Source organism: Rhizobium giardinii bv. giardinii H152 (assembly GCF_000379605.1).
Lineage (GTDB): Bacteria > Pseudomonadota > Alphaproteobacteria > Rhizobiales > Rhizobiaceae > Pararhizobium > Pararhizobium giardinii.
Window position 1 is genome coordinate 1 of sequence record NZ_KB902692.1, and the last position, 41,079, is coordinate 41,079.

A 41,079-nucleotide genomic window follows, 5' to 3' on the forward strand; every position below is an offset into this window, starting at 1 on the left:
CGACCGGGCGACGGTCGAGGCGGGTGCGGCCGGCAGCGGCGATCCGGCTGCCTCCGGCAAGCTGACGGTCAGCGATGTCGATGACGGCGAGGCGGTGTTTGCCGCCCCGGCCTCACTCAACGGCACCTATGGCAGCTTCACCTTCAATGCCGCCACCGGCAGCTGGACCTATACGCTCGACAACGACCGGGCGGCGACCCAGGCGCTCAACCAGGGCGACGCCGTCAACGACACGCTGAGCGTCAGCTCGCTCGACGGCACGGCCAGCCACAGCATCGTCGACGGCACGGCCAGCCACAGCATCGTCGTTGCCATCACCGGCGGAGATGATGGGCCAGCTAGGCAGGCACCGACCGACATTAAGCTGACGCCTGTCGTTCCGGCGGACAGCGTCAACTTCAATAGTTTTGAGTTCAGTGGGCTGCTGACGGCGACTGATCCCGACACAGGTGGATTCATCTTCAGCATTGCTTCGCAGTCGAATCCGGGCTTGTTTTCGCTAACCGGCGATACGCTTAGTTCGGAAGAGCTATCAACGAACGGCACATTCTCAGTGACGGTGAAGGCAACGCAGACCGGTGATCCCATAGGGACGGCCTTCGAGACGACCGAGACGTTTACGATTATCACCGGCAGTAATGGCAACTCTCAGAATTCGAGCGGTGGAACGGGCGACGATGTGCTCTACGGCGGCGGCGGCAACGATATGATGTTTGGACTGGGAGGTGACGACACTCTTTTCGGCCAAGACGGCAATGACACTCTGAACGGTGGTGTTGGCAACAACACCCTGACCGGAGGCGTGGGAAATGACGTCTTCGTTTTCCAAAGGCTTGCCAGCACGACGAACCATATGACTGACTTTAATTCCGGCACGAACAGCACTACCGCGGACCGGTTCCAGTTTGACGTTGGAGGCGGAACGTTCGAATTCGCCGTCGGCAATAACAATTTAAGTGTGGAAAACGTCAAGGCGGGAAATAACGGCACGATCAATGTTGCCGGAACGGAGGTCGCCATCAAAACGGATGTGAGCGTCACGGACGCAACCTTTCAGAGTACCATAAATGGTTACAGCAACATAACCACCGGGGCATTGTTCGTGTTCCACAATACGGATCTCGGCCATGCGGCGGTCTACTATGATCAGAACCCAAGTTCTGCCGGAGGCGCGGTGGTTGTCGCTGAACTCGACAACATAACCACGCTCGGCGGCCTTGCAAATTTCAACTCGGACGACTTCCTGTTTGTCTGAGGTGGTCTGGAATCAGACTGTAATCTGTGCTCTCACCGGTCTCGGAGGGCACACGGCCTTTTAACTCAAAGCAAAGGTGCTGTTTCAGCCACTACGCCCATGCGGAGGACACTGTGCGAAGATATCCTTCGCCCCTGAGGACGGCGAAAATGTTGGCATGGGATCCGCAAAAGGGATGGGCGACAACCTTCGGCTTCCTCCGGATCAAGCGTCGGAAATAACGCTTGCCTAAATTATGGACATCCGGCGCTGTCATCGGCGATGATTGTCGCCGACAGCATGCCACACCCGGGTCCTAGCCAGACGCTGGTTTGTCTCATTCTGGTCGTAGCTCTCTTCGATCTCACTGGTCAGCCGCTCGAGTCGCATGTTCGTCTCAGCCAACTGATCGAAGAGCAAACTTACGGGTATTCTCGCCATCTCTGGCAGTTGATCCAGCTGTCCCTTCAATCGGTCAGCGTTTTGTGCGTCTTTCTCAGCGATGTGCCGAACACCGTGGTGTGGGCTCGGAGCGCGTTGCGCGAACCAGAAATCCGCGTGCGGTGGAGAACCAGAACCGGTGAAGCTTCGCTCTTGATGACAAAACTTATGGATGGGCGCGTCACGGCTTCACAAATAGCGGCCACGTCCGCAGCATCCGTCTTCCCCCGCTTCACATAGGGATCGGCTGTCGCTTCGTGTCGCGGAGTCGATGGGGCATTCAGCCAACTCCATCCTATCTCGTTCCGCCGATTGCACGACCGCCCTTTATTGCTGGCAAATGCGACTACCCTTGATTGAGGCACAGCGCGTACCGCGACGTTTCGCGATCGGCTCCAGCACTGTCCATTCTACGGAAATCGGTTGTTCCTTCATGACGAAGGTCCGTTCCGCAACGTCAACAATTGACGCTTCAAAGATGCGTTAATCCTTTAGCTATTGCTTGCGGAACTCAACTTGCGTATCCAATTGGAACGTCGGGAGGCGCAGCAGACATGACCGGAAGGAGCCGTGCTCTCACTCTGATCGTCGCGGCAATGCTGGCTGTGGCAGGATTGGTTGTGCTTGCCTCGCAAGATAGCACAGCGCCGACTGTGTCCTGGGCGACCCCTTTAGCGGGCGGGGTTGATGTCGATCTCGATGCAGCGATCACTGTGACATTCAGCGAAGACATCGATCCAGCCAGCATCGGGGTGGACTCGTTTCGGCTTTCGGCAAATGGCCTGCCGGTGAAGACGAACGTCTCGTACGACGAATGGACCCGCTCAGTCGTGCTTGCGCCAGCCATGCGGTTGACGAGCAGTACAAGATATACCGCAACCCTTGCTGCCGGTATTGAGGACAGGGCCGGCAACGCCTTGGTTGACGGTCGAAGTTGGGCGTTCACGACGCGGCGCGATCTTGATCGCGGATTCGGAGGGCCTGTCCTGCTCGTCAGTTCGAGTGTGTTGCCCTTCAGCAAATACTACAGCGAGATTCTGCGCGCCGAAGGGTTAGGCTCGTTCGAAAGCGTCGATTTGTCGAACGTTAACCTGGCTCTGCTCAACCGGTTCAGCTTGGCGTTATTGGGCGAGATGCCGCTGAGTGAAGCGCAGGCGGCGATGTTTTCCGCATGGGTCGACACAGGTGGCGATCTGATTGCAATGCGGCCCGACAAAAAGCTTGCCGACCTGCTGGGTTTGAGAGACCAAGCCGCATCGCAGAACGAAGGTTATCTGCTGATCGACACCGCAAGCGCACCCGGACACGGTATCGTCGGCGAGACGATCCGCTATCATGGCGCGGCCGATCTATACCGCTTGAAGGAAGGCACGATCGAAGTCGCCCGGCTCTACAACAACCAGTCGAACGCCACGCCCAACCCGGCGATCACGATTCGCTCGATTGGCAAAGCCGGAGGCCAGGCGGCGGCGTTTACCTACGATCTTGCCCGCTCGATCATCTACACCCGTCAGGGCAATCCGGCATGGGCCGGCGATGAACGCGACGGCAATTCGGTCATCCGTCCGAACGATCTGTTCTTTGGCGCCAAGGATGGCGACAGGCAACCCGACTGGAACGATTTCGACAGGATTGCCATCCCTGTAGCCGACGAGCAGCAGCGATTGCTTGTCAATTTGATGAACTTCATGCTCGAAGACAAGGCGCCGTTGCCGAGGCTGTGGTACCTTCCCAAAGGACTTAAGGCGGTCCTGGTGATGACCGGCGATGATCACGGTACCCGCAGCGGAACCGAGAGATCGTTCAATCGCCTCAAGGACAATGAGCCCGAGTGGTGCTCGATCGCTGATTGGGAATGCTACCGCTCCACGTCGTGGATTTACACGAGTAGCGGTTTGTCCAAAGAGGCGGCGCATGCCTATTCCGCCGACGGCTTCGACATAGGCGCGCACGTCAACACCGGCTGCAGCAATTTCGTGCCAACGGATCTGGTGGGTATCTTCAGCCGGGAACTCTACGCGTTCCGCATCAAGTATCCGGATCTGCCCCCACAGACCGGAAATCGCACCCACTGCGTCGCCTGGAGCGACTGGGCGTCGACGCCGAAGGTGGAGGCGCGTTACGGGATCCGCATGGACCTCAACTACTATTATTGGCTGGGCTCGTGGATAAAGGACCGCCCCGGCTTCATGACCGGTTCTGGCCTGCCGATGCGGTTTGCCGATCTCGACGGCAGCATGATCGACGTCTACCAAGTCGCATCGCACCTTGTGAACGAAAGCGAAATGAGCTTTCCGTCAGCAATCGAAACACAGCTTGACCGGGCTCTGGGACCCCAGGGTTATTACGGCGCGTTCGGCACGCATTACGATTTCAGTGACGATTTCGACAGACAATTGACGGCCGTAGCGAAGGCTCGCGGCGTGCCGCTGGTTTCGGTACAGCAATTGCTCGATTGGACCGACGGCCGCAACAACTCGCATTTCGCACGTATCGGATGGAACGGTGACGTCCTTACGTTCGAGGCATTTGCCGACAGGCGAACCGGAACGATGCTTCGCGGAATGATTCCGGCACGAACTCGTGAGAAAGAGGTAGTCGCGATCAGCCGCGACGGTTTGCCAGTGGACCATGAAACCGAGACCGTGAAGGGAGTTGCCTACTCCATGTTCCCTGTCGAGAGCGGGGCATATCGGGTGATATATCGACGGCGGGGCGATGATCGTGCAACCGGTGACGCGTCAATCACGCGAAGCAGAGCTCACTAGCGCCTCAACTTTTTTCCGCTGCCCGCCTAATTCATGACAAGCGAAACACCATGGGATTGAGGCCCGGGCAACGTGCGAGAATCGCCGCCCGGGCCCCTGGCTGCGTGCGTGATATGCGACGACGCTGCCTGCAGAGGCTTGGCCCCGGGGTAAGGCTAACCTCCAACTGACCAGCGAGGGGCCTCTTGGTCAGTCGTGATATGTTAGCAATCCGTTAAATACAAGCAATATGAGCGGACATCATCCTGATGATGGCTCCCCGGCAAACGCGCGTGCGCAGCGTCGCGCGCCCTGCCACTCGCGCTATGCAAAAGGCGCAGGCTGAATGAAGATCGGCGGTAGCGAGATTATCAAATTGGATGTGGCAGACCGGTTCGCAACAAGATCTGAAGAGTGTTTGCGCTACCGTAAGAAAGTGGGGCTTTCTACAATCACCCGCCCGGATTATAGTGAACCTCCGACTTCGGCCTCAGGGCGCTGTCGCTTCCACACAAGGGAGCCAAATGATCTCTCTTCCGATCTTTGAAAACGAACGCGATGATCTGGTCCCAGGCAGCCAGTACAGCGGCTCCCAGAGGGGCGCCGTGGCTGTTGAGCATGTCCTGGAGGCACTTCCCGAGCCGATCTACATGACAGACGCGAACGGCCGCATCACGTTCTACAACAGTGCTGCGGCTGCAATGTGGGGCGTTCACCCCGAGATCGGCAAAAGCGAATTCTGCGGCTCCTGGAAGCTGTACTGGCCCGACGGCCGGCCCTTGCCGCATGACGAATGTCCGATGGCAGTCGCGTTGAAGGAAAAACGCGCCAATCGGGGCCTGGAGGCAGTTGCCGAGCGTCCCGATGGCACCCGCGTTCCCTTCCTCGCATATCCGACGCCGCTTTTCGATGACGCAGGAAACCTCGCCGGCGCCGTCAATATGCTGGTCGACCTGACGGATCGGGCCATCGCCGACGAGGCCGAACAGCGGTACGCTGCCATATTTGCCTCCTCGGACGATGCGATCCTTGCGAAAGATCTGGACGGCACTATCATCAGCTGGAATCGTGGCGCCGAACGGTTGTTCGGCTACACTGCGGCTGAAGCCATCGGCAAGCAGGTTGCCATGCTGATCCCGCAGGAACGGCACGACGAGGAGCCGGCCATTCTCGGCCGTATTCGCCGCGGCGAACGCATCGACCACTACGAGACGATCCGGCGACGCAAGGACGGCAGCCTGATCGAAATATCGCTGTCTGTTTCTCCGATCCGGGACCGCGAGGGCAGGGTCATCGGCGCCGCGAAGATCGCCCGCGACATCACCGAGCGCAAGCGTGCCGAGCAACAGCAAAACCTTCTGATCGGGGAGATGAATCACCGAGTCAAAAACCTGTTCACCGTCGCGAGCAGCGTCGTTTCCCTCAGCGCCCGGTCGGCGGAAACGACGACCGAACTGGCGACGGTCGTGCGCGACCGCCTGAACGCTCTGGCGCGGGCTCACGCTTTGACCATCCCCAATTTCTCTGAAGCCAGCGGTAGCGCCGAATACACAACGACGCTGCATGAGTTGATCAGGACGATCCTGGCGCCCTATGATGGTGTTTCAAACGGCCACAAGCCCCGGGCTCGCGTAATGGGCGCGGATGTTCTGATCAGCGGTTCCGTGGTGACCAGCTTTGCTTTGCTGCTTCACGAATTTGCGACCAACGCAGCCAAATACGGAGCGTTGTCAGTCCCCGAAGGCGTGGTCGACATTTCGTGCCAGGAGGACGGGACGCAGTTCGTCCTGACCTGGGCCGAACGCGGCGGACCGACAGTGGATCAAAAAACCGATGGCGACGGATTCGGAACGCTTCTTGGCAAGGCAACGGTCGAGAGCCAGTTTGGCGGCCAGATTGTCCGCCGCTGGCATCCCGAAGGGTTGTCGATCCGCCTTTCCGTCGCCCGGGAGCGGCTTTCCACGATTTAAAGCGCCGTTCTCACTTCCGCAATTGATGCCTTGAGAACCGTGCATGTCCCGGCAAGCATGTGTGCGGAAACAAATTAGCGTTTTCGATCATCGCAGCCCGAAAAACGACAGAACGGCGATAACGACAACAACCAGTCCGATGAGATAAATGATATTGTTCATAGCGAATCCTCTGCGCATCAACTGCTAGAGAACTCGCAGGGCGGATGGATGGTTCCCAAGGACGTGTTCCGTGTCTGACCAGTGGCCAATGTTCATCCTGCAATGCATCGTTGTGCTGGGGCTGGTCGGCGCCTTGTTCATTCGCGGAGTAGGCGACTAGCCAGGCTCCGCAGCGTTCCTGATCGCCTTCAGTTCACGATTCAGCCGGTTCCGCCAGGCTGCGTCTTCGACGAGCGCCGGCGGAAAGAGGCCGGGAATGTTGAAAAAGGCTGACGGTTCGTTTTTGGCGATCGCTTCTGTCGCTGCGGCCGCAAGTTCATTGCGGCGCGGGTCGTCCACATCCGGCGTTTGGAGCACTTAGGCGATCCAAAGCGCGGTGGCGTAGGCAAACTCCGCGCCGTCACGGCGGCCCCTGCGCCCTGAGGTCCCGGATTGCGTCGAGTGACCGCAGGCTGACGCCGACAATTCCCCAGTCGCCGAAGCTCTCAGCCAGGGCTCTATCCGTATAGACGGCCTGATGCGCCGGTGAAAGGCACCGAAGCCGATATGCAGGATGCCGGGCTTCAAGGTGGCGCGATCGTAGCACGGCCTTTCGATTTGGGCCGGCAAGGGGATCGAGGCAGACAGCCGTTCCATGATCAGCCCAGCCCATAGGTCGCGTGCGACAAGGCGCGCTCGATGCCGCGCAATTCGGCCAGTCCCTTGAGGCGACCGATCGCGGGGTAGCCGGGTTGGGCGCCGCGCGTCAGGTCGTCGAGGATTTCCTGGCCGTGATCCGGCCGCATCGGGATCTGGTGGTCCGCCCGGCCGCCGGCGCGACGCCGCTTCTCCTCGGCGAGCAGTTCGGCGATCACCGCCACCATATCCGTGTCGCCCTCGAGATGTTCGTCCTCGTAGAAGGAGCAGGGCGTCTGCAGTTCCTCGCGCCGGACATTGCGCAGATGGATGAAGTGAATACGCGGGGCGAACTGGCGCACCATGGCAGGCAGGTCATTGGCCGCGCGGGCGCCGAGCGAACCGGTGCAGAACGTCACGCCATTCGCGGGGCTGTCGACCTGCCGCAGCATGAAGGCATAGTCCTCGGCGCTGGAGAGTATGCGCGGCAAACCGAGCAACGCCCACGGCGGATCGTCCGGATGGGCGCAGATATTGATGCCAACCCGTTCGGCCACCGGCGTCACCTCGGCGAGAAAATCGACGAAATGGCGCTGCAGCCTCTCCCGGTCGATCCCCGCATAGGTTTCCAGATGATCCCTGAGCTGCTGCAGGCTGTAGCCATCCGCCGAGCCGGGGAGGCCGGCGCCGATGTTGCGCGACAGTGCCGCCCGCCGCTCGTCGGTCATGTCGCGAAAACGTCGTTCCGCTTCCTCGCGCGTCGTTGCGTCATAGTCCTCCAAGGCGCCTGGCCGCTGCAGCAGATGGAGGTCGAAGGCGGCGAAGTCGATCCGGTCGAAACGCATGGCCTTTGCGCCGTAACGCGCGCTCCAGCGCAGATCGGTGCGCGTCCAGTCGAGCACCGGCATGAAATTATAACAGACGGTGCGGATGCCGGCGGCTGAGAGACGGCGTAGCGTTTCCTGCCAGTTTGCGATGTGTTCGCGCCAGGGGCCGGTCTGCGTCTTGATGCTTTCAGACACCGGCACGCTCTCAACGACCTCCCATTCGAGGCCGCCGGCGCGAACCTGCTCCTGTCGCCTGGTGATCTCCTCCACCGGCCAGACATCGCCGGTCGGGATATGATGCAGCGCCGTGACGATGCCGTGCGCACCGGCCTGAGCCGCATCCCCAACGCTTACCCGGTCGATCGGACCGAACCAACGCCATGTGTGTCGCATGAGAACTCCTTCAGGACAAAAAGCTGAGCTGCACCTTGCAGGCGGTCGAACGATCGCCGGCCTGCTCGAAGGCGGTGACGGCCTGCTCGAGCGCGAAAGTGTGGGAGATGATCGGCCGGACATCGATACTTCGATCCGCGATCAGCGCGACGGCAAGGGCAAATTCACTGTCGAACCGCTGCGATCCGATCAGACGCAATTCCTTGCCGACCAGGGCATTCAGCGGCAGGGTGATGTCCCCCGTCACCCCCACCTGCACGATTATGCCTCGCGGCCTCACCGTGGCAATCGCGCTGCGTAGGGCAGGCTCCGCGGCCGAGCATTCGAACACGACGTCGAACTGCCCCTTGTCGGCTTCGTATTCGGCAAGCTTTAGAGGCTCGCGCCGGACATTGATGATGCGGCTGGCGCCGCAGGCTCGGGCGCGATCCAGCGCCGCATCGGCAAGGTCGGTCACCACGATCGTTTTCGCGCCGGCATGGCGGCTTGCTGCGACGACCAGCGCGCCGATAGGCCCTGCGCCGGTCACCAGCACCTGCTTGCCCTGCAGGTCGCCGGCCTGCGACACCGCATGCAGGCAGACGGCCAGCGGCTCGGCGCAGGCGGCCTCACCGGCGCTCACCAGCGAACCCGCCGGCAGGCATTGGCTGGCCGGAACCACCAGCCAGTCACGAAACATGCCCTGTGCATGGGGAAGGCGCATGGCGCTGCCCATGAACTGCATGTTCAGGCAATGGATGCTGAGGCCATCGTCACAGAAGCGGCAATGCCCGCAGGGCTGGCTCGGATTGACAGACACCAGTTCGCCAAGGGCAAGAGCGGAGACATTCGGTCCGAGTGCCGCCACGTAGCCGGAGGCTTCATGTCCCGGGATGATCGGTTCGCGCACCCGCACCGGACCGAAACCGCCGTCCTGGTAATAGTGAAGATCCGAGCCGCAAATGCCGCCCGCGGCCATCTTCAGCAGCACTTCACCGTCGCCGGGATCGCCGACATCCGTCGTTTCCACCTTGAGATCGCGTTGGCCGTAAAGCCGCGTCAGACGCGTCCGCATGACATATCTCCCCTTAGCGGATCAGCCCGAGTTCGGTCGGCAGCCAGAGCGTGACGGCCGGAACGAAGGTAATCAGCAGGAGTGCGACGAAGAGCGGCACCAGCCAGGGCAGGATCGCCATCGTGGTCCGCTCGACCGAGAGCTTGGCCACGCGCGATAGCACGAAAAGCACCATACCGAGCGGTGGATGCAGCAATCCGATCATCAGGTTCAGCGTCATGATCAGGCCGAAATGCACCGGATCGATGTCGAACTGGGTGACCAGCGGCAGCAGGATCGGCACCAGGATGGTGATTGCGGCGATCGTGTCGAGGAAGCAGCCGACGAACAGCATCAACAGGTTGACCAGGATGAGGAACACCCATTTGTTGTCGGTGATCGTCAGGATCGCGCCTGACAGCATTTGGGCGGCCTGGCTCACCGTCAGCAACCACGCGAAAATGGAGGCGGCGGTGACAATGAACAAAACGGACGCCGTGGTTTCGATCGTGTCGAAGGTGGCGCGGGCCAATGTCGAGAATGTCATCGTCCGGTAGCGGACGAGGCCGAGGAACAGTGACCACAGCACGGCTGCGACCGCCGCTTCCGTTGGCGTGAACCAGCCCATCGTCATGCCGCCAATCAGAATGACCGGGGTCATCAGCGCCATCACGGCCGAGAAGTCGAAATACCAGTCGAGGGCGAGAAGCGCGGCGAGTGCGATGCCGACGGCAATATTCATCGACAGACCGGCCGACATCAACAGATAGATCAAGATCGGTACGGAGAGCACAACCACAACCTCAAGCGAAGCCGACAGCAGTTGCTTCATCTCGAAGGGCGTGTCCGAACCCCAGCCGCGCCGATAGGCGAAGATGGCGACGGTCAGCATCATCAGCACGGTCATGACCACCCCGGGGACGATGCCCGCCATGAACAGTGCGCCGATCGAGACGTTTGCCATCATGCCGTAGATGACGAAGGGCAGCGACGGCGGAAAGATCGGGCCGAGCGTCGCGGAGGCGGCGGTGACGCCAACGGCCGTTTCGATTGGATAGCCGTGGTCCTTCATCGCCTTGATCTCGATCGTGCCGATGCCGGCGGCATCGGCCAGCGCCGTGCCCGACATGCCGGAAAAGATCACCGAACCGATTATATTGACCTGGGCCAGCCCCCCCTTCATCCAGCCGACGAGCGCGACCGCGAAGGAATAGATGCGGCCGGTGACACCGGCGGAATTCATCAGATTACCGGCGAGAATGAAGAACGGCACCGCCAAAAGCGGGAAGCTTTCGACGCCGGCGATCATGCGCTGCGCCGCGATGATGTCGGGTGCGACATTGTAGAAAACGAGGTAGAGGACCGAAGCCACGGCCATGGAGACGGCAACCGGCACGCCGACCACCATCAAGACAAGAAACGAACCGACGAGCAGAAGCATGGATCAATCCTCAACCTTCTGAAATTCCTCGGGCTTTTCGAGAACCGAATAGCCGCGCCGCTGATTGGCGACAAAGACCTGGATGGAACGACCGAGCATCAGCACGAAGCCGGCCAGCACGCTGTAGAAAACAATGTTGCGCGGCAGATCGACGGTCACCATGCGTTCGTCGGCGACGATCGCCACATAGCGCCACATCAGCCAGCAGGCATAGGCGAAGAAGCCGATGCGCACGAGATCCACGAAGATCGCGAGCGCGCGGGCGATACGCTGCGGCAAGTAGTGATAGAGCACGTCGACCTGGATGTGGCGTGACACTCGAACGCACATGACCGAGCCGAGGAACACCACGGCGATCAGGCAGTTGGTGGCGATTTCCTCGGTCCAGGCATAGGAATCGTTAAGGACATAGCGGGTGAAGAACTGCAGGAAGACGCAAGCCGTCATCACCCAGAAGATGGCGAGCGTGGCCCAATCCTCCACGGCATAGTGCGAAACATCGGCCGTCGGCGCTGCGTCTTCGAAGGAATGGGCAAGTTCTTCCGCCGTAATCGGTGTATGGATTTCTTGTGACATGGAATCATCCGGCGATGGGGTGCGGAATGCCGGCCGCTCGGCCACGAGCAGCCGGCGCGAACATCACTTCACGGCGCGGATCGCGTCCCAGTCTTCCTTTTTGTAGCCGAGGTCCTCGAGTGCGACCTTTTCCACGACGGTCTTCTCGAAATCGCCCTTGTCGACTTCGGTAACGTCTATGCCCTTTTCCTTGAAGGTCGAGACCAGTTTCTTCTCACGCTCTTCGATGATCTTGGTGGCGCGCTCGGCAGCCTCCTGCATCACCTCGGTGAAAATCTGCTTGTCGGCATCGGAGAGCTGCGACCACACCGTCTTCGAAACCAGGGTGTTCAGATGGTCGACGATATGGCCCGTCAGCACGATGTGCTTCTGCACCTCGAAGAATTTCTTCGCCTCGATCGTCGTCAGCGGGTTTTCCTGGGCTTCGACCGTGCCGTTCTGCAGGGCCAGATAGACCTCGGCAAAGGCGATCGGCGTCGTGTTGGCGCCGCAGGCGCGCGGCATCGCAAGATAGGCCGGCACGTCCGGGACGCGCATCTTCAAGCCCTGCATGTCGCTGCATTTGCCGATCGGCCGGTTGGATGTCGTCTGGCGGGTGCCATAATAGGTGACGGCAGTAATATGGTTTCCCGAGGCGTCCTCGTATCCCTTGGCAAGATGCTTGAAGACATCGCTCTTGGTGTAGGCGATCAAATGCGCTGGATCGCGGAAGGTATAGGGGTAATAGGTGACGCCGATCGGCGCATATTCGCGCGCGGCAAAGCTCGATCCGGAAATGATGATGTCGACCGTGCCGAGCTTCAGACCCTGGTTGAGATCGGCTTCCTTGCCGAGCTGCGAGGCGGGGAAGACATCGATCTTGTAGCGCCCCTCGGTGCGCTTGCCGATCTCTTCGGCCGCCCAGACGGATTCGGTGTGGAACGGTTCGGATGTTTCGTAGACATGCGCCCATTTCAGCGCGGTTTCGGCCTGCGCGGTGAACGCCGAGACCAGGATCGCGGCAGTCGCGCCAAGTAACATTGGCAATTTGAACTTCATGGTCATGCTCCTCCCAAGTTGAAGTGGTTGTGGCTAGTTGCCCCCGGCACGCCTCCACGCGGCCGGTATCGTGCTGTCGGACGGTTCCTCCCCGAAACTTTCCGACAGGCGAAGCTGAGATTGGTCGAGATGCGCACGCATCGCGGCCCGAGCGGCGACCGGGTCGCCGGCGGCAATCGCGTCCCGGATGGCGCGGTGCTCCTCCATTGCGGCCCGCCAGGTCTCGGTGTTTTCGAAATAGCTGGCGAGCTTCTCGAAATAGGGCGTCATGCGCATGTCGTGGATGCTGCCGATGAAACGGTTCAGCGTCGCATTGGCGATGATGGCCGAAACGATGACGTGGAAGTCGCGGTCGAGCGCCAGCGCCAAGCGCCGGTCTTCGAGCGCGGCTGCCATCTGCGTCAGATTGTCGTCCATCAAGGCGATATGCTCCGGCCGTGCCAGCCGGGCGGCCTCTTCGGCCACTGCGCATTCGACGACAGCCCGCGCCCTCAGCAGTTCGAACGGTCCTTCGAAATCCTCCGGTGGGACATCAGCCGACGTCCTCTTGCGCACCGTCACGTAGATGCCGGAGCCCATGCGGATATCGACGAAGCCTTCCACCTCCAGCACGATCAGCGCTTCGCGAACGGTCGGGCGGGAGACGCCGAGCATCTGCGCCAGCTCGCGCTCGGCCGGAAGCCGAGAGCCGGGAGACAACTCGCCCCGTTCGATCAGGCTTCGCATCTGGTCCGCCACCTGGCGATACAGGCGGCGTGATTCCACGGCAGAGAACATCGCTTCCTCGATAGCGCCAACACCGGCTCGCAAGCGGTCATGTGGCAAGGTGGTCATACCAATATTCAAACAGTACGCGCTGCGAGCGATAAGTCAACGCCCTGATTGCAGATTCGGGCAAGCAGCCATTGGAAGTGGGTAAGGTCCAAGCCCGGAGGTTGCCACGCCGTGTCCTTTGCCGCTCCTATGCATCGCAAAGAACGGGCAACCGGAGCGCTGTTCGGGCAGCAACGGAGATGCAAAGAAGGTGTGGATTGGAACCACTGAAGTGGTCAGACGGATATTCCGTCACTCAACCGCGGTGCGGCAACCGGCACAAATGGGGAGCAGACGAAGATGTCGTCCCATGGCGACGAAGCGCGAATGACGCGCAACGGCCAGCACTTTGCGCACCGGACGTGCGCAAAGTGCTGGCCGAAACGGCGATCGATCTGTTGCTAGCGCGCAGCTACACTCAGAGAAGTCGAAGACAGCGAAGGCGTAGCGCCCTTCATCGGCCGGTCTTCTTCTTGGCCGCGGGCAAAAGCCCTTCGCGCTGAAGCTGTTTACGAGCATTCTTGCGCTGACGGCTTACCGCTTCGGACTTCTGGCGTGCCTTCTTTACGGACGGCTTCTCATACGCTTCCCGCAACCGCATTTCGCGGAAGATACCCTCTCGTTGAAGCTTCTTTTTCAAGACACGGAGAGCCTGATCAACATTGTTGTCGCGAACCAATACTTGCATGTGAACCCTTTTGGAACCTGCGTTTTAGGAGAGATGGCAGCGCAATCTATAGCGTTTGGAAAAATTTGCTAGCGGGTAGTTGGGCCATTCTTCAAAGAGATGGTCGTGCGTGGGTCCGTCATGAGCAAATTTCGTTCCAAACATCTGTTTTTCCGCGGGTGAAATTGGACTAAAGTGGTATCGCTGGAGATCGCGGGAGGCGATCTGTCACAGCGTCGGTGTCATCCTTGGGAGGGATAACGATGCAACATTTTGCCACCTCCATACCGCCAAAAGATATTGCTCTGCTACAAACGGTACTCGATGCATGGTGCCGCCAAAAGAATATGCCGCGAAGCGAGGCCATCAAGGAGGCGGCGGTTCTGATTTCGGAATACAGCCGCGGCGTGCGATCGCAAATTCGACTGATCGATGCTTTGGTAGAACAGGAAATCCATTAGTCCGCCGATTTCCGGTAGGTGCTCCATTCAAGCGGAGTGACACGGTGCTCCGCCGCAACGCAACGCGCCGGGGTCCGCCCGAAGTCGGTCTCAACCCCGCGGTTCAACTCCGCCACAAAAGTACCTTTGCTCGGCGGTCGCCTTGATCCGCTAGAAACCCGCCGGCAAACCGATCATTAGCCAGACGAAGTTGCACCAGTGCCAGGGGAAACGCCAGCCGCCGCAGCGTCGGTCGTCGATGCGACGCGGCACTAAACGAAAGGAACTTTCGAGGCCTGCCCACGTTTGGCACAGCTCTACCGGAGAAGAAGCGATGGAGTGGCGCCATATCTGTGTCGACATGCAACGGATGTTTGCGGAGGAGACGCCCTGGCATGTCCCCTGGATGGAGACGATATTGCCGCAGATCGAGGAGCTAGCAGGGCGTCACGCCCAGCGGACCGTCTTCACGCGATTTGTCCCCCCGGAGCATCCTGCCGCCCTGCCGGGGACCTGGCGCGCCTACTACAGTAAATGGTGGATGATGACGGGTGAGTATCTGCCGCGTGAAATGGTCAACGTCGTGCCCTGTCTGAACAAGCTTATTCCTCCGGCCAGACATTTTGACAAACACGTCTACTCTCCCTGGTTCGATGGACGCCTGCATAGCACGCTTTGCCGCGAGCAGGTTTCCACGCTCGTCATCAGTGGTGGCGAGACGGACGTCTGCGTCATGGCGACGGTGTTCGGCGCGATCGACCTTGGCTATCGCACCATTATTCTGAAGGACGCTGTCTGCAGCGGGACCGACCAGACCCACGATGCCTCCCTTGAACTGTTGGGCAATCGGTTTTCCGTGCAACTCGAGCTCATGGACACGGAAGAATTCCTTGCAAGTGCCGGATAGTCGCACTGATCGACGAGCCGTGGTGGCATGAGGTCTTTTCAACCGCCGTCCGAAATGATAGTTCCGTATTTGTTCCACCGGCAGAGTGGTGCCACGTCTCGCAATGTTGTAGTCCTTGGGCGAATTTGCGGCCCTGCGCGGCCGGTCAACAGGACAGTTCGGGGAAAAGGTTTGGTTGCGGCTTACCTGGAAAAATTGAACGAACAGCAGCGGCTTGCCGTTGAGCATGGGGTCGGACTGCCGGCTGACAAGGCCGGCGGTCCCTTGTTGATCATCGCTGGAGCCGGGTCGGGCAAGACAAACACGCTTGCCCACCGGGTGGCGCATCTGATCGTCAACGGTGCGGACCCCAGGCGAATATTGCTTATGACGTTCTCCCGCCGAGCTGCATCGGAGATGTCCCGTCGCGTAGAACGTATTTGCAAGCAGGTTTTGGCATCAAACGCTGCGATCATGACGGACGCCCTCGTCTGGGCGGGAACGTTCCACGGGATCGGCGCGCGGCTGCTGCGAATCTATGCCGAGCAGATCGGTCTCAACGTGGACTTCACGATCCACGACCGCGCCGACTCGGCCGATCTCATGAACCTGGTCCGGCACGAGCTTGGCCTTTCCAAGACCGAAACGAGGTTCCCCACTAAGGGCACCTGCCTTTCGATCTATTCGCGAACGGTCAATTCCGAAACGCCGCTGAGCGAGGTCCTACGAAACCGGTACCCTTGGGTCTCCGAATGGGAACAGCAATTGAAGCAGCTGTTCACCGGCTATGTCGAAGCAAAACAGGCCCAGAACATCCTCGACTACGATGACCTTCTGCTCTACTGGGCGCAAATGGTGGGCGACCCTGAACTCGCCGAGGATATAGGCAACCGGTTCGACCATATCCTCGTCGACGAATATCAGGACACCAACCGCCTCCAGTCTTCTGTGCTCATGGCCATGAAGCCGGGCGGACGCGGCCTGACCGTCGTGGGCGACGACGCGCAATCGATCTATTCTTTTCGCGCTGCAACCGTCAGGAACATCCTTGACTTTCCAAAGGCGTTCTCACCGGCGGCCGACGTCATCACGCTTGACCGCAATTATCGCTCGACGCAGACGATCTTGGCGGCGGCCAACGGCGTCATCGACCTTGCACGGGAACGGTTCACCAAGAACCTCTGGACAAACAGGCCGTCAGGAGAGCGTCCAAGACTCCTAACGGTGAAGGACGACAACGACCAGGCTAGCTACATTGTCGAACAGGTGCTCGCCAACCGTGAGACCGGGATGATGCTGAAGCAGCAGGCCGTTCTCTTCCGTTCATCCAGTCACAGCGGTCCGCTTGAGGTGGAACTCACGAGGCGAAATATACCCTACGTCAAGTTTGGCGGCCTGAAATTCCTGGATAGCGCTCATGTCAAGGACATACTGGCCGTACTACGGTTTGCGCAAAATCCCCTTGATCGCGTCGCTGGCTTCCGTCTGCTCCAGATGTTGCCCGGAATCGGACCGCAGACGGCAGGCAGGATCCTGGACACCATAGCTGCCGATCCGGAGCCGCTCGTCTCGCTCGCCGAGGTTCCTCCACCACCGAAAACTGGTGAGGATTGGGCACATTTCGTTGAGCTCCTGGCAGGGTTGAGGCAATCCGGTTCCCAATGGCCGTTGGAGATTGCCGAGGCGCGGGCGTGGTACGAGCCGCATCTCGATCGGATCCATGAGGACGCGGAGACCCGCAAGTCAGACCTGCTGCAGCTCGAACAGATCGCCTCCGGCTACCCCAGTCGCGAGCGTTTCCTGACAGAACTGACGCTTGATCCGCCCGATGCCACCAGCGACCAGGCCGGCATGCCTTTGCTGGATGAGGACTATCTCATCCTGTCGACAATCCATTCAGCCAAAGGCCAGGAATGGCGGTCTGTATTCATGCTGAATGTGGTCGATGGTTGCATCCCGTCGGATCTGGGTACTGGCACCACCGAGGATATCGAGGAGGAACGTCGGCTGCTCTATGTTGCCATGACCAGAGCGAAGGACAGCCTGACCCTGGTTATGCCGCAGCGCTTCTTCACCGGCGGCCAGCACGCCCAAGGTGATCGGCATATCTACGCGTCGAGAACCCGCTTTATCCCTGCGACCCTTCTCCAGTTTTTCGAGACGGCGACCTGGCCCGCAGTAAGCGCCGCAGCCTCGGAGCGTAGCGCCAGGCAGATTCGCATCGACGTCGCCGCCCGAATGAAAACGATGTGGAAATAGCGAGGTGCCCGGTCCCGGAATGAGATGGTGCGGATTAATCTTGATATTGACGGGTCCTTTCTCCAGGCCTCGCAGATTGTCCGATAGGGCGTTCGCCATCGCAGCGCCATGAGGTGTTTGGCGAAGTTGTTGGCAGTGATGAAGGCCCCGACATAGCAGTCAGGATGACAGCGCAGTCACCACGAAGAAGGCTGCACCCTTATTGCAGATTTGCCGGACAAGCCATAGCGTGGCGATATGGCGACATCGAAACTGGCGGCCTATCGCAAAAAGCGGGACTTTTCGAAGACGCGGGAGCCGGTTGGGAGTCTCGCCGGCGACGGCAACCGTTTTGTCGTGCACAAACATCACGCCACTGCGGATCATTACGATTTGCGGCTGCAGGTCGGCGGCGTGCTGAAAAGCTGGGCTGTTCCAAAGGGGCCATCGCTCAACCCGGTCGATAAGCGGCTGGCAGTGGAAACGGAAGATCATCCCCTGGAATACATCGACTTCGAGGGTGTGATCCCTGAGGGCGAATACGGCGCCGGTCCGATGATCGTCTGGGACACCGGCGTCTGGGCGCCGATGGACGATGTCGAGAAGAGCTTGCGGACGGGTGCCTTCAAGTTTCGACTAGCCGGCGATAAGCTCAATGGCGGCTGGATGCTTGCGCGGCTGAAGGCCGGGGATGGGGATCATGGGCGCAACTGGCTGCTGTTGAAGGAACATGACCTCGCTGCAGACGACACCATCGACATCCTCGCGGCGCGTCCGGAAAGCGTCAAGTCCGGCCGGCGGATAGAGGAACTGGTGGAGAAGCCAAAGCCTGCAGGCAGGCCGGTAAAGTTCAATCTGAGGGCGATTCCTGGTGCGGTGAAAGGCGCCTTGCCAGCGCGCATTGAGCCGCAACTTGCAACGCCGATGGCAATTCCACCCGGCCGCGCCGACCAAGGCGAGATCTGGCTGCACGAGATCAAGTTCGACGGCTACCGGACAATGGCGCACGTTTCCGCCGGTGCGGTGCATCTGCTCACCCGCGGCGGACTGGATTGGACGAAGCGCTATGGTGACTTGCCGGAGGCTTTCCGCCGGCTGCCGAGCCGCGACGCCGTCATCGACGGCGAAATCGTCGTGCTCGACGACAAGGGGATCAGCCGGTTCGCGTTGCTGCAGGATGCGCTCGCCAAAGGCGCAGGCACCAGCCTTGTCTTCTATGCCTTCGACCTCCTCCATCTCGACGGCTGGGACCTTGCCAACGTTGCTCTCGAGAAACGCAAGGCGCTGCTGGCGCAGCTGCTCGAGGGGCACATATCCAGCCACTCCGCCATTCAGCTGAGCGATCACGTCGTTGGCGACGGGCGTGCGCTTTACGAGCAGGCCTCGGAAATGGGGCTCGAAGGCATCGTGTCGAAGCGTGCCTCGGCCCCCTATCATTGTGGCCGATCGAAAACCTGGACCAAGACCAAGGCGTTGAAAGCCGGCGACTTCGTGATTGCCGGCTACACCACCTCCGAAGCAGCTGAGGGCCTTGCCGCGCTCGCGCTCGGCGAATGGGTGGATGGCGAACTGGAATATCGCGGCAAGGTCGGAACGGGTTTCGGCGCAGACATGCTCAGGCAATTGCTTGCTCGTCTGCAGCCGCTGCGTGCTGGCGCAACCAAACTCGATGGCGCGCCAAGGGATATCATCTGGGTCAGGCCGGTGCTTTCTGCGCATATTCACTATGCCAACCGTACCGCCGACAATGCGCTCCGCCACGCCGTCTTCAAGGGGCTTCGCGACATCTCACTTTCCACCCCGGTTGCCGCCCGGCGCGAGCGGTTGATCTCGGATGCCGATCTCGCCAGCATCACGGTCACCAATCCGACACGCCGGCTGTTTGGTCGATCGGGTCCCACCAAGCTCGACATCGCGGTCTACTACGCCTTGGTCGGCGATTTCATGCTGCCGCATATTCTCGGCCGCCCGGTCTCGCTTGTGCGCTGTCCGACGGGAAAGGCGCAGGACTGCTTCTTCCAGCGCCATCCGTTCACTGGCATGCCATCCTCGATGGCGACATTCGCAACCACCAATTCCGAGGGCGAAACAAAATCCTACCTCTCGGTGGAAGATGCAAGAGGGTTCCTCGCGCTGGCACAATTCGGCGTGGTCGAATTCCACACCTGGGGGACAACTCGAAAGCGGCTGGAAAAGCCGGATCGTATCGTCTTCGACCTCGATCCCGGCGAGGGTGTCGCCTGGCGCGAGGTGGTCGAGGCGGCCATCCACATCGGTGGTGAACTGGGTGCCCTTGGCCTTGTCCCATTCGTCAAGACATCGGGCGGCAAGGGTATCCATGTGGTTGTGCCGGTTACGCCGAAGCTCTCCTGGAGGAAAGCGCATCCGGCGACAAGCGCCATTGCCGCGCGCCTGGCGGCGACTGCTCCGCAAACGTTCACCACGACGATGGGCAAGGACAATCGCATACGGCGCATTTTCATCGACTTTCACCGCAACGCACGCGGTCATACGGCGGCTGCTCCCTATTCGCTTCGCGCCCGCACCAATCTGCCTGCATCGACCCCCGTGAGTTGGACCGATCTTGAAGCTATCGACGCTCCCGAGGATTTGAACTATTCTTCATTGCCGGGCCTTCTGGCCACGTCCGGCGATCCATGGGCCGATATTGACGGCTTCGCCAGGGATTTGCCCTTGCTGTCTTAAGGCCGGAAAGCAATCGCGTTGCCGCGCAGGAGATGATCATGGCGCCCAGGGCAAGTTGGAAAGGCTACCTCAAACTCAGTCTCGTGAGCTGTCCGGTCCGGCTCTATCCGGCAACCAGTTCGAGCGAGCGCATCAGCTTCAATCAGCTTCACAAGGATACCCATAACCGGATCAACATGAAGCCGGTCGATCCTGAACTCGGCCTGGTCGAACGGGCGGACCTGGTGAAGGGCTACGAGTACGAAGACAAGAAATACATCATCATCGAGGATGCCGATCTCGACAGCGTCAGGATCGAATCCAACCACACGATGAATATCGAGGCGTTCGTCGACGAAAAGTCGGTGGATGTCATCTACCAGGATGCGCCCTATTATCTGGCGCCGGATGGAGCGATGGCCGAGGAGACCTTCATCGTGCTGCGGGAAGCGATGCGGAAATCCGGCAAGCTGGCGATTGCGCGTCTGGTCCTGTCGAGCCGCGAGCGGGTGGTCACCATCGGCGCGCGCGAGACCGGTATGTTCGTCTGCACGTTGAGGAATCCGAGCGAGGTGCGCGGTACGGCCGAATATTTCGGCAATATCCCGGTCGGCAAACCGGAACCCGAAATGCTGCAGCTTGCCGAAGCGCTCATCCAACAGAAGCTGACGACCTTCGATCCCAGGAACTATGAGGATCGCTACGAAGTCGCGCTGATGCAGATGATCCGTGAGAAACTCAAGGGTCACAAGCCGATCATCGCAGCGGCTCCGGAACGCGGCAATGTCATCAATCTCATGGATGCGCTGAAGGCGAGCCTTTCGCAATCGAAGCCTCCCGCCAAGAGCAAGAGCAAGTCGGAGCCGGCGGCGAAAGCCACCGCTTCGGCAACGGCCAAACCGACGTCCAAGAAGAAAATCTGATGGCGGTAGCTGGCCAGACCTTCGGGATCGTCGGTGCGCTGGCAGCATTTCCGCGACGGCTGGCGACGCGCGAAGTCGAACGGCAAGGTGGGCATCTTCGGCGCGGTGTAACGCGCCGAACTTCGCATCTGGTCTTCGGCAGAGGTTTGCTGGCAAAGGCAAGCGAAGCCCAGATCGAGGCACGGTTCGACACGGAAACGGGCCAAGGCAGGTTTCTTCTCAGCGAGAACGGATTTCTTCGCTTGCTGGGCCTGCTGAGATCGCCGGAAACATCGACCTTGACACGGCAGGCGCTGATCGACCAGTCCCGGCTTTCACCGCGGACCTTCGATTTTCTCTCCCTGTTCGATGCCTTCGAGCACGCCGCCGAACCCTATTCGTTCCGTGATCTGATCCTCGCAAGGAAATATGCGGACCTGATTGCCAGCGGCGCACCCTGGAGCGCGATCGCAAGGTCGGTCTCCCGCTCCCGTTCGGTGGCATCGCTCGCCCGACTGTCGCTCCACCACGAGGGGTCGGATATCATCTATGTGCGCGGTGGCGAAGGTTTGAGCGAACTAGACGGCCAATTGCTGTTCGATCTTGGAACCCCCGACGACATCGAACTTGACGACCTATTTTCGCAGGCGGAAGCCGCCGAAGCGGATGGCCTGTATGATGAAGCTGCCGCCCTTTATCAACGTTGCCTCGCCATCGATCCAACGGATCCCGTTGCAGCTTTCAATCGCGCCAATTGCCTCAAGGCGGGTGGCCGGCAATTGGAGGCCGCGCATGAGTATGCCCGCGCGCTTAAGCTAGACCCGAGCTTCGTCGAGGCCTGGTTCAATCTCGCCGGGCTTATGGGCGATCGGGGCCGGGTCGATGCGGCTCGCAGGCACCTGCAAAAAGCGATCGAACTCGATGGCGATTATGCGGATGCCATTTTCAATCTGGCCAAACTGGAATTCGATGCCGGCAATCTCACAGAAGCGCGACGCCGGTGGGCACGCTATCTCGAACTCGACAGTGATTCCGAATGGGCCCGAACAGCAGCCCGCGGCGTTCAGTTCGTTGACCTCCAGTTCATCGGAAAAACGGGTGGTCGAAATGCATGAGCGATTTCTGCTCGACGGACCAGGTGATGCTGCCGTCACCATCCTGCTTGCGCACGGCGCCGGTGCGCCGATGGATTCAGCGTCGATGACCGCGACTGCCAAGGCTCTCGCCGAGGTCGGCTTTCGCATCGCGCGCTTCGAATTTGCATACATGGCAGCCCGCCGCACAGTGGGCCGCAAGCCACCGCCGCGTGCCGAGACACTTAACCCGGAGTATAGGGCGGCCGTCGCTGAACTCGCCGCAGCCGGCCCTCTCATCATCGGTGGCAAGTCTATGGGCGGACGGGTCGCCAGCATGGTTGCCGACGATCTTTACTCTGAGGGGAAAATCGCCGGACTTCTCTGCCTCGGCTATCCCTTTCACCCGCCCGGCAAACCGGAACAGCTACGCACAAAACATCTCGCCGGCCTGGCGACACCGACCTTGATCTGTCAGGGAACGCGTGACGAGTTCGGCACCCGGCAGGACGTTGCGGACTACTTGCTCTCGGACAGGATCGAAATTCTCTGGCTTGAGGATGGCGACCATGATCTCAAGCCGCGCAAGAGCCTCTCGGGTTTCTCGGCTGCCGACCACCTGATGACGATGGCCAAGGCGGTGACGACGTGGGCCGGGCGGCGGGCGCGCTGACGCCGATGAAGATCGCGACCTTCAACATCAATGGCGTCAACCGGCGGCTGGACAATCTGCTTGCCTGGTTGAGCACGGCAAAACCTGATGTCGTCTGCCTCCAGGAGCTCAAGGCAACGGATGGACAATTCCCCAGGGCGGCGATCGAAGCCGCCGGCTACGGCGCAGTCTGGCGTGGGCAATCAGGCTGGAACGGCGTTGCGATCTTGGCGCGTGACGGCAAACCGATCCTGACCCGGGCCGAGCTCCCTGGCGATCCGTCCGATACACAGGGCCGTTACATCGAGGCGGCAGTAAACGGCATCCTGATCGCATCGCTTTATGCGCCGAACGGAAATCCGCAGCCCGGTCCGAAATTCGACTATAAACTTGCCTGGCACGACCGGCTTGCGCTGCATGCCGCGGAATTGCTTGCGGCGGGCGTGCCCGTCGTGCTTGCCGGCGATTACAATATCGTTCCGGAACCGCGCGACATTTATCCTACCCGTTCCTATGATGACAACGCTCTTATCCAGCCGGAGAGCCGTGCCGGGTTCCGGCGGCTTGTTGATCAGGGCTGGCTCGACGCGCTCCGCAGCGTGTATCCTGATGAGACGATTTATACGTTCTGGGACTATCGCCGGAACCGATGGCCGCGCGACGCCGGTCTGCGCCTGGACCACATCCTTTTGAGCAATGAACTGACCCGCCGGCTCAGTGGCGCTGGCGTCGACCGGCATATCCGTGGCTTGGCTGGCGCAAGCGACCATGCACCCGTGTGGATCAGTTTGCGGGATTAACAACAACCTGCAGCTCCAGCGACGGCGTTTATGATTGGCATCCCAAAGATTGGCATCCATGCCTTGCTTGTGACCCTTCAGGATCAGTTGACGTGGGTGACCCGCCAGTCGGGGCGCCCGTAGCCGCCCGGAGATCTTGCGAAGAAAGCCGCCAATCGCGTGACCATGACCATGGCTCCACAGTGATCAACAATGTGCGTCCACGTTCCGTCGCGTAGGCGTCGGCCGCGGCCAGAGTGGAGAGATCGACGTCTTCCCACGGCAGCAACAGATGTTCGATTTCGGAGCTCGATGACACACTCAAATCGCCATTTGGATACGCGCCGCCCCAATCTCATGTTCTTCAGCGCCTTCGGCCCCCGTGTGCTCGATGCCGCCGCGGCGGATTACGACCGCACCTCCAATCCAAAGAAGGGCGCCGCGGTTCGCACGATGGTCGCGAGGTCAGAATATTCGGGCAGGAACCCAAGGACCTGCTCGGCGCGGCTGGCGTCCGCATACAAAGCCGGCGGGTCGCCCTGGCGGCGATGTCCGATGGCGATCGGGACGTCTTGCCCGGTGACCTGGTTGATGGCGCGCAAGACCTCCCTGATGGAAGAACCGTGGCCAGCGCCCAAATTGAGAGCCACGCTGTCGCCGCCCTTTTCGATGTGCCGGTAGGCCAGCACATGGGCGCGAGCGAGATCGGCCACGTGAACATAGTCGCGTACGCAGGTTCCATCGATCGTCTGGTAGTCGTCGCCGAATATCTTCAGGCGCGGAATCTTGCCTGCTGCGGCCAGCAGAGCTCGCGGTATCAAATGGGTTTCCAGTTCGGACCATTCGCCGAGGTCCCCCTCCGGATCGGCGCCGCACGCATTGAAGTAGCGGAGCGCTACGTAACGCAGGCCAAAAGCGGTGGCGTAGTCGGCGAGCATCTGCTCGGCGATCAGTTTCGTCCTGCCATAGGGATTGACCGGTACCTGTGGTGTCGCCTCGTCAATCGGCAGCTTCGCCGGTACGCCATAGGTTGCGCAGCTTGATGAAAAGATGATCTTGTCGAGCCTCGTGTGCCGGCAGGCGTCGAGAAGCGACTGCGTTCCACCGACATTGTTGCGGTAATATTTCGCGGGGTCGGTCACGGATTCGCCGACATAGGTCGAAGCGGCGAAATGCATGACGGCGACCGGCTTGTGCTGCTCGATGACCTGGATCAGGTGAGGCGTGTCTAGGATATCTCCCTGAACGAACGGTCCCCAGCGCACCGATGACAGATTTCCGGTCGCCAGGTTGTCATAGACAATCGGCTCAACGCCCTCCAGGCGGAGCAGCTTTGCGGTATGACTGCCGACATAGCCGGCACCACCGGTCACGAGTACACGCGGCGTAACCATCACACAACCTCCATTAAAATCCGGTGAGACCGGGTAAGACGTCCATCGAAATGGCCATCCCTCTGACAAGACCGGCCGATAAATTTCGCGCGCCAGTCGAGTTCCCGCGTAGCGAACGAAATGTTCACGCGGCACTGGCGTGGTTCATCGAGAAGATGTCGATGCAAACGATCGGAATGGCCGCGTCAAAGAGACGCTCGCGGGAATGCGATCCGATAAAAACACTGTGTGGCCGGCGACAAGAATCCGCTTCCGATCTTCTTGTCGCCGGAGCACTTTGTTGTCGCTACGGGCTGCCCCTGATGAAGAATTGCCGCTTTTTACGCAATAAAATCGCGACAAAATTCACCAAACCCGTGGCGAACCTGTCTTTCCCCCAAAAGACAGTCATAAATAGGTCATTGAAAAAGAAATATTTTAAAAAGTCTTTTAGATACTTCCATGTATTCTTCTGCAACAACCATGGGTTATTTATCGCATAGGTCGGCCCCATATGTCGTTATCCGTGCATCCTGAAATTTATCGTCCCGTGCATTTCTACTCCAAATGGAGTACAACTGAGCCTGACAAAGGCGTAGGCCAGACGCCGCCGCGCCAGAACAAGAGATCGCCAAGGCTATTTCTGCCGGCGATCTTCGGGCTGGAGGATTGAATGAGTGATTGTCCAACCGAGCCCAAACCGGGTGACCGCGCAGTGAAGGCCGCAACGTCGCACATGGATCGTCGCCGTTGGCCGCGTCAATCCGACGGGCAGGCAGGGCCGCGTCCTTCGGCCCCGCCCGCTCTGACGCCTCTGCATTTTTCGACACGCGAGCTTCCGCCGGCAGAACAGTTCCATGCATGGCGGGAACACATGGCACCGTTGGTCGACGTCAGTTTGCCGGACAACATGTCGCTGGATGACGGCTTCCCGGCGGATCAGACGGCATGGCATCTGGGCAACATGCTCGTCGTTCAGCAACGTGCACCGGCTCACCGCTATAGCCGCTCGCGTGCAATGTTGCGTCTGAGCTCGATCGATCACTGGTACGTGGAACTGTTCCGCGACGGCAGAGCCTGGACGGAAGTGGACCGCCGGGTTGCGGAAAGCGGGCCGGACAGGCTCGCCTTCAGATCGCTTGGCTATCCCTATCGCGGGCGGGCAACCGAATCGGATGCCATCCTCCTTTTCATGTCTTACGATTTGTTGGCCGACGAGGTCGCTCTTATGAAGGCAGCCAACAATTCGATATTGTCGGGCAATCTCGCTAAGTTGTTGATCACCTATATTCACGGCATCGAGGCAAATCTCTCCAGCCTCACGGCTGACGAGTTGCCGCGGATCGTCCACACGATGCGCGACATGGTCGTTGCCTGCGTCTCATCGTCGGTGGCGCCGCCGGAGACGGCGACGTTGCCGAACAACATGGGCATGATGGAGCGGGCGCACCGGTATATTCACGCTAACCTCCACTCGGCGGAACTCACGCCCGACAATATCTGCCGAGCGCTCGGAATGTCTCGGACCCGGCTCTATCAACTGTTTGCCACAAGTGGCGGCGTTCTCAACTACATACGCAAACGGCGGCTTTTGGCTGCCTACGCGGAACTTAACGATCCCACGAACAATCGACCGATTTCAGAAATAGCAGAAGCGGCGGGTTTTGATCTGGCTGCCAACTTCACTCGGGCATTCAGCAATGAATTCGGCTTCAGCCCCCGAGAACTCCGAAAGGCCGCGGCCTTGGAGCGTCCCATCCCACCGAGCGGTTCTGCGGAACGAGCTCATGGAGGCACATTCGGCCATTGGCTCAGCACCCTTGGAAATTGACGCGGACGCGGACAAAAATGATATGCTGTGTTCTGCCCGCCTATTCAGAGCCTGCGCTTGAACAAAGGCAGAGGAAGCCCGTTCGGGCGGTTCGTTCACGGGAACGGATCGCCGACGTGATGGTTGGCGCAGTCTCGCAACGACATGGGGCTTTCGTAGGAGCAGTTATCCACCCGGCCGCAGCTTTTGCAGAAACGCGGGCACACACAAACCGAAAGAGGATCGATCGATTGCCCAAAATTCAATTGGGCATACACTTCCTCGGGACCGGGGAAGGGGAAGACGATAGCCATATTCATGGATCGTCATGATCTCAAAGGATATAGCGCCGCAGATGTCGCCGAGGCACATCGGAAGGATCTCGAAGTCCAGGACGAGTTTGGTGTAACGTTCCTGACCTACTGGTTCGACCTGTTGCTGCCCCTGCTCCGGATCCCGATTTGCGGGCTTGTTCATCCCTGGGCGTATGACGGGTAGGAGATCGCCCAAAAGACGTACTGCAGTGCAGTAATTCGCAACCGTACAATGTTCCATCCGCGATGGTTCAGGCGCTTATTAGCATATTCTTGTTGATCCCGTAACAGTTGGTTGGGCGTTCGTGGTTCGCCGGTTAAGCCTTAAGCAGGTCACTGACGTTGGTGATGCCGCTTGGCACGTTCGCTGCGGGTCTGCATTAAAGGTTTGCTCTAGGTGTCCCTTGTCGAGGGTAGCGATTTTGATCCGCCCTCGCTGTTGCTGTTCGGCCAATGGCCACGAGGCGATATCACAGTCGCGCTCATTGGCTGGATCGGTTTTCATTCCTTCGAAAGCGCATGCCCGTCTATTTCTCGCACAACCGCCTTTCGCCACGATAAGGTTGGTAGGTGCAGTCAGACGCGCGGAAGGAACGGTAACTGCGTGAGCACGCCCTGATATTGCAGGATGGAGCGTGCCTCGCTTCGCTTGTCGTTATGCCCATATCCGGATTGGTATCGCGAGCAGGCTCGGCCATCGCGGCCTTCATGAATTTTCGCCAGATACGTGCGGGAAGCGCGCCGCCCGTTATGCCTTTCATCGGTGTGTTATCGTCCTTGCCAACCCACACCCCGACGACCAATGGGTCCGTAAAGCCGACGAACCACGCATCACGGTTGTCCTGACTGGTGCCTGTCTTGCCGGCCGCAAACGTGCCGGGATCAGCCGGACGACCAGTCCCGCGCTCCACAACCAGCTGTAGCAAGGTTAGGAGATCAGGCTGATACGACGAGAGGTCAACCGCCGCAACTACTTGCGGCCCCACTCGAAAACCTTGGGGCTGGCCCGCGGCTTGGAAATCGACAATCCCCCACGGCTCGACGGGCGCCCTTCCAAGGCGAACCGACGCGTATGCCCCCGTCAAGTCGAGCAGGCTCACTTCGGATGCACCGAGCGCCAACGCAGGCGTCGTCGTCAGGTCCGCGTCGATGCCCAGTTCCTTCGCTGCAGCGGCGACGCTGTCAGATCCGACCTCTTGGGCAAGCGCAGCGGTGGCAGCATTCAGCGACAGAGCGAAAGCCTCAGCCAGCGTAACCCAACCGCGATAGCCACCAGAATTTTTAGGCGACCATCCGTCAATTTCGATGGGTGCATCAAGGACTTGATCTGAGAGGCTCAACCCCTTTTTCAACGCAGCATAATATACGAACAACTTGAATGTGGAGCCCGGCTGACGCATTGCCGTAACGGCGCGGTTGAACTGACTTGTCTTATAGTCATATCCGCCGACCATTGCGACGACAGCACCATCGGGCGCCATGGCGACCAGCGCAGCCTGTGATGCACCGAGAGCCTTTCCCTCTCCATCAAGGGCTTGCTTGACCACCTCTTCGGCGATCCGTTGCAGACGCGGCACCAAGGTCGTGCGCACGGTCGTCGCCCCCGGAGAGGAGCCTGCAATCTCGCCCGCTTGTGCCCATACCCAATCGGCGAACCAACTGCCTGAGCGCAATGTTGGTGTAGTCGGGTAGAGTTCGGCAAATCGACCCTTTGCAGCGTGGGCGTCTCCAGGCGTGAGCTTGCCATTGGCGGCCATGGCGTCGAGCACAATTGCCATGCGTTGCCGAGCGCCGTCAAAATTGTCGATCGGGTTCAATTGGCTGGGGGCCTTCAGCAGACCTGCGAGCATCGCCGATTCCGGGATGCCGAGCGCGCCGACATCCTTATTGAAATAGATCCGTGCTGCTGCCGGCATACCGGTCGCGCCCGAACCAAGGTAAACCGCATTGAGGTACCGCGTCAGGATCTCCTTCTTCCCGAACTTCCATTCCAACCAAAGCGCGATCACCACTTCCTGGATCTTGCGCTTCAACGTCCTGTCGCTTTCGAGATATTGCAATTTAATCAACTGCTGCGTGATGGTGCTTCCACCCTGGACGACCGATCCTGCCTCGACGTTCCTGAGCAGCGCGCGTGCAATCCCCTGCAGGTCGATGCCGTAATGATCCATGAACCGGCGATCCTCGATTGAAAGTACGGCGTCGATGAGGTGCGGAGGGAATTGTTCGTAACGCGCATAGGGCTCTTGATATGGACCTTGCCGGACAAGAGGCCGGCCGTCCGACGTTTCCAGGAGGATGACCGGCTTCAACGAGCCGTCTGCGATCTCCTGCCACGGCACATCCTTCAAGGCCCAAGTTAGAGCGCCGGCTGCTAACAGGGAGCACCAGAACAGACTACGCGCGAACAGGACTTTCCACGATCCCAGTTTCAGTGGATTGGGATACTTTAAGTCCGGCATTTTCGTGCGTGCGGTTGCCATGCCAGACATTGCTCTTCGCGAAAGCGCTGTGAAGGCAGCGGGTATTCCACCAAGCCTCTCGCTTAATGTATTGGGAATTCCGATGCCATTTCGGAGCCGCACCACACACCGCCGCAAAATTCTCCGGAGGTCTTGACGGAGCGCGCGCGCCAGTTGCCGGATAGCTCGCCTGCTCCTTCCAAAAGCGGAGGCTGGGGACCCGCCCATGTCAGGCGCCTGGTCTCGCAGTGAAGATGGTCCTTCATGAAGCCCACCTGCTGATTGCACACCCTCACGGGAGCGTCCATCACTCTGCGCCGTTCGAGCGGAAGTTTGTTTTGAATTTTTTGCGGAGCTTGCCATTCTTCACCCGCTAATCGTTCTGCTGAAGTCGACTACATGCAATGAGGCAGAGGAAAGGTGGTCGTGGAGAGCTTCGGAAGCGACTAACCATTATGACAGGTCAGCGACCGTGAAAATGCTGGGTCATTCCACCGATGCATTCTCCCTTACTACACGATATTCAAACTGACTTCGAATGTGGGCGTTGAAGAAACGTCCCTTAGAAAACGCGCGTCGAAAAGCGGCATGGATACTGGTCGGGACATTTTGATAGTCGTATCGGTTCTCGCTGGTGGTAAGCCAGACTGACAACGTCCGTGATTGGAGATCGTAGCTAACTCGGCGAATCAAACGGGAAGGCACCGTTCCCTCCATTTTTTGGAAGTGCCGGTCGGTTCATCGGAGCGACACCCATCTCAAGGGACAGCAACGCATTACCGCGCGGGTTGTTCCTGTGGGCGAACACCGCCTCTATTGCACCGTAGAGGCGTACGGTCGGACAATTTTACAACCTTGGTCGTTGCGTGGCACCCTATTGACGGAGAACCACCCGACAAACACAGGCGGCAACACTGCATCTGGAAGGTCTTCCAACGAGCCGACGCGTCAGGCACCTCAGGTGGAGACGCCGGCGGGCTACCCTCACTGCCTTGCGAACGCTCCGGAACATCGGACGCCGTCTCGGTTTTCGAAGGGCTTCCGGGACATGGCAAAACTCGGCAATCGGCGTTGGCTAGACGAGGGATATGTCCTGTTTTGGCGCAGGGCTACCATAAAACTCGCTGGCCAACACAAGTTTTCCGGCATTTTCCGTCGGAAGAATAGAGTCAGAAGGTACGGCTGCGCTTGGCCAGGTTGCAAGGGAAGGGAGGGGGCAGGTGGCACTCTCCCAAAGCTTTCGCTTTGACACTCATAGGAGTGGATCATTCTGCGGCAATCGAGGCGGTGAGCGCCGCCTGTCGTCGGGGAACCCGTTTTTCGACCGTCCGCAGGCATAGGTCTCGACATTACGGCCCATACCCACGCGTCAGTGCCGCACGCTCGCGTCTGGTGCACCCGCGACCAGGGAAGACGAAAAAGCGGCGACATGCTGCCGCCGCAGAAGAAGCAGAAGAAGTTCGAGGACGAGAACCCACAGTTGTGGCCTTATTCCTACGGGCGCGCTTATCGTATATGATGCAGTTCGAAACAGTTTATTGGCCGATGCCTAAACTTGTTAGTAAGGAGGAAAGAGAATATCCATAAAGAAGCGCTAGACCGTGCACTTGTCAGTGTACAAGGAGCTGGATACATGAGAGGAGACACACCGCTAAACCAGAGGGATTGGCGTATTGCACGCAACACTCTAGGCGGCATCCTCCTGTTTGCGTTTCTTGCGCAGATTTTCACCTATCTGAGCCTGGTCGCGTTGGTCGACCGACCCATCGCTGCAGCGGTGGTCGGTAGCGCTATTGTCTCGCTCCTTATGGGAGCGCCTTTGGTCGTCGCTTTAGCAGTGCAATCTAGGCGAGTTGAGCGCCTTCGCAATCAAATCAATCATGACATTCGCCACGACGGGACGACCGGCTGTGTTACCGGCCGTGGCCTCGTGCAACACGTCAACGGACTTGAGCGCCGTCGCGCGCGTTCCGGGGCAGCTCTCGAGGGCGCGCTCATCCAGGTGCGCATCAACAACCTCGACGAGGTTGGTTCGTCCTACGGACCCCAGTGGAGCGACGAACTTCTTCAGTTTGTCGCATCGACCATCAGCACTTCAATCCGTCGCGACGACATAGTCGCGCGAACTGGCCCCGCCACATTCGACGTGTTGCTTGTTGGCGCCAGCGAGCTTGCCGCAGATCAGGTTTGCACACGCCTCACCAAAGCGCTCGTGTCGGCGCACTTTTCCGCCGATGGAAAGGCGGTCGATCTTGCGCTTAGTGTCGGCGGCGTCCTGTTTGAAGGCAACATCGACCTCGAGCGCTTGCGTCGCACGGCCTCTTCGGAAGCGGTCATGGTCGCTGCAGAGCACGCGCCCGCCGTCGCCCTTGTGCGCCTGCCAGCGGCTTGACCTGGATTCGGGGTTGCGATCTCTCAATCGGGCCACCTGAACAGTTAGAGCTTTCATATGCTTGAGGACAATTGACGGGAGCACTTGCAGTTCGCAGATGGGGTCAAGCACGATTCGGGTTTAGCCGGGTCAGTCGTTGATCGCCATCCCGGAATGTATGATCGCCGCTCCGGTTAGAGCTGTTCCATATTTACAACATTAACTTATGAAAGACTGGACCGGCGATGAACCCACCCAATTATGGTTCGTCTTATTTATCATAGACCTATTATTTAGTACAAAATTATAGCAATTCATTGCCCATGATTAATGTTGCGGGCGACGTACGTTGATTTTTGGGGGGATTAACTTGACAATTGGACTAATGATTAAGGGCGGGCTGTTTTCGGTTCTGCTCACCTCAGCTGTGTTTGTCGGAGGCACGGCAGGCGCGATGACGCTGCGCGAAGCGCTTCAGATAGCAATGGAATCCAACCCTGAAATCGGTCAGTCGGTCGAAAATCGCGAGGCGATCGAGTTCGAGTTGCGGCAGGCGCGCGGCCTCTATCTGCCGAGCATTGACCTCGAAACGTCGACGGGAGCACGGCATTTGGAGGATGACAGCCGGCGCTCGGCTTCGATCGAGAACGATCCGCTTTACCCATCGGATGTGGGCGTGACCATCACTCAGAAATTGTTCGATGGCGGTGCTCGTCGCGCCGAAGTGGAGCGACAGGCGGCGCGGGTTGACAGCGCCTCGTTCCGAGTTCTCGAGCGCTCGGAAACGATCGGTCTGCAGATCGTTCGAGAATACTTCGAATATATTCTCCAGCAGCAGATCGTGGACGAAGCCAAACGCAATGTCGGTGTGCATCAGTCAATTTTGTCCGATATCAGTTCACTGATATCGGGGGGAGCGTTGACAGACGCCGATCGTCAACAAGCGAGCGAGCGACTGCTCTCCGCAAAAGCGCGGTTGCAAGAGGCGCAAGAAACGCTCGAGACCGTGAAGATCAGCTTTAATCGACTCGTCGGCCAGCCTTTGACGAAACCATCTCTGCCAAAGTCAGTTGCCGCAGTATTGCCTGCGTCGCTTGAAACGGCGATCGGTATCGCAAGGGCCAACAATCCGCGCATTAAGGCAGCCGACGCGGACATCAATGTCGCGGACGCACAGGTCAAGGCTGCGAAGTCGAACATGCTCCCGGAAGTCTTTGCCGAAGGACGTGTCCGCACTGGTATGGATATTGACGGTTCGACCGGAAACACCTGGGACGCTCAAGCGCGCATTGTCGCCAGATGGAACCTTTACCGAGGCGGTATCGACATTGCCAATGAGCAGGAACAAAGTCGGCGGGCCAGCGAACAGCGGATGGTCTACCATCAGGCGCACCGTGAAGTTGAAGAAGCTGTCCGAATTTCCTGGGAGCGGCGCTACCGGCAATATGACCTTTCACGTACATTAAAGGCGCAGGCTCAAATGAACGACGAACTTGTTTCGTCGTATCGCGAGCAACTGGGTGTCGGCCAACGCTCGCTACTGGATGTGCTGGGAGCGCAGAACGCGCGGTTCAATGCAAATGTTCTCGCCAAGACCGCTCAGTACGCTGCGCTGTTTGCCGAATACCGCCTGCTCGCAGCGACGGGCCAACTCCTTTCGACGATGCAGATCAAGAGCCCGCAGCAGTCGGAAGCATATGCACGGAAGGAATTCAACGTTTCCGAGGCGCCGCCGACGGAAACCTATCGGCGTGTTCCGTCTCGGCAGTCAAATAACCTGCCGCTTGACCTACTCGCGCCAATTCGGGAAAAATGATGGTCATAGAAGGCGGACATGATCGGCCGTGATGCAACGCATTGACAGGCAAGAGCGCGCTGGCCAGCCCTCGACAGAGTTTACCTCCGCATTCAGAGAGATCTGCGTCTTCCTGAGGCGCCCATCTTCTGACACGGTTCTTTACTCCGACGTGCCGTTCGACGCCCGCTCGCCGAGCTTCGAAGATATCTCGCGCATTGCCGAGCGGGTTGGATTGGAAGCCGAAATCGTATCGCGTCGAGCGCTTTCCAACCGCAATTTCGTCTTTCCACTCCTCATTGTCTTTCGAGACGGTCGAGCCACTGCTTTATTGGAAGAAGGTCTGGACGGCACGCTTAGCCTGTCAAACGCTATGATGCCGTCGGACAGTGTGGCGCTAAAGTTCGCTGATCTTGAGTTCGGCGACATGGCCTACGCCGTGTCGTTCTCGGCGACTTATCTCAATGCCAGCGGCGACGCTGGTGTGGGCACGGCGCGCGGCATTGACCGTCGACACTGGCTCTTTTCGACGATCCGGCCTTTCTGGCAGGCCTATGTGCAAGTTGCCATTGCGGCCTTTTTCATCAATGTGCTCGCATTGGCAGCGCCGCTCTTTACGATGAATGTCTACGATCGAATCCTGCCAAACAAGGCAATCGCAACGTTATGGGTTCTGGCGTTTGGCACAAGCCTAGTCGTCTTGTTCGATTTTCTGCTGAAGACGGTACGGGCGGCACTCATTGACTACGCGGGTCGGAAGGCAGACCTGAAGCTTTCATATATGCTGTTCGAGAAAATACTCTATGCAACCATGGCGTCGCGACCATTATCGACCGGCGAATATGCCAACCGCGCGATGCAGTACGAATTCGTACGCGAATTCTTCACTTCGAACACCCTCAGCGTAATCATCGACAGCCTCTTCCTCTTTGTCTTTATCGCTGCGATCTATGCGGTGGCCGGCTGGATTGCGCTTATCCCAACCGTTGCCTTTGTCATCAGTCTGATCATTGGATATGTTGCTCAGCACAAGATCGGTAAACGGGTCGCGGCGGCCTCCAATGAGTCCGCCCAACGCCAGTCGCTGCTTGTCGAGACGATAGGGGCAATCGAGACCATCAAGACGCTGCACTCGGAGAAGCAACTGCTGCGACGTTGGAACGAGCTTGCAAAGCACTCTACGAACACCTCGGAGCAGATCAAGGCGATTTCTTCATGGGCGACGCACGCAACGCAGTTCGTCCAGCAGCTGGTTACGGTCGCAATTGTAGTTGCTGGCGCCTACGAATTCGCACAGGGAAATATTTCCATGGGAGCGATCATCGCCGCCAGCATGCTTGCAGGTCGTGCCGTGTCGCCGCTCGGCCAGATTGCCATGACGCTCGCGCGGCTTCGACAGGCACTTCTTTCAATGCGCATCTTGAATTCTGTAATGGAGCAACCGGAGGACCGCCCTGACACGATCGGTTTCGTTAACCGGGATATACGGAACGGTAGCGTCACGTTCGCAAATGTCGACTTCGCATATCCGGGCACGGACAACAAAGTCGTCAGCGCCATGAACGTGACGATAAGGCCGGGTGAACGCGTCGGTATCATTGGTCGGGTCGGCTCCGGTAAAACGACGTTGGGGCGTCTACTTGTTGGACTTTATCCGCCAAGCGCCGGTCGGATTTTGCTCGACGGCGTCGATATTCGACAATTGCATCCTTCGGTGGTGCGCGCTGCAGTCTCGTTCGTCTCGCAAAATTCGGATCTCTTCTCGGGCACCGTGAAGGAAAATCTGCTGATGGCCAACCCGACCGCCAGCGACGACGAGATGGTGGAGGCTGCCAAGCTCGCAGGCGTGGATGATTTCGTCTCTTACCACCCGCGCGGCTACGATATGCCTGTTGGGGAACGTGGCGCCCAGCTCTCAGGGGGCCAGCGTCAGGCAGTCGCGATTGCCCGTCTACTGTTGCGCAAGCCGAAGGTCGTCTTTTTGGACGAGCCTTCCGGTGCAATGGATCTCGCCAGCGAGCGCGAGCTTATTGAAAAACTGTCCAACGTCTTCGGAGCTGACGTCACGGTGCTGATATCAACCCACCGCCACAGCATGCTCCAACTTATCGATAGGCTGCTGGTTTTAGATCGAGGGCGCATCGTTGCGGATGGCCCCAAGGCAGAGGTCATTGCGCAGTTGCAGAAGCGAGCCGGGCCTGCGCGCTCCGCGTCGGTGTAGCCCGGTGAGCGATCTTATTGAAGGGACCACTTCAAGGACTTGCATTTGCGACCGGTGGGAGGGAGAGAGATGAGTGAGAAACCACCGTTGGCAGCGCGTGCCGGATTATTCGTCGTAGGTCTTCTCATCGTCTCTTTTTTCCTTTGGGCCGCCATCGTCGAGGTCGACGAGATCGCGCGAGGCGAAGGCAAGGTGATCCCCGTCTCCAAAACCCAGATTATCCAATCGAGCGAACCGGGTATTGTGCGCGAGATCGCTGTCCAAGTCGGCCAGGTTATACGTCGCGGTGATCTCATTCTCAGGCTAGACGACACAGCCAGCGGCTCCTCGCTTGGCGAACTTGAAGCCAAGGCGCGATCGCTACGAGCACAGATCGCGCGATTGGAGCTCGAAGAAGCCGGGACCTATGACGCAAAGTACAAATGCCCGGCGGACATTGCCGAAGTTGCGCCACGCATATGCGGGAATGAGGAGCAATTGCTTCGGGCCAAAGCTGGCAACTTCAACAACAAGCTCTCGGTTATGCAAGCGCGCCACGGCCAGCGTGAAAAAGAGCTAGCGGAGGCGCAGGCTAACATCACGCGGCTTGTGGAGGGGCTCCAGGTAACCGAACGTGAGCAGGAGCTACTTGCGCCGATGGTCAAGCGGAAACTCGTGGCGCAGACTGAGTTACTGCGGGTTGAGAAAGAGTTGACTGAGACTCGTGGCCAACTTGCCTTATCGAGGGAGTCGATAGGCCGGTTGGAATCAGCGATCGTTGAAGCGTCACTGCAAGTAACAGAACTTTCACTTGAACTGCGCCAGGAGGCCCTAGCGGAAAAAACAGAGGCGCTCTCGCAGCTCTCTGTGATCGATGAGACGATCCGTGGTGCCAGCAGCCGAGTGGCAAACACCGATATCCGCTCACCTGTCGATGGAATTATCAATACGCTCGACATTAACACAGTCGGAGCCTACGTCACGCCTGGCGCTGTGATTGGTGGGGTCGTTCCGACATCGGAGATTTTGCTCGTCGAGGCGCGACTGCCACCAAGAGATGTCGCCTTCGTCCGCCCTGGTCAACCAGCCCTGATCAAGATTTCGGCCTATGATTTCTCTGTCTACGGCGGTCTGGGCGGCGTTGTTGAAACCATCAGTGCTGATAGTCTCGTCGACCAGAACACTGGCGAGACTTATTATTTGGTACGCGTCAAAACCGACACGGCAGCACTCGTCAAGGACGGACGGGAATACGCGATCATGCCGGGCATGATTGCGTCGGTGGACATTCTGACAGGCAAGAAAACGATTCTCGCCTACCTGATGAAGCCGATCAACAAAGCCCGCGAAGAGGCCTTGCGGGAGCGCTAGCCGATGACCTTAAGTCGACCGGACTCTCCTGAACCGGACCTGAGCGCACTCAGGTTTCGCATCATTACCGTCGCCGGGCAGCGACGCGGAATAAAACTCGAAGAGATCTACTGGTCGACCCTTGTCGAACTTGCCGCTCACAAGAAGTGCAAAGTCGCCGACATCGTCGCGCAGTGCGAAAAATCAATCGAGGGGGAAGGAAACCTGACGGCAAAGCTGCGTTACGTCGCAATCTCTTTTCTCAAGAGTGAGCTCTCCAGTGCTAGGGAGCGCAGCGGCCTGTCGGTTATCGCTGGTCAGGTTAGAGCCTGTCCGTCGCCAGCGTTTGCGCTAACCGGCGACAAACGCATCATTTCCTACAATTCGGCATTTCTGGCGTTTGTCCAGACTCGCTTTGCGCGGTTCCAGCAGGCGTCACCTGCTCAGGGCCTGCGGCTCTCGTTCGACATCCAGTTTGCAGATTTGGTCGCGCGGCTGAAAACGTCAACGGGAGAACCCCAACCTGCGGGCTTTACGATCGGCATCAATGAACAGTTGACCCGCGGTCGGCTCAACGCAGCCCTCGCGTCTTTCGCAGATCAAGATGTAGTGATCGGCTTCATACTGGGGTAGGAAGTCGCCCAATTTTGACAATCGAGCTATTGAAGGGTAGTGCCTTCGCCCGGCATGATATCCGACAGCGGCGATCGCGCTGACGCAATTTTTTCGCCGCCGGATTTGACGCCGTGGATCCACGCGCGCTCAGCACTTACGGAAAAGAGCGGCTGATAGTGGGGTAGGGTCCGATCAAGCTTTACCTGGTCAGACAGATTATCCAGGATGAAGTGTCCTTTGCTGGTGGTTATCGCCAGCACTGCATGGAAGAGGTTGCGGCGGGTATCCCGAAGCACGACGATCGACATAGCCTGTGCCGGCAGGCCAGACTCTTTCAGCGCGGCCATTTTCAAGATAGCATAATCCTCACAATCGCCCTTACCTCGAGCGAGAATCTCGTCAGGAGAGGCCCAATAGTCCTTTGTACCGTAGTTTTGTGCATCCGGTTGATAGCGGACCAGGCGGTTCACCGTTGTATTGATCCCTTGCAGTTTCTGCCGGAAGCTGGCTTCTGCAGAATTCTCAACCGATTTTTGAAGGACTGATCGTGCGGAACAGCCGGGCTGCTTGTCACAGTGCTTGAAATCAGCGTGGAGGATCGCGGGAAATACCTCTTTCCACTTTCGCGCAGCCGGGATCGAGTTCGCTTTGAAGGCCACAGAATCAAACACGGCGCTGGGTTTGGGCAAAACCGTTTGCAGAGGTGGTCGACCAACCAGGGTGGTCGCTGAGACCTTGTGCACGGTTGGCTCTGCGACCCCGTGATCCGCCTCGTTTGACCAGTTGCCTACCGCCCATGCAACGACTGTCGCCGTAGCAGCGACAAAACCCGTCGTCTTATGCGCGACACCAGTGTAAGCGAAGGGTGTGCGATCGCCACACGCGGCAGATGCTGTGGAAAGGCCAACGAGGCTGGCCGCGATTGCGGAGATCCTCAAGAGCTTTTCACAGTACTTACGGACGTTCGTGGTCATCGCGGTGTCTCCGTGGTTAGTGGAGGCAACCTAGGCCCTAAAAGAAAAAACGACGTAAAGCCGCATGTATTATTTATTCTATTCTTAGAATGGTTATTTTTAATCAAAATCGTATAGAATTTTATACATTGCATTAGTAGTTAATTTACGCAATGTGATGCACTAGCCGATTTTTGCACTCAAACTTAACGGTCAATTTTCGAAGGATTGAGTTTCAGGGCGCAAAATATCCCGGCAAAGGAACCGACCGGTAAGGCCGTGGCCGAGCTCGTTCGTTCCCCCAAGCAATCGCAATGCATAATATATTATGCCATTCATTTGCATTTAGCTGATTTTTTTCCGCCACTTTATATCATCGTATATATATATGGACTTTATGTATTTCCCAAGAATTGCTTTCGGAAGACATCTGTGTCTACTTCGGTGGAGTTCTTGAGGGGGTATTGCGATGGCAACGGAACGTATGGGTTTTTCTGACGATGTGAATGGGGCGGTTGTAGAGAGTGTGGAGCCCCTCGCTGCACCTGACGGAAATGCCGCTGAGATCGTGGCGCAGGCTGAAAACGATGGCTCGTCAGAGCCGCAACTCCTGGACCCTGCCACGGGAGCCCCCGTCTCCGATGTGAAGGCGGCAACTCCGGCGTTCGTAGCGCCCGAGATTGTCACGGCTGATGCCTCCAACGTCGTTCGACTTCCAGAGGGCGTCTCCGTGGAGAAGATTGAGGTCGTTGGCGCCAACATCGTGTTGGAGCAGCCTGATGGTTCGAAGATAACAATTTTAAACGCCGCTCTGAAGATCCCAACATTTGTCATAGGCGACGCAGAGATCCCGAAAGAAACATTGATCGCCGTACTTGAAGGCAACGGCATCAACGTGGCCGCCGGGCCTGACGGGACGATTAGCGTGGTCTCTAACCAGAGTAGCGGTGGAAACTTCTCCGACGCTGGCGGCAATATCGGCGACGCCGGTCCAGCCATCGGCCTGCTTGCCCCGACTGAACTTCAATTTGGTGCGCTGACTGAGGAAGAACTGACACTGCCTTTGCTGGATCCCAACGACGCGCCTCTCCTCATTGCGGAACAGGTGGGTAGCATCACAGAGGACGTTAGTGTTGTCGACGGCAGTCTGACGATCAGTGGTGCGATCGGCGTCAGCGATGCTGACGTAGACGACACGCTGACGGTGTCGAGCACCCCGAACGGACAGCCAGTCTGGAGTGGCGGGACATTGACCCAGCCGCAGATCGATACGCTGGCAAGCGGCTTTGCGGCCACGAATACGGGATGGACATACCAGGTTCCCAACGCACTAGTTCAGTTCCTCGATCAGGGCGAGACGATCACTCTCAGCTATCAGGTCACTGCTACAGATGATGAGGGCGCGACCGACACGGAGACGGTGACGATCACCATCAACGGCACCAACGATGCGCCGATCCTTCTCGCGGATCAGACCGGCGGCGTGGCGGAGGATGTCGATGTCGTCGGAGGAAATCTTACGACCAGTGGCGCGATCGGCATTACGGACGTCGATACGAACGAGACACTGACGATTTCGAGCGCGCCGACCGGGCAGCCGGTCTGGAGTGGCGGGACATTGACCCAGCCGCAGATCGATACCCTGGCAAGCGGCTTTGCGGCCACGAATACGGGATGGACATACCAGGTTCCCAACGCACTGGTTCAGTTCCTCGATCAGGGCGAGACGATCACAGAGACCTTCCTGGTGACGGTCACCGACGACAAGGGCGCCACCGACACGCAGACGGTGACGATCACTATCAACGGCACCAACGATGCGCCGGTGATCGAGGCCACCTCGGTGATCGGCGGCTCGGTGACGGAGACCGGCCTTGCCGCCGATGACGTCGCGGCCGTGACCGGACCGTTGAGTGCGACCGGCACGATGGTGTCGAGCGATATCGACACCGGCGCGACAGCGAACTGGAGCGGCAACGCCGCCGGCACCTATGGCAGCTTCGCCATCACCGCCGCCGGCGTCTGGACCTATACCCTGGCCGATGCCAGTGCCGACAGCCTGGCCGAGGGCGAGACCCGCACCGAGACCTTCCTGGTGACGGTCACCGACGACAAGGGCGCCACCGACACGCAGACGGTGACGATCACCATCAACGGCACCAACGATGCGCCGGTGATCGAGGCCACCTCGGTGGTCAGCGGCTCGGTGACGGAGACCGGCCTT

31 protein-coding genes and 4 pseudogenes are annotated in these 41,079 nt (G+C 58.9%); 20 read left to right on the top strand and 15 right to left on the bottom strand.

The genetic code is table 11. The annotated features are described in order from the left end of the window. The coding region (locus A3AY_RS0123575; RefSeq protein WP_018328153.1) for a VCBS domain-containing protein at nt 1-1,255 on the top strand (1,255 nt) is incomplete at its 5' end. Between the two features lie 232 nt (nt 1,256-1,487). On the opposite strand, the pseudogene A3AY_RS41545 reads toward A3AY_RS0123575, so the two are convergent. Beyond that, nucleotides 1,488-1,917 (bottom strand): annotated as a pseudogene (locus A3AY_RS41545) (transposase); the annotation flags it as partial. A 312-nt stretch (nt 1,918-2,229) separates the two neighbouring features. Between A3AY_RS41545 and A3AY_RS35905 the strand changes: the two are divergent. Both A3AY_RS35905 and A3AY_RS0123595 read left to right on the top strand, forming a co-directional pair. After that, nucleotides 2,230-4,443, top strand: a complete 2,214-nt coding sequence (locus A3AY_RS35905; protein ID WP_018328155.1) for an Ig-like domain-containing protein — start codon at nt 2,230-2,232, stop codon at nt 4,441-4,443. A 503-nt stretch (nt 4,444-4,946) separates the two neighbouring features. Beyond that, nucleotides 4,947-6,392 carry a PAS domain S-box protein gene (locus A3AY_RS0123595; protein WP_018328156.1) on the top strand — a complete coding sequence of 482 codons (1,446 nt, stop codon included), beginning with the start codon at nt 4,947-4,949 and terminating at the stop codon, nt 6,390-6,392. Between the two features lie 318 nt (nt 6,393-6,710). On the opposite strand, the gene A3AY_RS0123605 is transcribed toward A3AY_RS0123595, so the two are convergent. The 8 genes from A3AY_RS0123605 to rpsU all read right to left on the bottom strand — a co-directional run bounded on the left by A3AY_RS0123605 (nt 6,711) and on the right by rpsU (nt 13,978). Further along, on the bottom strand, nt 6,711-6,911 hold the full coding sequence (locus A3AY_RS0123605) for a hypothetical protein (protein ID WP_026203752.1): 201 nt from the start codon (nt 6,909-6,911) through the stop codon (nt 6,711-6,713). Nucleotides 6,912-7,192: 281 nt separating this feature from the next. Beyond that, nucleotides 7,193-8,389 (bottom strand): mannonate dehydratase, encoded by a 1,197-nt coding sequence (gene uxuA, locus A3AY_RS0123615; RefSeq protein ID WP_018328158.1) that lies wholly within the window; start codon nt 8,387-8,389, stop codon nt 7,193-7,195. Between the two features lie 10 nt (nt 8,390-8,399). Next, the gene (locus A3AY_RS0123620; protein ID WP_018328159.1) at nt 8,400-9,443 is read right to left on the bottom strand and encodes an L-idonate 5-dehydrogenase; all 1,044 of its coding nucleotides are present in this window, start codon (nt 9,441-9,443) and stop codon (nt 8,400-8,402) included. A gap of 13 nt (nt 9,444-9,456) precedes the next feature. Further along, nucleotides 9,457-10,863 (bottom strand): TRAP transporter large permease, encoded by a 1,407-nt coding sequence (locus A3AY_RS0123625; protein ID WP_018328160.1) that lies wholly within the window; start codon nt 10,861-10,863, stop codon nt 9,457-9,459. Between the two features lie 3 nt (nt 10,864-10,866). After that, complete coding sequence (locus tag A3AY_RS0123630) at nt 10,867-11,439, bottom strand: TRAP transporter small permease (RefSeq protein ID WP_018328161.1); 573 nt, start codon at nt 11,437-11,439, stop codon at nt 10,867-10,869. A 63-nt stretch (nt 11,440-11,502) separates the two neighbouring features. Next, nucleotides 11,503-12,477 (bottom strand): sialic acid TRAP transporter substrate-binding protein SiaP, encoded by a 975-nt coding sequence (locus tag A3AY_RS0123635; protein WP_026203754.1) that lies wholly within the window; start codon nt 12,475-12,477, stop codon nt 11,503-11,505. A gap of 33 nt (nt 12,478-12,510) precedes the next feature. Further along, nucleotides 12,511-13,254: a FadR/GntR family transcriptional regulator gene (locus tag A3AY_RS0123640; protein ID WP_026203755.1), complete on the bottom strand. Its 744-nt coding sequence runs from the start codon at nt 13,252-13,254 to the stop codon at nt 12,511-12,513. Nucleotides 13,255-13,744: 490 nt separating this feature from the next. Next, the gene (gene rpsU / locus A3AY_RS0123645; protein WP_018328164.1) at nt 13,745-13,978 is read right to left on the bottom strand and encodes a 30S ribosomal protein S21; all 234 of its coding nucleotides are present in this window, start codon (nt 13,976-13,978) and stop codon (nt 13,745-13,747) included. A 242-nt stretch (nt 13,979-14,220) separates the two neighbouring features. On the opposite strand from rpsU, the gene A3AY_RS0123650 reads away from it, so the two are divergent. From A3AY_RS0123650 to A3AY_RS0123660, 3 genes are all read left to right on the top strand, one after another. Beyond that, on the top strand, nt 14,221-14,418 hold the full coding sequence (locus A3AY_RS0123650) for a hypothetical protein (RefSeq protein ID WP_018328165.1): 198 nt from the start codon (nt 14,221-14,223) through the stop codon (nt 14,416-14,418). Nucleotides 14,419-14,731: 313 nt separating this feature from the next. Continuing rightward, on the top strand, nt 14,732-15,304 hold the full coding sequence (locus A3AY_RS0123655; protein ID WP_018328166.1) for a cysteine hydrolase family protein: 573 nt from the start codon (nt 14,732-14,734) through the stop codon (nt 15,302-15,304). Between the two features lie 171 nt (nt 15,305-15,475). Beyond that, nucleotides 15,476-17,542, top strand: coding sequence for an ATP-dependent helicase (locus A3AY_RS0123660; protein ID WP_018328167.1), 2,067 nt, complete (start codon nt 15,476-15,478; stop codon nt 17,540-17,542). Between the two features lie 3 nt (nt 17,543-17,545). Here A3AY_RS0123660 and A3AY_RS40700 read toward each other — a convergent pair. Further along, nucleotides 17,546-17,697 (bottom strand): annotated as a pseudogene (locus A3AY_RS40700) (IS481 family transposase); the annotation flags it as partial. An 82-nt stretch (nt 17,698-17,779) separates the two neighbouring features. On the opposite strand from A3AY_RS40700, the gene ligD reads away from it, so the two are divergent. From ligD to A3AY_RS0123685, 5 genes are read left to right on the top strand one after another with little or no spacing between them, the layout of a single operon-like run. Next, a complete protein-coding gene (gene ligD, locus A3AY_RS0123665) occupies nt 17,780-20,227 on the top strand; it encodes a DNA ligase D (RefSeq protein ID WP_018328168.1) in 2,448 nt (815 codons plus the stop codon). Nucleotides 20,228-20,265: 38 nt separating this feature from the next. Further along, nucleotides 20,266-21,129: a non-homologous end joining protein Ku gene (gene ku, locus A3AY_RS0123670; RefSeq protein WP_026203756.1), complete on the top strand. Its 864-nt coding sequence runs from the start codon at nt 20,266-20,268 to the stop codon at nt 21,127-21,129. Then, nucleotides 21,129-22,223 (top strand): tetratricopeptide repeat protein, encoded by a 1,095-nt coding sequence (locus A3AY_RS0123675; RefSeq protein ID WP_018328170.1) that lies wholly within the window; start codon nt 21,129-21,131, stop codon nt 22,221-22,223. The genes ku and A3AY_RS0123675 overlap by 1 nt, the downstream gene beginning before the upstream one ends. Then, on the top strand, nt 22,216-22,854 hold the full coding sequence (locus tag A3AY_RS0123680; protein ID WP_026203757.1) for an alpha/beta hydrolase family protein: 639 nt from the start codon (nt 22,216-22,218) through the stop codon (nt 22,852-22,854). The genes A3AY_RS0123675 and A3AY_RS0123680 overlap by 8 nt, the downstream gene beginning before the upstream one ends. Before the next feature lie 5 nt (nt 22,855-22,859). Then, complete coding sequence (locus A3AY_RS0123685; protein ID WP_026203758.1) at nt 22,860-23,633, top strand: exodeoxyribonuclease III; 774 nt, start codon at nt 22,860-22,862, stop codon at nt 23,631-23,633. Nucleotides 23,634-23,763: 130 nt separating this feature from the next. Here A3AY_RS0123685 and A3AY_RS40705 read toward each other — a convergent pair. Beyond that, a pseudogene (locus A3AY_RS40705) lies at nt 23,764-23,958 on the bottom strand (beta-mannosidase); the annotation flags it as partial. A 61-nt stretch (nt 23,959-24,019) separates the two neighbouring features. Continuing rightward, the gene (gene galE / locus A3AY_RS0123690) at nt 24,020-25,006 is read right to left on the bottom strand and encodes a UDP-glucose 4-epimerase GalE (protein WP_018328173.1); all 987 of its coding nucleotides are present in this window, start codon (nt 25,004-25,006) and stop codon (nt 24,020-24,022) included. A gap of 50 nt (nt 25,007-25,056) precedes the next feature. Here galE and A3AY_RS39355 point away from each other — a divergent pair, with 50 nt between their 5' ends. The 3 genes and pseudogenes from A3AY_RS39355 to A3AY_RS39360 all read left to right on the top strand — a co-directional run. After that, entirely contained in the window at nt 25,057-25,488 is a 432-nt protein-coding gene (locus A3AY_RS39355; protein WP_154663324.1) for a hypothetical protein, read from the top strand. Nucleotides 25,489-25,658: 170 nt separating this feature from the next. Continuing rightward, complete coding sequence (locus A3AY_RS0123700; protein WP_026203759.1) at nt 25,659-26,816, top strand: helix-turn-helix transcriptional regulator; 1,158 nt, start codon at nt 25,659-25,661, stop codon at nt 26,814-26,816. Nucleotides 26,817-27,101: 285 nt separating this feature from the next. After that, nucleotides 27,102-27,227 (top strand): annotated as a pseudogene (locus A3AY_RS39360) (nickel-binding protein); the annotation flags it as partial. A gap of 409 nt (nt 27,228-27,636) precedes the next feature. On the opposite strand, the gene A3AY_RS0123710 reads toward A3AY_RS39360, so the two are convergent. Continuing rightward, the gene (locus A3AY_RS0123710) at nt 27,637-29,601 is read right to left on the bottom strand and encodes a PBP1A family penicillin-binding protein (RefSeq protein WP_018328177.1); all 1,965 of its coding nucleotides are present in this window, start codon (nt 29,599-29,601) and stop codon (nt 27,637-27,639) included. Between the two features lie 456 nt (nt 29,602-30,057). Next, the gene (locus A3AY_RS38150; RefSeq protein WP_210312579.1) at nt 30,058-30,288 is read right to left on the bottom strand and encodes a KTSC domain-containing protein; all 231 of its coding nucleotides are present in this window, start codon (nt 30,286-30,288) and stop codon (nt 30,058-30,060) included. 916 nt (nt 30,289-31,204) lie between these two features. Between A3AY_RS38150 and A3AY_RS0123720 the strand changes: the two genes are divergently transcribed. The 5 genes from A3AY_RS0123720 (at nt 31,205) to A3AY_RS0123740 (ending at nt 37,920) form a co-directional block, all read left to right on the top strand. Continuing rightward, the gene (locus A3AY_RS0123720; RefSeq protein ID WP_018328179.1) at nt 31,205-31,963 is read left to right on the top strand and encodes a GGDEF domain-containing protein; all 759 of its coding nucleotides are present in this window, start codon (nt 31,205-31,207) and stop codon (nt 31,961-31,963) included. Nucleotides 31,964-32,327: 364 nt separating this feature from the next. Then, nucleotides 32,328-33,758 carry a TolC family outer membrane protein gene (locus tag A3AY_RS0123725; protein ID WP_018328180.1) on the top strand — a complete coding sequence of 477 codons (1,431 nt, stop codon included), beginning with the start codon at nt 32,328-32,330 and terminating at the stop codon, nt 33,756-33,758. Between the two features lie 31 nt (nt 33,759-33,789). Continuing rightward, nucleotides 33,790-35,958: a type I secretion system permease/ATPase gene (locus tag A3AY_RS0123730; RefSeq protein ID WP_026203761.1), complete on the top strand. Its 2,169-nt coding sequence runs from the start codon at nt 33,790-33,792 to the stop codon at nt 35,956-35,958. A 69-nt stretch (nt 35,959-36,027) separates the two neighbouring features. Next, a complete protein-coding gene (locus tag A3AY_RS0123735; RefSeq protein WP_018328182.1) occupies nt 36,028-37,308 on the top strand; it encodes an HlyD family type I secretion periplasmic adaptor subunit in 1,281 nt (426 codons plus the stop codon). Between the two features lie 3 nt (nt 37,309-37,311). Beyond that, on the top strand, nt 37,312-37,920 hold the full coding sequence (locus A3AY_RS0123740; protein WP_018328183.1) for a ribbon-helix-helix domain-containing protein: 609 nt from the start codon (nt 37,312-37,314) through the stop codon (nt 37,918-37,920). 26 nt (nt 37,921-37,946) lie between these two features. On the opposite strand, the gene A3AY_RS35910 is transcribed toward A3AY_RS0123740, so the two are convergent. Beyond that, on the bottom strand, nt 37,947-38,876 hold the full coding sequence (locus A3AY_RS35910) for a transglutaminase-like cysteine peptidase (protein ID WP_018328184.1): 930 nt from the start codon (nt 38,874-38,876) through the stop codon (nt 37,947-37,949). A gap of 448 nt (nt 38,877-39,324) precedes the next feature. Here A3AY_RS35910 and A3AY_RS0123750 point away from each other — a divergent pair. Next, the coding region (locus A3AY_RS0123750) for a VCBS domain-containing protein (RefSeq protein ID WP_210163027.1) at nt 39,325-41,079 on the top strand (1,755 nt) is incomplete at its 3' end.

Coding starts and splice junctions, on each gene's coding strand:
- A3AY_RS35905 (WP_018328155.1), top strand. CDS start 2,230: ATGACCGGAAGGAGCCGTGCTCTCACTCTGATCGTCGCGGCAATGCTG.
- A3AY_RS0123595 (WP_018328156.1), top strand. CDS start 4,947: ATGATCTCTCTTCCGATCTTTGAAAACGAACGCGATGATCTGGTCCCA.
- uxuA (WP_018328158.1), bottom strand. CDS start 8,389: ATGCGACACACATGGCGTTGGTTCGGTCCGATCGACCGGGTAAGCGTT.
- A3AY_RS0123620 (WP_018328159.1), bottom strand. CDS start 9,443: ATGCGGACGCGTCTGACGCGGCTTTACGGCCAACGCGATCTCAAGGTG.
- A3AY_RS0123625 (WP_018328160.1), bottom strand. CDS start 10,863: ATGCTTCTGCTCGTCGGTTCGTTTCTTGTCTTGATGGTGGTCGGCGTG.
- A3AY_RS0123630 (WP_018328161.1), bottom strand. CDS start 11,439: ATGTCACAAGAAATCCATACACCGATTACGGCGGAAGAACTTGCCCAT.
- A3AY_RS0123635 (WP_026203754.1), bottom strand. CDS start 12,477: ATGAAGTTCAAATTGCCAATGTTACTTGGCGCGACTGCCGCGATCCTG.
- A3AY_RS0123640 (WP_026203755.1), bottom strand. CDS start 13,254: ATGTTCTCTGCCGTGGAATCACGCCGCCTGTATCGCCAGGTGGCGGAC.
- rpsU (WP_018328164.1), bottom strand. CDS start 13,978: ATGCAAGTATTGGTTCGCGACAACAATGTTGATCAGGCTCTCCGTGTC.
- A3AY_RS0123650 (WP_018328165.1), top strand. CDS start 14,221: ATGCAACATTTTGCCACCTCCATACCGCCAAAAGATATTGCTCTGCTA.
- A3AY_RS0123655 (WP_018328166.1), top strand. CDS start 14,732: ATGGAGTGGCGCCATATCTGTGTCGACATGCAACGGATGTTTGCGGAG.
- ligD (WP_018328168.1), top strand. CDS start 17,780: ATGGCGACATCGAAACTGGCGGCCTATCGCAAAAAGCGGGACTTTTCG.
- ku (WP_026203756.1), top strand. CDS start 20,266: ATGGCGCCCAGGGCAAGTTGGAAAGGCTACCTCAAACTCAGTCTCGTG.
- A3AY_RS0123675 (WP_018328170.1), top strand. CDS start 21,129: ATGGCGGTAGCTGGCCAGACCTTCGGGATCGTCGGTGCGCTGGCAGCA.
- A3AY_RS0123680 (WP_026203757.1), top strand. CDS start 22,216: ATGCATGAGCGATTTCTGCTCGACGGACCAGGTGATGCTGCCGTCACC.
- A3AY_RS0123685 (WP_026203758.1), top strand. CDS start 22,860: ATGAAGATCGCGACCTTCAACATCAATGGCGTCAACCGGCGGCTGGAC.
- galE (WP_018328173.1), bottom strand. CDS start 25,006: ATGGTTACGCCGCGTGTACTCGTGACCGGTGGTGCCGGCTATGTCGGC.
- A3AY_RS39355 (WP_154663324.1), top strand. CDS start 25,057: ATGGCCATCCCTCTGACAAGACCGGCCGATAAATTTCGCGCGCCAGTC.
- A3AY_RS0123700 (WP_026203759.1), top strand. CDS start 25,659: ATGAGTGATTGTCCAACCGAGCCCAAACCGGGTGACCGCGCAGTGAAG.
- A3AY_RS0123710 (WP_018328177.1), bottom strand. CDS start 29,601: ATGTCTGGCATGGCAACCGCACGCACGAAAATGCCGGACTTAAAGTAT.
- A3AY_RS38150 (WP_210312579.1), bottom strand. CDS start 30,288: ATGGAGGGAACGGTGCCTTCCCGTTTGATTCGCCGAGTTAGCTACGAT.
- A3AY_RS0123720 (WP_018328179.1), top strand. CDS start 31,205: ATGAGAGGAGACACACCGCTAAACCAGAGGGATTGGCGTATTGCACGC.
- A3AY_RS0123725 (WP_018328180.1), top strand. CDS start 32,328: ATGATTAAGGGCGGGCTGTTTTCGGTTCTGCTCACCTCAGCTGTGTTT.
- A3AY_RS0123730 (WP_026203761.1), top strand. CDS start 33,790: ATGCAACGCATTGACAGGCAAGAGCGCGCTGGCCAGCCCTCGACAGAG.
- A3AY_RS0123735 (WP_018328182.1), top strand. CDS start 36,028: ATGAGTGAGAAACCACCGTTGGCAGCGCGTGCCGGATTATTCGTCGTA.
- A3AY_RS0123740 (WP_018328183.1), top strand. CDS start 37,312: ATGACCTTAAGTCGACCGGACTCTCCTGAACCGGACCTGAGCGCACTC.
- A3AY_RS35910 (WP_018328184.1), bottom strand. CDS start 38,876: ATGACCACGAACGTCCGTAAGTACTGTGAAAAGCTCTTGAGGATCTCC.